Source organism: Nonomuraea helvata (assembly GCF_039535785.1).
Taxonomy (GTDB): Bacteria; Actinomycetota; Actinomycetes; order Streptosporangiales; family Streptosporangiaceae; genus Nonomuraea; species Nonomuraea helvata.
Map to the genome: position 1 here is coordinate 2944025 of NZ_BAAAXV010000001.1, position 57671 is coordinate 3001695.

A 57671-nucleotide genomic window follows, 5' to 3' on the forward strand; every position below is an offset into this window, starting at 1 on the left:
TGCTGCACACGGGCGCGTCCTCGTCCGTACGAGCCGATCTGCTGCGTGCGGCGGGCGGCGTGGACACTTCCCTGAACATGGCCGAGGACACCGAGCTCGGCTGGCGGCTGGCCCAGGCGGGAGCGGTGTTCATCCCCGACGCCGAGGCCAGGGCGTGGCATGTCGGGCCCTCCACCGTGATGCTGCGGGAGAAGGAGGTGCACCGGCACAACTGGTCCTACCTCGGGGACCTCATCCCCGACCTGCGCTGGCTGCGCAGCCATCCCCGGCGGCACTGGCGGGTGCCGTACGTGCGGGTCGTGGTGGCGGCGACCGCCTACGAGGAGACGCGGGCGACCGTGGACTCGGCCCTCGCGGGCACCCTCACCGACGCGGCCGTGACGCTCGTCGGTCCCTGGGACAAGCTGACGGACGAGCGCCGCTCCAACCTGGACGACCCCCTCCTCGACCTGCGCCTGCTCCACAATCTCTACGCCCATGAGCCTCGGGTGTCGTTCGCGGAGAGCGTACCCCCCTCTGCCTCGCCGGCCCCCTTCCTGCTCAGCGTGCCCGCCGGATGGGTGCTGGGCGCCGACACCCTTTCCAGGCTGGTACGCCACGCGGACCGCGACCTGCTCGGCCTGGTCAGCGTCGCGCTGTCGGAGGGCGCGTCCGGAGTCGCGACCGCCCGCCTGGAGCGCACGGCGGCCTTCGCCCGTGCCGCCCTGTTCGAGGGCGCGGCCGATGACCTGGTGGACGAGATGTTCGGATCCGAGTGGGTCAGCGGGGCCGAGTACGGCCTCGCGGTGGCGGAGGAGGCCGAGCCGCTGGCCGGAGACCCGGCGAAATGGCGGGCGCTGGCCGGGGAGCGGCTGGCGGAGGTCAAGAAGCTGCGCGCGGAGGTGCAGCGGCTCGCGGCCGAGGTTGAGCGGCTGTCCGCCGAGCCTCCTGCCGACGACCGGTCCGGTGATCGGGCCGGTGATCGGAATGGCCGTGGCGGGTTGAGCTCGCTGATCAGACTCCTGCGGAGCGCCGGATGATCCGGCAGTTGCTGGCGGAGCTGCGCGGGGCGCGCGTCTTCTTCGCCGGGATCGACGACGTCGCCCCAATCTACGCCGACACGTCCCGGGACGTCCTGGACCTCGATCGGGACCTGCTGGAGCCGTCGGCCGAGCCGGAGCAGGCGGGCGAGGTTCTGGTGCTGGCCAGGACGCCGGCCGACCTGCGCAGGATCGCCACGCTGCACAAGCTGTTGCCGCCGGCCGGGCGGGTGGTGGTGGCCGTACTGGACACGCCGGCCTCTCACCCGGCGCCGGTGCCCATGCCGACGCCCGCGCACCGGTGGCGGTCTCTGACCGATCTGCGGGTGTACCAGCCCAAGAACCGGGTCTGGGTGGTCGATGCCCGTTTCTCCGCGTCCACGCCCGCGGGCCGTACCGTGACGGCGACGGCGCGGGCGTTCGCGGGACACCGCCTCGACGTCATCGCGGCACCCGCGGCGGCGATCGCGGGCGTCGGGGCGGCGGACTGGCGTCCCGGCGACCCGAACGCGACCCCGGCCGAGATCACGGGGCCGGTGCCGGAGCGGGTGGGCGCGCCGGGCAGCGACGTGGTGCTCAGGACGCTCGGGCACCCGTCGGTGGAGCACGCGTTCGACGCCGACCAGGCCGCATCGGCCGGGAGCGCGCGCGTCGCGGCGACGGCCGGGAGCGTGGGTGCTGCGGTGGCGGCTGACCACGCCGGGGACGCATCGCGCGCCGACGGTGCCGGCGACGCGTCGCACGCCGACGGCGCCGAGCCCGGTGACGACGAGGTCGTCGAGTGGGCCGGGGACCAGACGCCCATCGAGCGCCCGACGCTGCGGGCCGCGAGCTGGGAGCGCCTGGGCCGCCCCGGTATGGGCGACTCGCCGCTGACCGACCCCGACGTGCTGGGCGAGCCGTCCATGATCCCGCCCGTGGACGAACGGCTCGTGAACCCCCAGGGTTTCGTCACCACCCCGTCACGCGGCATGGCGTCGCTGGCCGAGCGGGACGGCCGCTGGTCGGTGGTGCTGGACGGAAAGGTCGTGACGTCGTTCGCCGAGTCGGGCGGTGTCACGGACGCGGACGTGGCCAGGTTGCGGCAGATCCGCGGCATCGAGGTGGACTGGCGGCACGCGCACAGCGGTCCGCTGGCCGCCGTACGGGTGCTGGCCGGACTGGCCGCCGCCGGGGTGCCGCTGCGTGCGCAGACGGTGCCGCGCTGGGCGGGCGCGCTGGGCGACGAGATCATCGGGCTCATCGAGCGCTGCCCGGACCTCGCGGACGACCTGCGGCGCGAGGAGCACAGCATCCGCCTGCGCCGCGCCGCGCTCCGCACCCACGGCGTCGCCGCACGATGGGAGCAGCTCGGCGCCCCCGCGCCCGCTCCCCCGCTCACCTCGGTCCTGCTGGCGACCCGCCGTACCGACATGGTGTCGTTCGCGCTCGACCAGGTCGCCCTCCAGCGCGGCGCGCAGCTCGAGGTGGTCCTCGCCCTGCACGGCGTCCCCAAGGACCACCCGGACGTGGCGAAGGCGATCGACGCGTTCGAGAGCCCGCTGACCGTGCTCGAGGCCGACCAGCAGGCCGTGTTCGGCGAGGTGCTGAACGACGCGGCCGCGCGGGCCTCGGGGTCGTTCCTGCTGAAGATGGACGACGACGACTGGTACGGCCCCGACTTCCTGTCCGACCTGCTGCTGGCGCATTCGTACTCGGGCGCCCAGGTGGTCGGCACGGTGCCGGAGTTCGTGTACCTGTCGTCCATCGACGTCACCGTGCACCGCAAGCAGGTGACCGAGCAGATCACCAGCTTCGTCGCCGGAGGGACGATCCTGGTGGAGCGGTCGGCGTTCCAGGCGGTGGGCGGGTTCAGGCCGCTGCGGCGCTCGGTGGACACGCAGTTCCAGGAGGCCCTGCAGGCGGCCGGCGGGCAGATCTACCGTACGCACGGGCTCGGCTACATCCTGCGCAGGGGCCCGGCGGCCAACCACACGTGGCAGGAGCCGATCGGGACGTTCCTGCAGCGCAACAGGCAGCAGTGGCGCGGCTTCCGCCCGAACGCCCTCATGGCCATGGACGGGACCCCATGACAGGCATTCCACGCATCCGGCGCAACGACTTCAGTGTTCTCACCCCGCCCGCGCTGGGCGAATGGGAGCCCACGCTCACCGTCACCGTCGTCATCCCGGTCCACGACCGCCAGGAGACGCTGGACCTCGCCCTGGCCGCCCTCTCCGCCCAGAGCTATCCCGAGCACCTCATCGACGTCATCGTCGTGGACGACGGCAGCACCACCCCGCTCCGCCTCCCCGAGATCGTCCCGGCGAAGACCACGCTGATGTCCAGCCCGCCCGGCGGCTGGGGCCGGGCCTGGGCCGTGCAGGCGGGCCTGGACGCCGCGACAGGCGAGGTCGTGTTCGTCCTGGACTCCGACATGGTCCCGCACCGGCGGCACGTGGAGGCCCAGCTCCGCTGGCACCACCTGGCTCCGTACGTGGTGGCGCTGGGCTGGATCGACTTCACCGCCGCCACCGACCTCCCGACGCAGGAGCAGGTACGCCGGGCGCTGGAGACGGGGAAGGAGGGCGAGCTCTTCCCCCTCGCGCCGCACCGCCACGACTGGGCCGAGCGGATCATCCACGACCACGACGGCCTGCGCACCGCCTCGAGCTCGCTGGCCACCCGCGTCCACGTGGGCGCCACGGTGTCCTACCCGGCCGCCCTGCTGCGCTCGATCGGCGGCATGGACACGTCCCTGGTGCTGGCCGAGGACACGGAGCTGGGCTACCGCCTCACCCAGGCGGGCGCGGTGTTCGTGCCGGACCCGGAGTCGCGTGCGTGGCACATCGGGCTCCCGACGGCGATGCGCGACTTCGCGGCGCTGAAGCGGTACAACGACCCGTACATCGCCGACCGGGTCCCCTACCGCCGCTACCTGCGTACCGGCGCCGGCCGCCAGTGGCTGGTGCCGTACGTGGACGCGACGGTGCAGGCGGGCTCGTACGAGGACGTCCGGGCCACGGTCGACGCCCTCCTGGCGAGCTCGCTCCCGGACATCAGGGTCACCGTCCCCGGCCCCTGGGACGCGCTGGACGACGGACGCCGCTCCCCGCTCGCCGACCCGTACCTCGACCTGCGCCTCATCCACGCGAACTTCGCCCACGACCCCCGCGTCCACCTGGCCACGCCCCTCGAGGGCACGCCTCCGTTCCGGCTCTCGGTCCCGCCTGGCTGGGTGCTCTCGAAGGACACGGTGGAACGCCTGGTGGCCCACATGGAGGAGCACGACCTGGGCGCCCTCAGCGTGGCCCTGGAAGAGACGGCGGCGGGCGTCACGACCGCCCGCCTGGACCGTACGGCGGCACACTCCCGGGCCGCGCTGGTGGCCGCACCGGACGACGACTGGGACGACCTCGTCGACGCCCTCTTCGGTCTGGAGTGGCTGGACGGGGAGAGCTGGGGCTTCACCCGCCGTCCCACCGTCTATCCGCCGCGCAGGAAGCCGGTCCCGGAGCTCGACCGGCTCGCGGCCGCCCACGACAAGGAGATCGCGCTCTACCGCAAGCGCGTGGCCGCGCTACGGGCGGAGGTCGCGCAGCTGCGGCGGGAGGCGGGCAAGAACGGCAGGGACGCGGCCCGCTGGCGCGGGAAGGCCGAGTCGTGGCGCAGGGAGGCGGTCCGCCTCGCCCGCGCCCAGAACCGCACGGTGCTCAAGAGAGCCGTCCGCAAGGTCCGCGGCCTGGCCTTCCCCGACGCCTAGTCGTCGCCCTCGACGCGCATCACGCTGGCCACGGCGCGTACGATGTCGAGGTCCCGCAGCTCCTCCATGGTCGCCGACAGCGCCGCGTCGGTGGCGCGGTGGGTGACGATGACGAGCTGGGCGTCGTCGCCGTGCCCCTCCTGGCGCACCGTCTGGATCGACACGTCGTGCTTGGCGAACAGCTCGGCCACCCGCGCCAGCACGCCCGGCTTGTCGGCCACGTCGAGAGCCACGTGGCAGCGCGTGACCGTGTCGCCCATGGGGTGGGCCGACAGGTCCGCGTACGTCGACTCCTCCGGCCCGCGCGTGCCCGCCAGGCGGTTTCTGGCGACGGCCACCAGGTCGCCCAGGACGGCGGAGGCCGTGGGCGCGCCGCCCGCCCCCTTGCCGTAGAACATGAGCTGCCCCGCCGACTCCGCCTCCACGAAGACCGCGTTGTACGCCTCCCGCACCCCGGCCAGCGGATGCGTCCGCGGGATCATCGCCGGGTGCACCCGCACCCCGAACGAGCGGCCGTCGTCCGAGCGGGCGCAGATGGCCAGCAGCTTGATGACGTAGCCCATGGCCTTGGCCGAGGCCACGTCGGTGGCGGTGATCTCGGTGATGCCCTCCCGGTGCACGTCGGCGGCCGTGACGCGGCTGTGGAAGGCGAGGCCGGCCAGGATGGCGGCCTTGGCGGCGGCGTCGAAGCCCTCGACGTCGGCCGTCGGGTCGGCCTCCGCGTAGCCGAGGGTCTGGGCCTCCTCCAGGGCGTCGGTGAAGGACGCTCCGGTCGTGTCCATCTTGTCGAGGATGTAGTTGGTGGTGCCGTTCACGATGCCGAGCACCCGCTTGACGTGGTCGCCGGCCAGCGACTCGCGCAGGGGGCGCAGCAGCGGGATGGCGCCGGCCACGCTGGCCTCGAAGTAGAGGTCGCCGTTGCCCTTCCGCGCGGCCTCGTGCAGGGTGGCGCCGTCCTCGGCCAGCAGCGCCTTGTTGGCCGTGACCACGGACTTGCCCCTGGACAGGGCCGAGACGATCAGCGTGCGGGCGGGCTCGATGCCGCCGATGACCTCGATGACGATGTCGACGTCGTCGCGCGTGACCAGCGCCTCGGCGTCGGTCGTGAACAGCGCGGGATCGATCTCCACGTCACGCTTGCGGCCGAGCCGGCGCACCGCGACCCCGGCCAGCTCCAGCGGGGCGCCGATGCGCGCGGCGAGGTCGGCGGCCTGGTCGTGCATGAGCCTGATGACCTGCGTGCCGACGACGCCGCAGCCCAGGAGGGCCACCTTCAGCGGTTTCACAGCTGCCCCCTCAACAGGTCGTCCTCAGTCTCGCCCCGCACGATCACGCGCGACTCGCCACCGGAGACGGCGACCACGGCGGGCTTGGGCAGGTAGTTGTAGTTGCTGGCCAGCGAGCGGCAGTAGGCGCCCGTCGCGGCCACCGCGATCAGGTCGCCGGGCGCGAGGTCGGCGGGCAGGTGGCAGTCGCGCACGAGGATGTCGCCGCTCTCGCAGTGCTTGCCGACCAGGCGGCTGAGCATCGGCTCGGCGGCGCTCTCGCGGCTGGCGAGCACGGCGGTGTATTCGGCGCCGTAGAGCGCGGTGCGCACGTTGTCGCTCATGCCGCCGTCGACGCTCACGTACGTGCGCAGGCCCTCGACGTCCTTGATGGTGCCGACCTCGTAGAGGGTGATGCCCCCGGAGCCGACGACGGTGCGCCCCGGCTCCACGGTCAGCCTGGGCACGGGCAGACCGGCGTCCGTGCACACCTTGGTGACGATCTCGCGCAGGCCGTCGGCCAGCTCCTTGATGTCGGGCGCCTCGTCGCCCTCGACGTAGGCGATGCCGTAGCCGCCGCCGAGGTCGAGCTCGGGGAGCACGACGCCGTGCTCCTCCTTGATCTCCACGAGCAGCGCGGTCAGGCGCCTGGCGGCCACCTCGAACCCGGCCGTGTCGACGATCTGGGACCCGATGTGCGAGTGGAGCCCGACCAGCTCGAGCTGCGGGAGGGCGAGGACGCGGCGCACGGCCTCGGCGGCCGCCCCGGTGTTGAGCGACAGCCCGAACTTCTGGTCGTCGTGCGCCGTCGCGATGAACTCGTGCGTGTGCGCCTCGACCCCGGTGGTCACCCGGATCATCACCTTGGGCCGCTTGCCCAGCTGCTCGGCGAGGTAGCCGAGCCTGGCGATCTCCTCGTACGAGTCGGCCACGATGTGCCCGACCCCGGCCTCGAGGGCCCTGGTCAGCTCGGCGAGCGACTTGTTGTTGCCGTGCATCGTGATGCGCTCCGGCGGGAACCCGACGCTGAGCGCGACCGCCAGCTCGCCGCTGCTGGCCACGTCGAGCCCGAGGCCCTCGTCGTGGAGCCAGCGCACGATCTCCTTGCACAGGAACGCCTTGCCCGCGTAGTGGACCTCGGAGCCGGCGAAGGCCGTGGCGTAGTCGCGCATGCGCGAGCGCACGTCGGCCTCGTCGAGCACGTAGAGCGGCGTGCCGTGCTCGCGGGCCAGATCGCGCACGTCCACGCCGCCGACAGTGAGCGCGCCATCGGTCCGGGTCGACGTTCGCGGCCAGATCGCGGGGTTGATCCGGTTGAGGTCTGCGGGCGCCACCGGCGGGCGCTCGTGGGGCAGCATCTCGGCATGCCGGTCCCCGGCGGGATGGACGAATCGGCTCACCCGATCGAGGCTATCGGAACCGCAAGTAAGCCATGACCCACTGACCACGTATCGAGACGCGATCAAGCTCCACAAGGGATATTTTTACGATTTTTCGCCATTTGGCCGGATATTTTCTGCTCACATTCGCTCGGGTCCGGGCAGCACATTCCGTACGGCCTCCGCCAGCCGCACCCGCGCCGTGTGCACCGGCCCCGGCGGCTCGTCGCCGACCGGCACGGCGGGCGCGCGCTCGTGCGCGTCGTGATAGGCCAGCGCCAGCCGCACCAGGTACGCCTCCCACCCCGGCTGCCTGCTGACCATCCGCCCCGGGATCTCGGCCAGCACCCGCAGCACCTGCCGGTCGTACGGATCGTCAAGCAGTTCGCCCCTGAAACCCTCGGCCGCCACCCCGAGCTCCCGCGCCCAGCGGAGCACCGCACAGGCCCGCGCATGCCCGTAGCGCACCACGAACCCGGGGTTGTCCCATGTGCGGGGGAAGTCCGGCCAGGCCGGCTCCGGGAGGTCGGCGGGCTCCATCGACTCCAGCAGCATGCCGGGCACCGCCACGGTGATCCGCAGGAGGCCGTCGCCCCGCACCTCCACGCCGGCCACCCCGGGCACCGCCCGCACCCGGTCGGCGAGCGCGTGTGCGGGCAGCCGCCGCCGCAGGGCCGCCGCGGAGACGTACACCGCCTCCCGCTCCCACGAGCCCTCCGGCGCGGGCGGCTCCCCCAGCACGCCGGCCAGCTCCCGTGCGATCACACCACGACTTTAGATGAGCGCGTGGGGCTCCGCCGAGCCGTACTCGACCAGCTGGGCCGCACCCAGCAGCGCGGGGTCCTCGTCGCGCACCCGTACGTAGCCGAACCGGTCGGCCGAGAACACCTTGATCCCGTCCGTGCGGCACTGCCGCATGAGCACCTCGTCCCACCCGTCGGTGAGGTCGGCGAAGCCGATCTCACGCAGCGCGTTCCTGCGGGCGAGGAGGGTGGCGCCGACGATCTCGGGGACGTACGTGTACTCAGCGTCCGGCTGCTTGATCAGCGTGGCCTGGGACTTGCGCAGGTGGGCGTAGAAGGCGGCTTTGCCCACGATGTCGGCGGTGCCGAAGAGGAAGGCCCGCTTGAGGTCGGTCAGGTAGTGCGCGCCGTACACGTCGCGCGGGTCCATGACCGCCACCAGGTCGGCCTCGCACAGGTCGATGCCGGCGCCGAGCATCGCGCCCACGGTCGTCGTCGGATGCGGGAGCCGGTGGACGACCTCCACGTCCGGCAGCAGGTCGCGGGCCCGCTGCTCCGACTCCGGCGGCCCGATGATGATCAGCTGGTCGACCCCGGACTGCTTGGCGACCTGCGCCAGCGCGTGCTCCATCAGGTGCGGGTCCGTGACCGGCAGCAGGACCGAGATGTTGAGCGTGGCACGGGCGCTGGGCAGGCCGATCGCGTCCAGCAGTTCGTCGACGCGCTCGGTCATCGTGCCCATCTGGTACGCCCGCCGCAGGGCCGCGTGCGCCCGCCGGGTGTCGGGGTCGGCGCCGATGGACGTGCCACAGGCGGCGAGCTCGGCCAGCCGCCACTGGGGCGTGCCGGGCGGGCATTCCACCCCGGCCGGCCACCGGTAGGACGTCAGCACGTCGGGGTAGATCAAGTGTCCGGGCAGGAGCTGGTCGAGCGTGAGCACCCGGTCGATGCGCCCGCTGGAGAGCGGCAGCGGATTGTGCACCCTGGGCTGGATCCCGAACTGCAGCCGCGGCCAGGCCACCGTGAGATCGGTCGTGAACCGGTGCTCGAACAGCTCGGCCGCCGCGGCGTACGCGGCCACGTCACCCTGCGTGTGCCAGAAGACGGTGCGGATGCCGCGCTCGGCGCACCAGGCGAGCAGCGCCCTGAGCCCCTCGCCCGGCTCGCCGGTGATCTCCTCGGCCCACGGTCCCTGCGTGACGGACTCGACCACCAGCAGGTGGGGCACCTCCAGCGGGAGCACCCTGGCGAAGTCGCGGGGCGTGAAGCCGGTCGTCTGCCGCCACTCGTAGCGCAGCAGCGCCTCGACGTGCGGGTCGGCGATCACCGCCGCCGTCAGGTGCGGCCGGGTGTTGGGCCCCGTCGGCACCCGGAAGGGCTTGAGCTTGAACGAGGCGCCCCCGACCGTCCTGGTGGTGCTGGTGGCCTGGAACCCGGCCCCCGGGCGCTCGTCCTTCGGCTTGACGGGCGCGGGCGGCCGTCGCGTGGGCGCGGTGGGCCGCTTGACGGGCTTGGCGGCGCCCTTGAGCCCCTTGGCCAGCCGCACCGGGTTGCTCTTGCCGCTCTTGAGAGCGTCGCCGAGGCGGTTCCAGCGGGCGACCTTGATCGAGGACAGCTTCCAGTTGGCGACCTCGGCCTGGAAACGCTGCTCGGCCAGCTCCTTGCGGAGCTTGTCGGCGGTCGCCTCCTCGGCCGCGAGCCGCTCCTCGGCCTCGCTCAGCCGCTCGGCCAGGGACCTGGCCTCCTGGACGCTCTGCTCGGCGTCGGCCAGCTTGGCCTGGGCGGCGTCCAGCAGCCTGGCCAGCTCGGCCGCGCGCTCGGCCTGCGCGACGGCATCCCGCAGCGCCTTACGCGTGCTCTCTAGCTCCGTGGTCACCAGGCCTCCTTCGTCGGCCTGGCGACCAGGACGCTGCGTTTACTTGTTCCCTCGCTACGCTCGCTCACGGCCCTCCGCTCCCTCAGCCCGGCAAAGGATACTCTTTTGCCGCAAGCGTCTCGAAGGGATGAGATCCGGTGCAGTTCAACGTGCGACCCTACGTCTGCGGCGCTCTCGGCCGGATCGACACCGCCATGCTCGGCAAGCTGACCGCCGCCGGCCCGCGGGTCCTCCCGGCTCTGCAGTCGCCGCAGGCCGCGCTGTTCAGCTCCGCGCCGCTGCCGCCCTACCACCGTGCGGGGAACGCGTACGCGTTCTCCTGGGGCGAGCGCAAGCCGGCCGGGGCCGACGACTGGATGGCGGTGGCCGAGACGTACGAGACCCCCGGGCTGATCGGCGACGGCGAGCACGTCACGCTCCACACGGGCGCCCTGGGGCTCGTGGACGTCTACTACGTGCGCCACGGCGACGCGGTCTACTTCTCGTCGCTGATCCAGCCGCTGCTCAGCCTGGTGCCGATCGAGATCGACTGGTCGGCGTGGGCCTCGATCATCCAGGTGACCTTCCCGCTGGGCGAGGCGACGCCGTACGCCGAGGTCAAGCGGCTGCCGGGGTCGAGCGCGCTGGTGTGGCGGCACGGCCGGGTCGCGGCCGAGCGCAGGCTGCCCCGCTGGCTGCGCACGGAGCCGTACGAGTCGTGGATCAGCCCCCGCGAGATCGTCGAGCTGCTGCACGAGGTCTACGAGGACTACGACGGGCGCAAGCTGCTCGTCCCGGTCAGCGGCGGCTACGACTCGCGGCTGCTCGCCAGCGTGGCCAAGGCCCGCGGGATGGACGTCGAGTCGTGGACGACCAGCCCCGACGACGGCACCGACACCGACATCGCGTTCGCCCGATCGATCACCAGGGAGCTGGGCATCCCGCACCGGGTGATCACCCAGGACGCCGCCGACTATCCGGACGACGCGGTCGAGGTGGCCCGCAGGCTCGAGTACCTCACGCCCCACCACGCCTGGTACGCGCCCTTCGCCAAGGAGGTGCACGGCGCGGGCCGGATCCTCGTCGACGGCCTGGCGGGCGGTCCGCTGCTGAAGAACTTCATGGTCAGCGGGGCCGCGCTGGAGGCCAGGTCGCAGGCGGAGCGCTCCGCGGCCGTGCTGGGCTCGCTGTCGCTGGGTGCGCCATCGCAGCCGTTCCTGTCCAAGGCCGCCGCCCAGTGGATGGAGGAGGCCGTGCGCGAGCAGTTCGCGGCCGCCACCTCCATGCTCCACGGGCACCGGGCCGAACTGCCGCTCTCGGTGCTGCACACCCGGACCGTGCGGGGCATCGCCCGCTCGGCGGTCAACCTGGTGGGGCCCGAGGCGTCGTTCGCGGCGCCGTTCATCGACCCCCGCTTCTTCGACGCCGCGCTCTCGGTCGGCGTGGCGCGCAAGGACAAGGGCCGCTTCTACCGCGAGGTGCTCCACGCGGCCCACCCGCGGGTGGCCGCGCTGCCCTCCACCAACGTGGTCAAGCAGCCCCTCCAGAGGGTGCCGCTGCGGTCCACGGCCGCCCCCGCCCGAAATTATGCGCACCGCATGCTGGAGACGGTGATGAGGCGGGTGCCTGGGCTGCTGTCGGAGGAGCTGCACGAGGTGATCGCGGGCGGGCCCGACGCTCTGACCAGGTTCAATGGGTGGAACGACCGCTTCTGGGTACGGGGATTGGTGCTCTTCGGGCTCTGGCTCAGTGACTTCGAGAACGACGTCTCCGACCTTGCCCCACCTTTTTAGTTGAACTCACGGTAACAGGGCGATTACGTACGGATCTCGTGGGTATTAACCCCGGCACAGCAGAAGCGGGTTCCGGAAAGCCACCGGGCTGGTAGTGTTCGGCCCGTAAGCGCCGCACAAACGGGCACCAGATCACAAATCAGGTCTCGTTCAAGGGCAGTGGGGTTCGCAGGGATGACGACTCCACGCGGCGCGGTCACCAGATAAACGCCGGGGTAACCGGTGACTTCGTCCTGCCCACATCTCTTCCTGTGAGCGACATATGATCAACGCATCCCCAATGCCGGAGCCGATCTCCGAGGCGTTCGTCTCGGAGGATCCAGCCTGGTACAAGCGGGCGGTGTTCTACGAGGTTCTCGTCCGGGGGTTCAAGGACTCCAACGGCGACGGCACCGGCGACCTTCGCGGTCTCACCGAGAAGCTCGGCTATCTCGAGTGGCTCGGGGTGGACTGCCTGTGGCTGTTGCCGCTGTACGAGTCGCCGCTGCGTGACGGCGGTTACGACATCTCGGACTACATGAAGATCCTCCCGGACTTCGGCGACCTGGGCGATTTCGTGGCGCTGATCGAGAAGGCACACGAGCGTGGCCTGCGGATCATCACCGACCTCGTGATGAACCACACCAGCGATCGCCACCCCTGGTTCCAGGCGTCCCGGCACGACCCCGAGGGTCCGTACGGCGACTTCTACGTGTGGTCCGACCATCCCACGGGCTACCCTGACGCGCCGGTGATCTTCATTGGCGCCGAGGAGTCCAACTGGACCTACGACCCGGTGCGCAAGCAGTACTACTGGCACCGTTTCTTCCACCACCAGCCGGACCTGAACTATGACAACCCGGCGGTGCAGGAGGCCATGCTGGAGGTCCTGCGGTTCTGGCTGGACCTGGGCATCGACGGTTTCCGGCTGGACGCGGTTCCCTACCTGTTCGAGCGCGAGGGCACGGCGTGCTCCGGGCTGCCGGAGACGCACGCGTACCTGAAGAAGGTCCGGGCCGAGGTGGACCGGCTCTACCCCGACCGGGTGCTGCTGGCCGAGGCCAACGGCTGGCCCGAGGACGTGGTGGAGTACTTCGGCGACCCCACCACGGGGGGCGACGAATGCCACATGGCCTTCCACTTCCCTCTCATGCCGCGCATCTACATGTCGGTCAAGAAGGAGACCCGCGAGCCGATCTCCGAGATCATGTCGCGCACGCCCAAGCTGCCGGAGAAGGCGCAGTGGGGCATCTTCCTGCGTAACCACGACGAGCTGACGCTCGAGACGGTGAGCGAGGAAGAGCGCGACTACATGCACAAGGAGTACGCCAAGGACCCGCGCATGCGGGCCTACCTGGGCATCCGCCGGCGGCTCGCCCCGCTGCTCGACAACGACCGCGACCGGATCGAGCTGTTCACCGCGCTGCTGCTCAGCCTGCCCGGTTCGCCGGTCATGTACTACGGCGACGAGATCGGCATGGGCGACAACATCTGGCTGGAGGACCGCGACTCGGTCCGCACGCCGATGCAGTGGAGCCCTGACCGCAACGCCGGGTTCTCCTCGGCCGACCCGGGGCGGCTCTACCTGCCCGCGGTCATGGACCCGATCTACGGCTTCCAGGCGGTCAACGTGGAGGCCCAGCAGCGCCACGAAGGCTCGCTGCTCCACTTCACCCGCAAGATGCTGGAGATCCGGCGCAAGCACCCGGTGTTCGGCGTGGGGGCGTACACGGAAATGTGGTCCTCGAACCCGGCCGTGCTCACCTTCGTCCGCGAGGACCGCGACGACATCATGCTGTGCGTGAACAACCTGTCGAAGTTCCCGCAGCCGGTCGAGCTGGACCTGCGCAGGTTCGAGGGCATGGTCCCGGTCGAGGCGCGGGGCGGCGTGCAGTTCCCGCCGATCGGTCAGCTGCCGTACCTGCTCACGCTGCCGGGGCACGGCTTCTACTGGTTCGCGCTGAAGAAGAACGAGAACTCTCTCAGCGGGAAGTGACCGGCACCTGGGCACGGGCCGCGCGGCGGGCGGGAATGAGCGCCACCGCGAGGGCCGTGCCCACGGCCACCACGACGGCGACGACCAGCGTCAGGGCAGAGGGCGCCCGCCCGATGCCCGCGCCGACGCCGCTCGTGTGGCCCTGCAGGTCGATCAGCCCCGTCACGACGGACATGCCCGCCGCGGCGCCCACGCCGACCCCGAGCACGACCAGCAGCCCCGTGCCCGTCACGAGCGTGGCCATGACCTGCCGCGGCGTCAGCCCCATGGCTTTCAGCACGGCCAGGTCGAACGCGTGGTCGCGCAGGCCGAGCGCGCTCGCGGTGAGCAGGTTGGCCAGGCCGATCAGCAGCAGCACGGCGATCAGCGCCACGATCACCACCCGGATCACCGACAGCCGGTCCGCCGGGTTGACCGCGGACTGGACGTCCAGGCCCTCCGCCGACTCGGCCAGCAGCCGCCCGCGCACCTCCGCCTTGTCGGCGCCCGGTTTGAGGGCCAGCGCGTAGAACTCGGGCGGCACCGAGTCCTTGGCCGCCAGGCTGTCCAGCCCCACCGAGATCACTTCACCGTCGAGGTCGGGCTCGACGGTCCTGCCGACGATCCTGACGATCAGCGGCGTGCCGCCCACGGTCAGCCGCACCCGGTCGCCGATCTTCACCCCCAGCAGGTCGAGCAGGCCCTGACCGGCCACCGCCTCGCCCTGCCGGGCGTACATGCGGCCCTCGACCACGGGGAACGGGTACGGCTCCGTCGAGGTGCCGATGGCCCGCACGCGGATCGAGCGGCCCTCGCCGGGGGCCAGCGCGTTCACGTCGGTGCCCGGGTAGACCTTGGCCACGTCCTTGTCGAACTCGGCGATGTGCTGGGCGGCGGCCGGCTCCAGCTTGCCCGGCCTGACGTACAGGCTGGCGTGCTGGCCGACCTGCTCCGGGTGGTCGGCGAAGTTGTCCAGGGTGGCCCAGACGCCGAGCCCGATCGTGATCATCATCATCGGGACGGCCAGCCCGAACGCCGTCAGGAACGCCGGCACCCGCCTGGTGAAGGCGTCCCTGGTGCCGAGGACGAGCGCGGGCGGCAGGCGTACCAGCAGCGCCAGCCGGGCCAGCCTGGACAGGTGGCCGCGCGGCGGCAGGGCGGGCGCGGCGGGGATCGGCGGGGTGCGGCCGCCGCGCCACGCGGGCACGCCGACCGCGGCCAGCACCATCAGGGCCGTGCCCGCGACGATGGCCAGCACGGGGATGGGCGCCACGGACGTCGCGCCCAGCACCGCCGCCGTCACGCCCCAGCCCACCACGGCGCCGATCGCGACGCCGAGCAGCCCGAGCGCGCCGTGCTCGGCCAGGAGCAGCAGCGCGATCTGGCCCCTGGTGAAGCCCATCGACTTGAGCGTGGCCAGGTCGCGGAGCTGGCCCAGCACCCGGCCGCCGGCGGCGTTGGCCAGCGCGAGCGCGGCGGCCACGAGCCCGACCACGCCGAACAGCGCCAGCAGCGTGCCCAGCAGCCGGTTGTCCAGCTCCATGGCGGCCCTGACCTCGCGCCAGGTGTAGACGCGCTGGAGCTTGTCCTCCAGCATGACGACCACGCGCTGTGAGACGACCTTCGTGGCGTCGGGGTCGGCCAGGCGCAGCCCGGTCACCCACTCGCTGTGGCCGAGCATGGGCTCGATCCGGTCGAGCATGGCGGGCAGCACGTAGGCCAGGCCGGGCGTCCACTGCGGGTAGAAGCCCTGCTCGGCGGAGTCGGCTATGCCGCGTACGTACAGGGTGTGGCGCTTGCCGCTGAGCGCGATGATCGTGAAGGGCGCGCCGATCCTGAGCCGCAGCGAGGTCGCGAAGGACCGCTCGACGACCACGCCGTCCGGCTGCGAGGCGTCCAGCCACCTGCCCTCGGCCACCACCGGGTGCGCCACCTGCGGCGGCGTGGCGGGCATCGCGCGCAGCGCCGCGGGCTCCTTCTTGCCGTCCTGCGCCACCGTCACGGGCGCCGACCGGTACGGCCCCGCCACCTGCGTCACGCCGTCGATGCCGCCCAGGGCCACCTGGGGGCTGTCGTCGGTGTAGAGCCAGACGTGGGCTCCGTCGGTCTGGGCGAACAGGCTCCGCCACGGGTTCGTGCTGTCCTCGAGCAGGGTCGCCGCGGTGATCAGCGCGGCCACGATCCCGGCCACGGTCAGCACGGTCAGCACCGCCTGAGCCTTCCTGGCCCGCAGGTCGGCCTTGATCCACCGGCTCCCCGCCAGTGTGGCACTCATCGGAGGTCGATCACCTCGCCGGCGGTGCCCGTACGCCTGCGCACGATGCGGCCGTCGTCCACGATCTCCCCGTCGAACAGGGAGACCACCCGGTCGGCCAGGCTGGCCACGCGGGCGTCGTGGGTGACCATGACGATCGTCTGCCCCTTCTTGTGGACGTCGCCGAGCAGGCGGAGCACGTCGCGGGTGTTGCGGCTGTCGAGGTTGCCGGTGGGCTCGTCGGCCAGCAGCACGCTCGGCTGGTTGGCCAGTGCCCTGGCGAGCGCGACCCGCTGCTGCTCGCCGCCGGACAGCTGGGCGGGTGAGGCGTCGGCCCGGTCGCTGAGATTGAGCGCGCCGAGCAGGCTCTCCCTACGCTCGCGGGCCACCTTGGGCGAGACCCCGGCCAGCAGCGCGGGCAGCTCGACATTGTCGCCGACGGTCATGTTGGCGACGAGGTTGAAGAACTGGAAGACGAATCCGACCTTCTTGCGCCGCAGCAGCGCCCACGCGCTCTCGGAGAGCGTGTCGACCCGCTTGCCGTCGAGCCAGATCTCGCCGCTCGTCCGGGTGTCGAGCCCGCCCAGCATGTGGACGAGCGTGGACTTCCCGGAGCCCGAAGGACCCATGATCGCGACGAACTCACCCGGCTCCACCTGCAGGTCCACACCACGCACGGCAGGCACGGGCACTGCGCCATCCTGGTAGATTTTGACCAGATTGACCGTTTTCACAACCGTGCTCATGCCAGATCCTCCTGGCAACGCTCCAGCCAGTCAAGATCCGCCTGCAGGTGAAGCATGGCGCCCTCGATGAGGAGCGTCGCCACCCGATCGGTCGGCGGCGTGCGGGCGAGGAGGTCGTTGAGATCGCTCATGAGCGAGAGGTAGTGACGGCGCTGCCGGCTGATCAGCGCCATCCGGTCGGCGATGCCGGTGAGGGGGGCGAGCACGAGCTTCATGAAGAACTCGTCGCGCACCCTGGGGCCCTCCGTGGGCTCGTCCACCCACTCGGTGAGCACCTCGCGGCCCTTGGCCGTCAGGTAGTAGACCTTCTTGTTGGGCCGGTTGGACTGCTCGACGTCCACCGCCCTGATCAGGCCGTCCTTCTCCAGCCTGCCGAGCGTGACGTAGATCTGGCCGATGTTGGGAGAAGGGTAGGCACTGCCGAACGTCTGCTCCAGCGCCTGCTTGAGCTCGTAGCCGTGAGCCGGCTCTTTAGCCAGGAGCGCCAGCAGATGAGGCCGCACCGCCTCGCCTCCCCACCGTGTTACGAATGCGTTACGTGGCTATCCGTTGACCTACAGATTACAGGTGTGCATAACATGAATGCATCTACCTAACACGTATGTATCCCCTCTGAAACAGTGGAGGAAACAGAGGTGCGCTCACTTTCGCTCGTCCTCGCCGTCCTGCTTACGGCGGCCGGATGCGCGTCAGCGAGCGATGAGGGCGGCGGCGAGACGGGTACGGGCGGCACAGGCCCCATCACGTTCGCCACCGGTCGCGACACCACGGCGTACCTGCAACCCCTGCTGGACCGCTGGAACCAGGCCCACCCGGCCGAGAAGGTGACGCTGCTGGAACTGCCCGAGGCCGCCGACGAGCAGCGCGCTCAGATGGTAGCCAACCTCCAGGCCAAGAGCACCCGGTACGACGTGCTGGGGCTCGACGTGGTCTGGACCGCCGAGTTCGCGGAGAACGGCTGGATCATCCCCCTGGAGCGCGGGTTGTTCCCGCTCGACAGGTTCCTGCCGCCCGTCGTCGAAACGGCGGTCTACAAGAACAGGCTCTGGGCCGTCCCGTACACGAGCAATGCGGGACTGCTCTACTACCGGACCGACCTGGTCAAGAAGCCGCCACGGACGTGGGCGGAGCTTCGCGACCAAGCCCGTCAAATAATGAAAAAGCAAGACATTGGAGGCTATGCCGGGCAGTTTCTGGCGTACGAAGGGCTCACCGTCAACTTCTCCGAGGCCCTGCAGTCCGCCGGCGGACAGATCGTCAGCCGGGACGGCACGGAGGTGACCCTCGATCCGGCCAAGGCTCAGATCGCGCTCGACTTCCTGCTCCAGGGCCTGCGCGAAGGCTGGATCCCCAAGGAGTCGCTGAGCTACAAGGAGGAGGAGTCGCGCCTGGCCTTCCAGGAGGGCCGGCTGGCCTTCGCCCGCAACTGGCCGCACGCCTACGGCCCCGCCAGGGCGAAGCTGGGCAAGAAGCTGGGCGTGACCCGGCTCCCCGGGCTCAACGGCCCCGGGTCCAGCACGCTGGGCGGCGCCAACCTGGCGATCAGCGCGTACTCCAAGCATCAGCGCACGGCGCAGGAGTTCATCCGCTACTTCACGAGTCTGGAGAACGAGCGCCGCGTCCTGACCGAAGGCTCGTTCCCGCCCGTGTGGACCGAGCTCTACGACGATCCCGCCCTGATCAAACGCTTCCCGTACCTGCCCGTGCTCAAGGAGAGCATCCTCGCGGCCAAGGCACGGCCGGTGAGCGCCAACTACAACCAGCTGAGCCTGGTGATCGCCAGTTCGGTCGCCAAGGCGCTCGGCAACCCCTCCAGCGAGTCCGCCGACGACGTCGCGGCCTCCATGAAGTCAGAACTCGAAGAGATCATCAGAACACAGTGAGGCAGCCATGCGAAAAGCCAGATCAGCAGTCATCCTGGCCGGGCTCGCGGTAGCCGTCGCCGCCTGCGGCAACGCCCCCACGACCACCACTCCCACCGAGTCGGGCTCCGCGTCGGCTCCCGCCGCCGGCGCCAAGCCGCTCCAGGGCGTGAAGCTCGAGGTCGCCGCCAAGTGGACCGGCGCCGAGCAGAAGAACTTCGAGCAGGTGCTCAAGGCCTTCACCGAGAAGACCGGCGCCGAGGTCACCTACGCCTCCACCGGTGAGGACACCGGCGCCTACCTCGGCCCGCGCATCCAGGGCAAGAACCCGCCGGACGTGGCCGTCCTCCCGCAGCCGGGCCTGGTGCAGCAGTACGCCGACCAGAGCGCGCTCAAGCCGCTCTCCGACGACGTCGTCAAGGAGATCGACACCAACTACACCCCGTACTGGAAGGAGCTCGGCTCCGCCGACGGCAAGGTGTACGGCGTGCTGATCAAGGCGGCGCACAAGTCGCTGGTCTGGTACAGCGGGCAGGCGTACGACGACGCGGGCGTGCAGCCCGCGACCACCTGGGACGAGCTGGTCAAGAACGCGCAGACCATCGCCGACTCCGGCACTCCGCCGTTCTCGCTCTGCGCCGCCTCGGGCTGGACGCTGACCGACCTGTTCGAGAACGTCTACCTGTCCACCGCCGGTGCCGAGAACTACGACAAGCTCTCCAAGCACGAGATCCCGTGGACCGACCCGACCGTGACGACCGCGCTGCAGAAGATCCAGCAGATCGTCGGCAAGAAGGAGTTCCTGCTCGACGGCAGCTCCGGCGCCCTGCAGACCGACTACCCGACCTGCGTGTCCAAGGTCTACGGCAACAAGAAGGCCGCCATGGTCGTCGAGGGCGACTTCGTGGCCGTCGAGGCCGCGCAGTCGGGTGCCAAGGTCGGCGAGCAGGCGAAGTACTTCCCCTTCCCCAAGGCCGGTGACACGGCGCCCGTCGTCCTGGGCGGCGATGTCGCGGTCGCGATGAAGGACTCCCCCGGCGCCATGGCGCTGCTGCAGTTCCTGGCCTCCAAGGAGGGCGGCGAGATCTGGGCCAAGCTGCCCGGCTACCTGTCGCCCAACAAAAACGTCTCCCCCGACAACTACCCCGACGAGCTGACCAAGCAGCTCGGGCAGACGATCGTCTCGGCCGGCGACGCCGTCCGTTACGACATGTCCGACCTCGCGCCGAGCGCGTTCGGCGGCACCGACGGCAAGGGCGAGTGGAAGGCGCTGCAGGACTTCCTCCGCAACCCGAGCGACATCAAGGGCGCACAGACCGCACTCGAAGCCGAGGCCAAGAAGGCCTGGAAGAAGTAAGAGGTAAGGCCGTGACCGAACGGTTGGACGGCCCGCAGGCCCCGTCCGCGCAGAGCGCGGACGGGTCCTCCACCGGACCGGCTGAAACCCCCCGTACCACGAGACGCCTCGGCCCCTCGCCGGCGGTCGCCATCGCCTTCCTCCTCCCGGCGGCGCTGCTGCTGGGAATCTGGGTGGTCTACCCGATCGTCTACTCCATCTTCCGGAGCCTGTTCGACGCGGCGGGCACCGGATTCGTGGGACTGGGCAACTACGCCACGATCTTCTCCGATCACGGCACACTCATCACGATCCGCAACAACCTCATCTGGGTCGTCGTCGCGCCGATCGTGGTCACCACGCTGGGCCTGATCTTCGCGGTGCTGACCGAGCGGATCAAGTGGGCGACGGCGTTCAAGCTCATCGTGTTCATGCCCATGGCGGTCTCCTTGATGGCGGCCGGCGTGATCTTCCGCCTGGTCTACGAGCAGAGCCCCGACAAGGGCATGGCCAACGCCGTGCTCACCACGGTGCACGACACGTTCTCCTCCTCGCAGGGCTACCCGGACGCTCGCCCGCGCGAGGGCGACCAGTCACCGGTGGCCTCCGAGGGCGGCACGGTCGTCACCAAGCAGCCCGTCCAGGCGGGCCAGCCCGTGCTGATCCCGATCGTGGGCGTCAAGCCGAACACCCTGCCGGGCAACGCCGGGCCCGCCAAGGCACCCGCGGCCGCCGGCGGACTCTCCGGGACCGTGTGGTTCGACTTCACCCCAGGAGGCGGCGGCAAGAACGGCGAGGTCGACGCCTCGGAGAAGGGCCTGCCGGGCATGACCGTCGAGGCCGTGCAGAACGGCAAGGTCGCCGGGACCGCCACGACGGCCGACGACGGCTCGTTCCGCTTCGAGGGCCTGCCCGCGGGCTCCTATGTCGTACGGCTCCCGCAGTCCAACTTCCAGGCCTCCTACGGCGGCCTGAACTGGCTCGGCGAGACGCTCATCACCCCGGCGGTCATCGGCGCGTTCGTCTGGGTGTGGGCCGGGTTCGCCATGGTGCTGATCGCGGCCGGCCTCGCGGCGATCCCGCGTGACGCGCTGGAGGCGGCCCGCATCGACGGCGCCACGGAGTGGCAGGTGTTCCGCAAGATCACCGTGCCGCTGCTGTCGCCGGTGCTGCTCGTCGTCTTCGTGACGATGATCATCAATACGCTGAAGGTGTTCGACCTGGTCTTCATCATCGCGCCAGGCTCGGTCCAGCCACAGGCGAACGTGGTCGCGCTGGAGATGTGGCGCGTGTCGTTCGGCGGCGGGAACAACCAGGGTCTGGGCAGCGCGCTGGCTGTCTTCCTGCTCATACTGGTCCTTCCCTTCATGATCATGAACATCCGCCGGTTCAGGAGGGACGAATCATGACCACGGCCACCGCTACCGGGCCGTCCGGGCTGGAGACGGGGGCGCCGCGCAGGGGCGTGCTGAGCAGGATCGTGGACCGGATCGGCAGCGGCACCGTCCAGCTGATCATGGTGCTGCTCGGCCTGTTCTGGCTGGTGCCGACGCTGGGCCTGCTGGTCGTCTCGATGCGTACGACGCAGGTCAACACCGCCGAGGGCTGGTGGACGGTCTTCACCAAGCCGGCCGAGCTGACCCTCTCGAACTACGCGAACCTGCTGGCCAGCGGCTTCACCGCGTCCTTCTGGAACACCGTGGCGATCACGGTGCCGACCACGATCCTGGTGATCGGCATCGCGGCCATGGCCGCCTACGCGTTCGCGTGGATGGAGTTCCCCGGGCGTGACGGGGCGTTCCTCGTCGTGGTCGGGCTGCTGATCGTGCCCATCCAGATCGCGCTGATCCCCATCGCGTCCTTCTACGGAGGCGTCGGGATCTTCGGCTCGATCGCGGGCGTGGTGCTGTTCCACACGGCGTTCGGCCTGCCGTTCGCGATCTTCCTGCTCCGCAACTTCTTCGTCGGCATCCCCTCCTCGCTGCTGGAGGCGGCGCGGATGGACGGCGCGCCGGAGTGGAAGATCTTCGTGTCGGTGGTCTTCCCGCTGGGCAAGCCCGCCATCGCCTCGCTGGGCATCTTCCAGTTCCTGTGGGTCTGGAACGACATGCTCATCGCGCTGGTCTTCGCCGACACCGACAACCAGCCGATGACCAAGCACCTGCAGTCTCAGATGCGGCAGTTCGGATCGAACATCGACATCCTGTCGTCCGGTGCCTTCCTGTCGCTGATCATCCCGCTGGTCCTGTTCTTCGCGTTCCAGCGGTACTTCGTCCAGGGCATGATGGCCGGATCCGTGAAGTGACACGCTCGCGGGCGTCCGCCGGTTCCGGTGGGCGCCCGCGACGCGGTTCTATGATCGTCCGATGAAGCGTCTTCTCGCTCTCGCCGCAGCAGCCTTCATCTCTCTGCCGCTCGCCCCCGCCATCGCGCTCGACGCCCAGCCCGGCGCGCCGGGCGCGGGCGACCCGTACTTCCCCGACCAGGGGAACGGCGGCTACGACGCCGGCCACTACGACCTCACGCTCGACTACGACCCGAGCTCCAACCGCCTCGCCGGAGTGGCGCGGATCTCCGCGCGGGCCACGCAGGCGCTGAGCCGCTTCGACCTCGACCTCGTCAGCACGCTCACGGTCCGCTCCGTGACGCTGAACGGCCGGCCCGCCGCGTTCTCCCAGAGCGGCTCCGAGCTGGTGATCACCTCCGCGCTGCCCGCCGGACGCGACTTCTCCGTCGAGGTCCGGTACGACGGCAGGCCCACGCACGTCGTCGACCCGGACGGCTCCCGGGACGGGTGGATCCGGACGAGCGACGGCGTGTTCAACGCCAACGAGCCCCAGGGCGCGATGACCTGGTATCCCGGCAACCATCACATGACCGACAAGGCCACCTACCGCTTCTCGGTGACCGTGCCCAGCACTCGCGTGGCGGTGGCCAACGGCGATCTGGTGTCCAAGGCGTCGAAGGGCGATCGCACGACGTACGTCTGGGACTCCCGCGAACCGATGGCGAGCTACCTGGCCACGGTGTCGATCGGGAAGTTCCAGCTCACCGACACCCGGGTCGGCGGCTACCGCGTGATCACCGCCGTGGATCCCAAGCTCGCCGACGGCGCGAAGGACTTCGCCGAGCGGCACGCTCCCGTGCTCGACTACTTCAGCTCCCTCTTCGGCCCGTACCCGTTCTCCTCCACCGGCGGGATCGCCGACCACGCCCCCGAGGTCGGCTACGCCCTGGAGGCCCAGTCCCGGCCCATCTACCCGCGCGTGCCGAGCGAGTCGCTGCTGGCCCACGAGCTGGCGCACCAGTGGTTCGGCGACTCGGTGACGCCGGCGCTCTGGCGTGACATCTGGCTCAACGAGGGCTTCGCCACGTACGCGCAGTGGCTCTGGTCGGACAAGCAGGGCACCGGCACCGTGCAGAGCTCGTTCGACAAGGCCTACGCGCGGGCGGCCGACGACGAGTTCTGGCAGACGCCCCCCGCCGACCCCGGCGGCCCTGCCGGCCTCTTCCACGACCCGGTCTACGACCGCGGCGCGATGACCCTGCACGTCCTGCGGCGCGCGGTGGGCGACGACGTGTTCTTCAGGATCCTGCGTACGTGGGCCTCCGACCACAAGTACGGCAATGCCGACACGGCTGCCTTCATCGCCCTGTCGGAGCGGTTGTCCGGCAAACAGCTCGACTCCCTCTTCGACGCCTGGCTCTTCAAGCCGGGCAAGCCGTCGCTGTGATCATTCTGGTACGGCCCGGAGCCGACGTTTCGGCAGCAGGCCGTACCAGACCTGGATAAGCTCATCGGCCATGACCGGTCGTCCCCTGAACGAAGTCGTCGAAGCCGGATGGGCGCGCGCGCTCGAGCCCGTCGCCGAGCGGATAGCCGAGATGGGCGAGTTCCTGCGAAAGGAAATCGCCGAAGGCAGGCAGTACCTGCCCTCGGGGGCGCACGTGCTGCGCGCTTTCAACCAGCCCTTCGACGAGGTCAAGGTGCTGATCGTGGGCCAGGACCCCTACCCCACGCCCGGCCACCCGGTCGGCCTGTCCTTCTCGGTGGCCCCCGACGTGCGGCCGCTGCCGGGCAGCCTGCTCAACATCTACAAGGAGATGGAGGCCGACCTCGGCCTCCCCCGCCCCTCCAACGGCGACCTGACGCCGTGGGCCGAGCAGGGCGTCCTGCTGCTCAACAGGGTCCTCACCGTGATGCCCGGCAAGCCCGCCTCCCACCGGGGCAAGGGCTGGGAGCAGGTCACCGAGCAGGCCATCCACGCGCTCGTGGCCCGCAACAAGCCGATGGTCGCCATCCTCTGGGGCCGCGACGCGCGCAACCTGGCGCCCATGCTCGGCGCCATCCCCCGCATCGAGTCCGCCCACCCCTCCCCGCTCTCGGCCCGCAGCGGCTTCTTCGGCTCGCGCCCGTTCAGCCGGGCCAACGAGCTGCTCATTCAGCAGGGCGCCACCCCTGTCGAGTGGAAGCTGCCCTAAAGTCGTCGCCATGAGTGATGAACCGAAGTTCCTGCGCCTCACGGTCGAGCTGACCGTCGAGGTGCTCGACGTTGACGCGCTGCAGGCGGCGGCACTGGCCGAGATCAGGCATCCCGAGGCGGACCTCACCGAAGAGGAGCGCACCGAGCAGGCCGAGCTGGTCGCATCGGACGAGACCGGCGCCTCGGCGCTGCAGTGGCTGATCGAGCCCGACCACGTGCTGCAGCTCGTCGACCACATCACCGAGATCGAGCCGCGCGAGGCGGTGCTCGGGGTGGAGCCGTCGGAGGGGCCGAGCGAGGAAGACGAAGAAGAGCACGACCACGCGTGACGTACCGCGGCAGCCACGGCGTTCGCCGACGTCGTGGCTTTTCGCGGGGCTTCGCAGCCGACAGCTCGCTAAGATCGAAAGTCTCCGGGCAGGCCGCAAGGGGGCAGCAATGATCGTCGCATTCTCCATCACCCCGCTGGGCGTCGGCGAAGGGGTCGCCGAGCCCGTCGCCCGCGCCGTCAAGGTGGTCCGCGACAGCGGGCTGCCCAACCGCACGGACGCGATGTTCACCACGATCGAGGGTGAGTGGGACGAGGTCATGGACGTCGTCAAGCGCGCGGTGGACGCGGTGGCGGAGGTCGCGCCCCGGGTCAGCCTGGTGCTCAAGGCCGACCTCCGGGCGGGGGTCACGGACGGGATGACCAGCAAACTCGAGTCCCTGGAACGCCACCTCTCCTCCTGACCCGCGCCGGGGCGACCGTCGCTTCAGGAGCCCCGCCGCCATCGCGCTCCGTCTCGGTGCGCGGTCACCGCATCTGTGCGCGGTCACCGCATCTGTGCGCCCGCGATGATCCGCGCTCCTATGCCCGGGACAGGCCTCCGCCCTCCCGCGCCCCGGACAGGGCGCCGCGCTCCCGTGCCTGGGGTGGGCCGCGTCCGGCACAGCCACCATCCCTCGGCCGCCGCCTTTCGCTGCTCGCATCCTCAGCCTCAAAGTCGAGATATGTCTTGACTGGCTCTCCAGACGCGACATATCGTGTCGTTCAGCCGCAAAACGCGATACTACGCGTTCCTGGAGGTGGAGAAGCATGGAACAAGAGCGAGTCCCCGTCCTGGTGGTGGGCGGCGGTTATGCGGGCCTGAGCACGGCGATGCTCCTGGCCTGGCGCGACGTACCGGTCATGCTGGTGGAGAGGCATCCGAGCACCTCGATCCAGCCGAAGGCGTTCGGCGTCGGCCCACGAGCCGTCGAGCTGCTGCGTCCCGTACCCGGCATAGAGCAGGAGCTCAGCGAGATCTGGGAGGGCATCGGCGAGAACATGCGCATAGCGATCGCCAAGAGCCTCTCCGACCCGGAACCCCACATGATCATGGACAGCGAGAGCGAGGAAACGGCTTTCCTGGCCGACGTCACGCCCGTGGCGCAGGTGGGGGCGCCGCAGGCCGAGATCGAGCGGCTGCTGCGGTTCAAGGCCGAGGAGCTGGGCGCCGACCTGCGGTTCTCGACCGAGCTGGTCTCTCTGGAGCAGGACGAGGACGGGGTGACGGCGCTCATCCGCGACGCGAGCGGGGAGCACCTCGTGCGGGCCGACTACGTGGTGGCCGCCGACGGCTACCGCAGCCCGCTACGGAGCCTCCTGAACGTGCCCACCTCAGGCAAGGGCGAGCTGGGCCAGATGTGCTCGATCATGTTCGACGCCGACCTGACCGGGCTGGTGCGCGAGCGCGAGGTCACGCTCTGGTACCTGCAGAACGACGTCTTCACCGGCGTGATCGTGACCGGCACCGGGGTGGGGGCGCACGTGCTGGGGATCAACTACTCCGAGGGGGAGAGCGAGGCGGACTTCACCGAGGAGCGCTGCCTGGAGCTGGTACGGATCGCGGTCGGCCGGCCCGATCTGGACGTCCGGGTGCTGGACAGGGCCTTCTTCGCCATGGCGCACGTGCTGGCCGACACCTACCGCGTGGGCCGGGTCTTCTTCGCCGGGGACGCGGCCCACACCATGCCGCCCACGGGCGGGCAGGGCGGCAGCACGGCGCTCCAGGACGGCTGCGACCTCGCCTGGCGTCTCTGGCTGGTCGTCACGGGCCAGGCCGGCCCCGCCTTCCTCGACACGTACGACGCCGAACGCCGCCCCGTCAGCACCCTGACGGCCGACGCCCAGCTCGCCAACCTCGGCGCACGCATGCCTCCCGCGGCCCGCGTCGGATACCCGGAGCCCCTGGAGGACCCCTTTGGCGCCATCATCGGCTTGCGCTACCACTCCACGGCCATCCTCGACGAACCCGGAGACGACGGCTCGATCCTGGAGGATCCCCGCGTACCGAACGGACGTCCTGGCAGCCGCGCTCCTCACGTGATCCTCGACTGGGAGGGGCAGCGCATCTCGACCATCGACCTGTTCGGCTCCGGTTTCGTGCTGCTGGCCGACCGGGAGGGGGGCCAGATCTGGATGGACGCGGGGCGGGTGGTCAAGGAACGGCTCGGGATACAGCTCACGCGGGTGGTGGTGGATGAGGAGCTGATGGACGTGGAAGGGCGGTTCCGGGAGCGGTACGGCGTCAACGGGGGCGGCGCCGTACTGGTCCGGCCTGACGGCTACGTGGCCTGGCGCTCCGCCGGCCCCGCCGCGGACCCGGCAGCGACCCTGGAACACGTCCTGAGGCAGGTCCTCAGCCGCTGACCCTCGGCTGCACGCTCGATATCCGGTTCGGGGAGGGCCACGGCACATCCACCCACCCCAACCGGATCCATGGCCCGTCCACCCGCCCCCAACCGGAGGCGTGGCCCTCGGGCCGGCACACGGCTCAGGCGAGGAGCACTTCCTCCCGGCGAGTCCGCAGCCGGTGACGTAGTCGCTCAAGCTCGTGGCAACGCTCCCCCAGCCGCTCGACCAGGTCCTGGACGGCGTCCGTCCCCTCGACGCCGGCCTCCACCGTCATGCCGAGCGCCTGCACCTTCCTGACGAACTCGCCCATCACCTCGTCACCGCGCAGGACCGCGACCCCGGCTGCCCTGGCACCTTCCCAAGCAGGCAGCTCGACGTCCAGCTCGGCCAGTAACCGCCCGATCTCCAGCAGCTCAGCACCCCGAGGATCGGCCGACAGGGCCAGCCGCCGCTCCTCACGTGCCAGCAGCTCCTCGTAGATGTCCCGCGCCGGCCCCACCTCGGCCAGCTCCCGGTCCACCTCCGCGAGGAGCATCCGGTACGCCGCCAGCCTCGCCTCCTCCACGGCCACCTGTTCCGGATCCCATATGTCGACCGCTTCGAGCCCCTGCCGGGCCTCACGCACCAGACCGGCGATGACCGCGCGACGCTCGCGCAGCTTCTCCCACCTGTGAGCCCGCTCACGGGCCGTAGGCAGATCTTCATCGATCATCTCAAACGGGATCACGACCCTTGGACGGTCAGAGGCCCCCTTTTGGTTCAGGACAATCAGGTATTTTTCCGAATAAATCATGCCATAACGGTCACATCTGCATCATCTGTAACGGGACGGCGGCCCTCCGGCACCCGCGCGCCAGAGACACCGCCGGCACGTTGAGCACCCTCGATGGGCGGTATCCCCACCGCCGGCGTCAGGCCGCGATGCCAGGGGTCGCTGTCATCGCCGGCGTCCGCGCCGGGTCCACCAACCTCAGCGGCGGGTGGATGGCGGTCTGAGTGGCGCACAGCCAGTCGTTAAGCGAGCCGGGGAAGCCGGAAGGCGGGCCCACCTTGAGGCAGGTGATCTGGCCGGTGCCCGGCGCAGGGCCGATCTTCAGGCGGCGGATCGTGCCCGTGCGGCCCAGCTCGCCCAGCTCCGCGTCGTACGGCGTCAGCCGGACGCCGAAGGGCAGGCCGCCGTCCGGCTGGTCCGAGGCGGGGATGTGGAGGAAGTCGTCGATCTCGCGTTCGGTGGCGTCCGGGTGCGCGGTGACGTAGGCCAGGTGGTCGGTGACCAGGCGGTGGGCCACGGTGCGCAGGAGGCTGGTCGCGCAGAGGTTGTGGGCGCAGCCGGCGCCGTCGAGAGTGATCTCCGGGAGGGCGAAGCGGCGCAGCCCTCGGGACGTGACACGGAGGCAGTCGCACGCGCCCGTGTCGGCCGGGTCCCACGGTGGGCAGGTCGCGGCGTCGTGGACCTGGACGTCCCAGGACAGCCAGTCGTCGAGGCGGAAGTCCGTGGGCTCGCCCGCGCATCTGCCGCAGGTGAGGATGGTGGAACCCGTCAGCGGATCGAGGAGCAGGCCGTCGCATGCGCGGGCCAGGGCCCGGGCGGCCGCTCTCGCGGCCTGGACGCCGGCGGGGAGCCTGTGCGGAGGCGCGGTCGTGGCGAACACCACATGCTGCCTGGTGCGCCGCAAGCGGCGTCTCTCGTCGTCCGTGAGGGTGGCCGCCGTCGGTTTCCAAGGTGTCCGATGGTGGGTCACCGTCAGGGCTCCGCTGCCCAGGGCACTGATCGCGGCCCTCCTGTACGGTCCGCTGATCCGCCAGGGCACGAACGACTCCACGTCGAACAGCAACTGCTCCATGGCCACGACGAAGAGGGACGTGAGCGTGGCGGGCAAAGGAAGGATGATCTTCATAGGTGAGTGCGCTCCATGCGTCGAAGAGGAGTCGGCGAGGCACTCAGGATCATCGGCGATCGGGCGTTGCACGGGTGGAGCGGAACGGGATTCTGTGGACGGACCCGGCCTGTGCGACGCCCCTGTGGATAACCCCTGCCCGAAGCGTCAGGTTCGGCAGACGGCCATGGACTGCGCAGGGAGGCGCAGCTTCTTCCCGTCCGCCACCACCGGCTCGTCCGAGACCAGCAGCACCATCTCCGGCGACACCGCCACCGGCACCGTGACCGAGTCCTGCGCGAAGTTCACGGCCACGGCCAGCCGGCCCCGCCACATCAGCAGCCACTTCTCCAGCGGATCCACCTCCACCCGGACCCGGTCCAGCCGCGGATCCGACAGTTCGGGCAGCGCCTTGCGCAGTGCGATCAGGTCGCGGTACCAGCACAGCACCGACCAGTGCGCCTCCTCCTTGGCCTCGCTCCAGTCGAGTTTCGAGCGCAGGAACGTCTCCTCGTCCGAGGGGTCGGGCGCGTCCCACACGTACCCGAACCCGTCGAACTCGCGCGATCGCCGCGCGCCCTCGCTCTCGCGGAGCGCGGGCTCCACATGGTCGGAGAAGAACAGGAACGGCGTGCGCGCCCCCCACTCCTCCCCCATGAAGAGCATCGGCGTGAACGGCGAGGTCAGCAGCAGCCCGGCCCCCAGCTTGAGCGCCGGGACGGGCAGCCGGTCGCCCTTGGGGCGGTTGCCGATCTGGTCGTGGTTCTGGACGCAGGCCACCAGCCGGTGCCCGGGCACGCCCGCGAAGGAGCGGCCGTGGGCGCGGCCGCGGAAGCTCGAATAGGCCCCGTCGTGCAGCACCCCCGAGGTCAGCACCTTGGCCAGCGCCGACAGCGGGGCGAAGTCCGCGTAGTAGCCGTGCGACTCGCCGCTCACCGCGCAGTGCAGGGCATGGTGTACGTCGTCGTCCCACTGAGCGGTCATGCCCAGGCCGTCGGCGTCCAGCGAGCGCACCATGCGCGGGTCGTTCAGGTCGGACTCGGCGATCAGTGACAGGGGGCGGCCGACCGAGCAGGCCAGCGCGTCCACCTCCTCCGACAGCTCCGCCAGCAGGTGCCTGGCGCGGCTGTCGTGCAGCGCGTGCACGGCGTCCAGCCGCAGCCCGTCGATGTGATAGTCGCGCAGCCACTGCACGGCGTTGCCGACGAAGTACCGCCGCACCTCGTCGGAGTCCGGCCCGTCCAGATTGACGGCATCGCCCCAATAGCTGCCCTTGAACCCGGCGAAGTAGGGGCCGAACGGATGCAGGAAGTTCCCCGAGGGCCCCAGATGGTTGTAGACCACGTCCAGGATGACCCCGATCCCGGCCCGATGGCACGCGTCCACGAACGACTTGAGCCCGTCAGGTCCCCCGTACGTCTCGTTCACCGCGTACAGGTCCACCCCGTCATACCCCCAGTTACGCCCCCCGGGCACGGGCGCGACCGGCATGACCTCCACGAAGTCGACGCAGAGCTCCACGAGGTGCGGCAGCTTCTCGACGGCCGCCGAGAACGTCCCCTCCGACGTGAACGTCCCCACGTGCAGCTCGTAGATCACGGCTCCCCGCAGGTCGCGGCCCTTCCACTCGTGGTCGGACCAGGTGAAGCGGGCGTGGTCGTACACGGCACTGGGTCCGAAGATCCCCTCCGGCTGCCGCCGCGACCGGGGATCCGGGTACGGCCCGTCGCCGTCCACCAGGTACGCGTACCGCGTGCCGTGCGAGGCCCCCGCCACCGCGACCGACCACCAGCCCCCCTCCCCGCGCGACAGCGCGTGACGGTCGTCCCCGAGGGACAGCTCGACGGACGTGGCCTTCGGTGCCCAGACCTCAAAGATCATGTCTCTCCAGAAGTGAGACGGGATACTGACTGAGCAGGTGAGCGAGTGGGATGCGCCCCGTGTGCAGGCCGCCGGTGAGCAGGTCCCGCCACGTCCCGGCGGGGAGCGTCAGGGACGTGGAGCCCCATCCCGACCGGGCGAGCCGCACCGGCAGCCGGGTGGCGACGGCGACGGCCTGCGGCCGGTCGCCCCTGGCGAAGGCGATCACGTGCTCCGCGGCGGGCCCCTCCGCCCACAGCGGCCGGTACGGCGCCGCGCCCCTGAGGCGGCGGCGCAGGCGCAGCGCCTGCGTCGTCACCAGCAGCTTGGCCGCGTCCCACGAGCTCTCCGGTTTGCGGGGGTACGTCACGGGCCGCCGGTTGTCCGGATCGACCAGCGAGAAGTCGGTGGTCTCGTTGCCCTGGTACACATCGGGCACTCCGGGCATCATGAGCTGCACGAGCTTGGCTCCGAGCGAGTTCGACATCGCGAAGGGCTCGATGCGCGAGGTGAACTCGCCCACCGGCAGCCGTACGGCCGCCTCCGCGAACTCCCGCAAGCCTCGCTCATAGGACGGATCCGGATTTATCCAGGAAATGGTGGTCTTGGCCTCCCGCGCCGCCTTGAGCAGGTAGTCCGTGAACCGCTCGGCCGAGATCGGCCAGGCCGCCATGAGGTTCTGCCATGCCAGGTAGTCCAGCGCGGGATCGAAGCGCACCGAGGACGACCACGACGACACCGCGGCGGCCCACTCCTCGGGCAGCTCCGACAGCACAGACAGCCGGGCGCGCACGTCCTCCGACCGCTTCGTGTCATGCGTGGACAGCGTGGTCATCGTGTACGGCCGCAGCTCCGCGCAGAAGTCGTGGAACTCCTCCACCGGCACCCCGAACACGTCCGGCTCCCCACCCACCTCGTTGAGGCACGCCAGCGGATACCACCGGTAGAGCGCCGTGTCCTCCACGCCCTTGGCCATGACCGGGCCGCACGCCTGCTGGAAGCGGACGATCGCCTCGGCGGAGCCGTACAGGACCTCGCGGGCGAGCGGCAGCACGGCGGGCGAGCACGCCTCGGCGGCCAGCTCGACGATCTCGACGGACTCGGGCGGCGGCGGCTCGCCCGGCACCACGTACGCGCGGTAGACCGGCATCGCGGCGAGCAGCTCGCGCACGGCGGCCGGGTCCTTGCAGGCGGCGTCGGCGAGGCGGCCGACCTCCGCGCCGAAGAACAGGTCGATGACCTCCCGCTTGGCCTGCGCCATGACGGGCCGGTACTCGGGCGGCTGCCCCGTCATGTCCGTAAAAAGCTGCACAAGGGGAGATTTCCCGGCGGGATCCACGAAGAGGCCGTTGACGCGGTTGAGCACGTCGTAGCCAGTGGTGCCGTCGCAGGCCCAGTCGCCCGGCAGCCGCTCGGGCCCGATGAGGATCTTCTCCACCACGGTCCACGTCTCGCCCGCCCTGGCGCGCAGCCGTTCGAGATAGCCCCGCGGGTCGGCCAGCCCGTCGGGGTGATCGACGCGCAGCCCGTCCACCAGCCCCTCGTCGAGCAGCCAGAAGATCACCTCGTGCGTGGCGAACAGCACGGACGGATCCTCGACCCGTAGCCCTATTAACGACGACACGTCGAAGAAGCGCCGGTAGCCGGGGCCCTCGCGCCAGTCGGCCAGCCGGTAGTGGCCGGGGTAGGGGTAGGCGTGGTCGTGGTAACGCAGCACGTCGCCGTCCACGTACGGGTCCGTGTCGTCCCAGAGCACGGGCAGGGCGACCTTCCCCTCGGACCAGTCGATGTCGAACCAGTTCGCGTACGGCGAGGCGGGACCGTCCTTGAGAACCGACCAGAACTGCGCGTTGACCGTGTTCATGTGGTTGGGCACGATGTCCACCACGATGCCCAGGTCATGGGCGGCGAGCTGCTGCGCCATCTCCCTGAACCCCGTCGCCCCGCCGAACTCCGCCCTGATCCTGGAGTGGTCGATGACGTCGTAGCCGTGCCGCGACTCGGGCGTGGACTGCAGGATCGGCGACAGATAGACGTGGCTGACGCCGAGGTCGCGCAGGTAGCCGGCGATCTCGGCCACCTGCGCGAAGCCGAAGTCGGGGGTCAGCTGCACCCGGTAGGTGGAGGAGGGCCTAGACACGACGCAGCACCTGCACGCTCCGTCCGGGCACCTCGATGGCGTCGCCGCCGCGGCAGGTGCGCGCGTCCAGCTTGATCGGCATTGCGGTGTCGATCTCGGTCAGCCACATCTCGCCGTAGTCCTTGGGGATCGTGAACTTGATGGTGTCGTGGTGGGCGTTGAACAGCACCAGGAACGAGTCATCCCTGATCGGGCGGCCGCGACGGTCCGGCTCGGTGATGGCGTCGCCGTTGAGGAAGACGGCCAGGGACTTGGCGTACCCGACCGTCCAGTCGCTGTCGGTCATCTCCTCCCCCGACGGGGTGAGCCAGGCGATGTCGTTCAGGCCGCGTACCGGCTTGCCGTAGAAGAAGCGCCTGCGGCGGAAGACCGGATGTCTCTTGCGCAGCTCGGCCAGGCTCTGGGTGAACTCCAGCAGCAGCCAGTTCTCCCGCACGTCCGACCAGTCGACCCAGGTCAGCTCGTTGTCCTGGCAGTAGCCGTTGTTGTTGCCCTTCTGCGTGCGGCCCAGCTCGTCGCCGTGGGAGAGCATCGGCACGCCCTGCGACAGGAAGAGCGTGGTCAGGAAGTTGCGTTTCTGCTGCTCGCGCAGCGACTCCACGGCGTCGTCCGCCGGGCCCTCCTCGCCGCAGTTCCAGGACCGGTTGTCGTCGGTGCCGTCGCGGTTGCCCTCCTTGTTGGCCTCGTTGTGCTTGACGTTGTACGAGACGAGGTCCTGCAGGGTGAAGCCGTCGTGGCAGGTGACGAAGTTGATCGAGGCGGCGGGGCGGCGGCTGTCGTCCTGGTAGAGGTCGCTCGACCCGGTGAACCTGGAGCCGAACTCCGGCAACGTGGCCGCCTGCCCGCGCCACAGGTCGCGGATCGTGTCGCGGTAGCGCCCGTTCCACTCGGTCCACCGGGACGGGAAGTTCCCGACCTGGTAGCCGCCCGGCCCGACGTCCCACGGCTCGGCGATCAGCTTGACCTGCGACAGGACCGGGTCCTGCTGCACCAGGTCGAAGAACGAGCTCAGCCGGTCGACCTCGTGCAGCTCCCTGGCCAGCGTCGAGGCCAGGTCGAAGCGGAACCCGTCGACGTGCATCTCGATGACCCAGTAACGCAGGGAGTCCATGATCATCTGCAGCACGTGCGGCGAGCGCATGAGCAGGCTGTTGCCCGTGCCCGTGGTGTCCATGTAGTAGCGCTCGTCGTTCTCGACCAGCCGGTAGTAGTTGAGGTTGTCGATCCCCCTGAGCCCCAGCGTCGGCCCGAGGTGGTTGCCCTCGGCGGTGTGGTTGTAGACGACGTCGAGGATGACCTCGATGCCGGCCTCGTGCAGCGCCCTGACCATGGCCTTGAACTCCAGCACCTGCCTGCCGCGCTGCCCCTGGCTGGAGTAGCGGTTGTGCGGCGCGAAGAACCCGATCGAGTTGTAGCCCCAGTAGTTGGACAGCCCGCGCTGCTCCAGGATGTGGTCGGTGACGAACTGGTGCACCGGCATGAGCTCCAGCGCCGTCACGCCGAGCTTGGTGAGGTGGTCGAGGATCTCGGGGTGGCCGAGCGCCGCGTACGTGCCGCGCAGGTGTTTGGGGATCTTGGGGTGGCTGATCGTCAGGCCCCGCACGTGGGCCTCGTAGATCACGGTGTCGTGGTACGGCGTCGCGGGCGGCCGGTCGTGCCCCCAGCCGAAGAACGGGTTGATCACGACGGAGCGCGGCACGTACGGGGCCGAGTCCATGTCGTTGCGCGTGTCGGGCTGGCCGAACCGGTAGCCGTAGACCGCCTCGTTCCAGCTCACGTCGCCCTCGATGGCCATGGCGTACGGGTCGAGCAGCAGCTTGTTCGCGTTGCACCGCAGGCCGTGGGCCGGGTCGTAGGGCCCGTGGACCCGGTAGCCGTAGCGCTGTCCCGGCCCGATCCCCGGCAGGTAGCCGTGCCAGATGAACCCGTCGACCTCGGTCAGCGGCACCCTCGACTCGACGTTGTCCTCGTCGAACAGGCACAGCTCCACCGCGTCCGCGACCTCGGTGTAGAGCGAGAAGTTCGTGCCCGCGCCGTCGTAGGTCGCCCCGAGGGGATAGGGGTCACCCGGCCAGATCTCGATCATCGAGGCTCCCTTGCGGTCTCTCCCCATGTTCCGTTCCCCCGCTCAACCCGACAAGCCGCTTTGTTCCTTCCACCGACACCACGTCGTTACTCCAGTTGAACGGGGTGAGCCGCCGCCGACGGCGCGGTATCGGCGGCGACCCACGCCCTCAGCATGGTTTGCCGCGCCCGATCCTGGCTACGTGGTGGTGCCATGGGCGGCTTCAAAAAGTTCTTACTCCGCGGCAACATCGTCGAGCTCGCGGTGGCCGTGATCGTCGGCGCCACGTTCAGCGGTCTGGTGCAGGCACTCGTCAGCGATCTGATCACGCCTCTGATCGGGGCCATCACCGGCGGCAGGCAGCCGAACTTCTCCGAGTTCTCCTTCACGATCAACGGCAGCCAGTTCAAGTACGGCGACTTCCTCAACCACCTGTTGAGCTTCCTGGTCGTCTCCGCGGTCATCTACTGGCTGGTCGTGGCCCCGATGACCCGGCTGATCAGCCTGTTCGACCATGACAAGAAGGTCACGACCAAGCAGTGCCCCGAATGTCTCACCGACATCCCGACGGAGGCCCGCCGGTGCGCCGCCTGCACGGTCGAGCTGGTGCCGGATTCGGAGAAGCCCAGGTAGGTTTGCCCGGAGATGGCACGACGCAGGTTTCCGGCACTTGGGCGCAGTGGTGCGCGGGCGGGGTGCCGGTCCGACAAGATGGACCGATGAGCGTTGAGTTGATGGTGTGGGACGAGCCGGTGCCGATCAGCCGGGACCAGGCCCGCGCCACCTATCTGGCGGTGAAGCGCACGTCCCCCGTGGACGGGGACGTGCCCGACGTCGCCAAGGAGCTGCCCGGGGAGGTCACGCTCTATCCGGGCCACGTGCTGGTGGCGATGGACCTGGACACCATGGACGAGACGTCCGCCCAGGTCTTCACGGTCGCGCGGGCACACGGGCTGGTCTGCTACGACCCTCAGCGCGACCTGGTGCACAACGTGGCGCCGCTCGGCGTGTACGAGGGCATGCAGCTCCACACGGGCGACGGCATGATCGTCCACGACCCGGACCTCGGCCTCGTCCACGACGTCCTGGCCACGCTGTCGGCGCAGAACCCGTTCGTGGCCCTGGTGAACTTCGGCCGCCACTTCCTGCAGGTCTCCCCCGGCTACGAGCTGGAGTACAAGGAGACCACCCTGATCAGGACCATGGTGCCCGAGCTGGAGGAGGTGCAGGCGGCCTTCAACGAGTACGCCACCGGCGACCGCTCGTTCCTCGGCCGCCACGAGTGGGCCTAGATCACCTGCCGGAACAGGTCGGGATCGACGTTCCCCCCGGACAGCACGGCCACCGTGCGCCCGGCCCTGCCCGCCGTACCCGGGACCCGGCCGGACAGGAGCGCCGCCGTGGTGACCGCCCCGCTGGGCTCGGCCACGAGCCGCGCCGACCGCGCCAGGTGGCCCATGGCGGCCCTGATCTCGTCCTCCGACACGGTGACTATCCCGTCGAGCCGCCGGCTGAGGTGCGCGAAGGTCAGCTCGGACAGCCCCGTGCGCAGCCCGTCGGCCATCGTCCTGAAGGTCCTGGCCGGCCCCCACTCCACCGGGTGCCCGGCGGCCAGGCTCTCCGCCGCGTCGGCGGCCAGCTCTGGCTCGACGCCGATCACCTTGGTCCCGGGGCGCAGCGCCTTGACGGCCGTGCTGACCCCGGACGCCAGCCCACCGCCGCCCACCGGCACGAGCACCACCTCGACGTCGGGCGAGTCCTCGACGATCTCCAGCCCGACGGTCCCCTGACCCGCGATCACCAGCGGGTGGTCGTAGGGCGGCACCAGCGTCAGCCCCCGCTCCCGCGCCAGCTTCTCGGCGACGATCTCACGCTCCTCCGGCGGCACGATGACGGTCTCGGCGCCCCAGCCCTCGATCGCGGCCAGCTTCACCTTGGGCGCGCCCTCGGGCACGACCACCACGCACGGCACCCCGAACTCCCTGGCCGCGTACGCCAGGGCCTGCCCGTGGTTGCCGGACGAGTGGGTGACGACACCGTCGGGCCGCAACGAGGCCACGGCGTTGTACGCTCCCCGGAGCTTGAACGCCCCGACGGGCTGCAGACTCTCCGGTTTCACCCACGCCTCGCCCATCCGCACGAGCGGCGTCCGCACCGCCACTCCCTTGATCCGATGGGCCGCGGCGCGGATGTCGTCAATGGTCACGAGGTTCATGCGATCATCCTACGGACCGTAAATGAGGCAGGATCGGGGACCATGAGAACGCTGTACCCGCCCATCGAACCGTACGAGTCGGGCCTGCTGGATGTGGGCGACGGCAACCAGATCTACTGGGAGGTCTGCGGCAACCCGGACGGCAAGCCCGCCGTGATGCTGCACGGCGGCCCCGGCGGCGGGTGCACGGCCAACCACCGCCGCCAGTGGAATCCCGAGCTCTACCGGATCGTCCTGTTCGACCAGCGAAACTGCGGCCGCAGCCTGCCGCACGCCAGCGACCCGGCCACCGACCTCGCCGCCAACACCACCTGGCACCTCGTGGCCGACATGGAGAAGCTCCGCGAGCACCTGGGCATCGACAGGTGGCAGGTGTTCGGCGGCTCGTGGGGCAGCGCGCTGGCGCTCGCGTACGCGCAGACGCACCCCGACCGCACGACCGAGCTGGTGCTGCGGGGGATCTTCATGCTGCGGCCCCACGAGCTGCGCTGGTTCTACCAGGAGGGCGCCTCCTACCTGTTCCCCGACCTGTGGGAGTCCTATGTGGCGCCCATCCCGCCCGAGGAGCGCGGCGATCTCATGGCCGCCTTCCGCAGGCGGCTCGAGGGGAAGGACGCCGCCGCCAGGCTGGCCGCGGCCAAGGCGTGGACGCAGTGGGAGGGAGGCACGATCTCGCTGCTGCCCGACCCGGACCGGGTCGAGGAGTACGGCGAGGACAGCCACGCCGTCTGCTTCGCCCGCATCGAGAACCACTACTTCCATCACAACGGCTGGTTCGAGCCCGACCAGCTCATCAGGGACGTCCACAAGATCCGGCACATCCCCGCCGTGATCGTCCAGGGCCGTTACGACGCCTGCACGCCGATGACCACCGCCTGGGACCTGCACAAGGCATGGCCGGAGGCCGACTTCAAGGTCGTCCACGACGCCGGCCACGCCTTCACCGAACCGGGCATCACTGAACGGCTCGTTGAGGCGACAGACGGCTGGGGTGGATCCGCAGCGTAGCGAGGACATCCACCTCAGCGCGCCGAGCGTAGCTCGGCCAGATGAACACGGGCGAGCCGTACGGCAGGAGTGACGGCCCCCACCACCAGCAGCGCGAACAGCGGCGCCAGCGTCACCCCGACGAGGAAGCCCGCGGCCACGTCGTGCGGGTAGTGCACGCCCACGAAGACCCGCGTGAACGCCATGAGCGCCGCCAGCGGCAGCACCACCCAGGCCAGGGCGCGCCAGGCGAGCACGAGCGTGGCCGCGGCGCCGGCCGCGATCACCGAGTGGTTGCTGGGGAAGGACCAGTCGTCGGGGGGCGGGCAGGCGGCGATCGTCGTGATCCCGCCCCGGCACGGCCGGTCCTCCCTGATGATCGTCTTGACGACCTCGCTCACGACGTACGCGAACACAACCCCGGCCGGTCCCGCGATCACCAGCGCCAGGTCACGGGCCGGGCCGCGCCACGCCCGGAGTGCGGCGACCGCGAACAGCGCCACGAACAGGAATAACCCGGCATCAGTCCCGACTTCGGCGAGCGTGTGCAGCCACCCGGGCGTGGTCATGGCGAAGTCGACGATGTCGCGGTACACGTGTGTCCTATCCGTTAATGGGCAGTGGACAAGACCTTACGAACTATCGCCGTCAGATGCCTCGACCATTCGACCGAAACATCGGGAGAAGTCTAGGACAGGAGCTGCCGAACCAGTGCCGCCTGCTGGGTCTCCAGCTCGCCTGCGGAGATGAGGCCCCGGTCGAACGCCTCGGTGGTGGCGTCTCGGGAGGCTATGTAGAAGGCGGCCATGATCTCGCTGCGGAGCGGCGTGAAACCGCGCTCGACGCAGTCGGAGAAGACGGTGACCTTCTGCTCCACGAGCTCCGCGGACACCGTGCAGGCGAGGTCGTGCTCCCTGAGCTGCTGCACCGCTTCACGGAGGGTGACCATGACAGACCCATTGAAGTTGAAGCGGGTATCAAGGGTGATCTTCACTTCTTTACGCCTCCAATGGTTTACAACGTTCCGATCAAGGCCGCGTATTCCCAGCTCAGAGCGGGTAGGAGGGCTGTCGTGATCGGAGAGCACGTGATCGTCGGCTACACCGCCGACCAGGGCGGACGCGATGCGCTGGCCCTCGGCGCGGCGATCACGCGCGTCACCGGCGGCGAGCTCACGGTCGCCACGATCTACCCGCCGGGCAGCCCGGGGCTGGCGGTGGAGGCGCAGGCCAACCTGGCGCACGCGGCGGAGGAGCTGGGGTCCACCCCGGCCGAGTACCTCACGTACGAGAGCAGGGGCACGGGGCGCGGGCTGTCGGTGCTGGCCAGCCGGATCAGGGCCGACCTGATCGTGGTCGGCTCGGAGGAGGGCGGCCAGCGCGGCCGCATCGCGATCGGCGCCACCGCCGACCACCTGCTCCACCTGTCGTCGGAGGCGGTCATGCTGGCGCCCGCCCACTACGTGCCCGTCAACGGCCCTGAGCGCTTCACCCTGGCCTACGTGCACCGGCCGCAGTGCGACGAGGCGGTCGAACGCGTCGCGCAGGCGGCGCTGCGGCTCGGCATCCCGCTCCGGCTGATCACCCTCGACCTGCGCACGGAGAACCAGGGCAAGCTCAGGGACGACCTCGCGCTGGCCGTGCGGCTGGCGTGGGAGACCACGGGGATCGAGGCGGAGTCGGAGGTGGCCGAGGGGCACGACGTGGCCGCCGCGCTGGCCGACGTCGAGTGGCTGCCGGGCGAGCTGCTGGTGTGCGCGGCGAGCGAGGACGCGCAGCCGCACCGGGTGTTCCTGGGCGAGCTGGCCATGAAGGCGCTACGGGCCTCCCCCTGCCCGGTCATCGTGCTCCCCCGCGGCTTCGCCTGACTCCTTCGCGGGGCGGCGGGTCAGCGGGTCGTCGCGCGCTCGTACAGCTCCAGGTAGCGCTCGGCCATCACGGACGGCGAGAAGCGGCGGCGGGCCTCCCTGCGGCACTCCTCCGGATCCAGCTCGTCCACCCGCAGCACCCACTCCGCCAGCTCCTCCTCGGAGTCGGCCAGGAACCCGGTGCGGCCGTGGTCGATGATCTCGGGCAGGCAGCCGCGGCGCAGGCCCACCGGAGGCACTCCGAGCGCGAGCGCCTCGACGACCGCCGTGCCGCCGGGCTCGTCCCACTGGATCGGGAAGAGCGCGGCCCTGGCCGAGGCGTAGAGCTGGTCCCTGTCCGCGCCGCCCACCGCGCCGACCCACCTGACCAGCTCCCCGTCCAGATAGCGGGACACCTGGTCGAGGTGGTAGCGGACGTCCGGGTGGCTGTGCAGCGGGTGGTACGGGTTCTGGACGACGACGTCCAGCTCGGCGGCGCTGTTCCGGCCGCTGACCGGCCCCGCGAGGACCAGCGGGAGGCCGAGCTTCTGGCAGACCCTGGCCGCCACGTGCTGGCCCTTGAGCGCGCAGATCCGGCCCATGACCACCAGATGCTCGCCGCGCTCGACCCGCAGGTCGCGGTCGGCGAGCGGGCTCGCCAGGTGGACGGCTCCGAACGAGGCCGCGCGCAGGGCGTCGGGGGCGCGGGCGAGCTGCGACTCCGAGACGCCGTTCACCGCGATCCCCGTCGGGAACGCGCCGTAGAAGGCCGGATGCTTGTGCAGGTCCCAGTGCAGGGTGTGCAGGACGGGCGGCCCGCCGAGCGCCGACAGCACCGCGGGCCCGACGACCTCCACGTGGTCGTGCACGAGATCGATGTCGTCGCGGGCGCGCAGCTCGGCCACCACCCTGGCCTGGTGCGCGTGCGCGATCCCCATGACCTGGTTGTACGGCTTCTGCAGCTCCGTGAACCGGCCGTCGTCGAAGACGCTGATCAGCTCGTCCACCTCGAGCGTGCTGGAGCCGACGGAGGCCAGGACCACCTGCACGCCGCGTTCGCGCAGCGCGGGCACCAGCGTGGCCACCACGTTCTCGATCCCCCCATAGCCGGGGGGCGGGACCGCGAGCCACGGCCCCGCGTTGACCAGGACTTTCATGCCACATCCTCCTCAAGTACGAGGGAGGCGAGCGGAGGTCGCTCCGCCACGGCCACGTCCACCAGGTCGACCCCTTCCAGCCCGAACTGCAGCATCGTGTGCCCGGGAGGGTCGGCCGGCAGCACCCGGCCCTGCCGTTCCAGGCGGGACCAGGCGGTGAGCATGATCTGCCCGGCCATCCGGCCGAGCGCGGCCACCGATTGGTGTGTGTGCGTACGCGTGCCCAGGTCCACCTGGGCCATCGCGTCAAGTCCGACAAGCTGGAGGAAGTCGACGAGGAGCCCGAACTCCACGCCGTACTCGGTGACGAACGGCACCTGTTCCAGCACTTCGCGCCGGGCGGCGTACTCGCCGCCGAGCGGCTGCGCGAATCCGGCGAGCTCCGGCCAGAACATGGTGAGCAGCGGCCGGGCCACCAGCTCGGTCACGCGCCCGCCCGCACCGCGGCGCATGACCCCGTCCTCGCCCGTGAACGGCCGCTCGTACATCCCCTTGACGAAGTGGATGTCGGGGTCCGTCAGCAGCGGCCCCACCAGGCCGGACACGAAGTGCGCGGAGAAGTCGCGCAGGTCCGCGTCCACGAACACGACGATGTCGCCGCTGGAGGCGGCCAGCCCCTTCCACAGCGCCTCGCCCTTGCCCGTCAGGGGTGGCAGGTGCGAGAGCACCTGGTTCTGTGCCACCACGCGGGCGCCTGCCTCGCGCGCCCGCTCGGCGGTGGCATCGGTGGAGTTGGAGTCGACGACCAGGATCTCGTCGACAAGCGGCAGGCGCTCGACGAGCTCACGGCGAATCTCGCGGACGATGTCGCCCACGGTGAGCTCTTCGTCACGTGCGGGTAGTACGACGCTAATCGTCGTGGATCCCTTGGCCAGGATTAACGCATCCGCCGGCCACTCGGCTGCTGTGCTCGAGTGCGGACCGTACCACTCCTGGACCCTGGCCAAGGCTCGAAGATCTGTCTCCATGCAGTCAGCCCCGATCTCATGAGGTCACGACTTCTGCCCGATCTATACGCCTTCGAACATCTTCGTTTGGCCGCGAGTAGACGTGGCATATGCCGGAATGTGTCCCCACTAACCCGCGTCGGCATCATTGGTGCCGGAAATGTCGCCGCTCGCCACGCAGAAGTACTGTCCGGCTTCCCCGATGTCACGATCGCTGGGATCGCCGACACAGATCCCCACAGGGCCGAGGCTCTCGCCTCAAGACATGGTGCCCTCGCCTATGGCGGCCATGCCGACCTGCTCAGTGCCGGCGGTCTTGACGCCGTCTACGTCTGTGTGCCTCCTTTTGCGCACGGTAACCCGGAACACGATGTTCTGTCGTGCAATCTCCCGATTTTTGTGGAAAAACCGCTTTCTCTCGACCTCAAAACCGCAGAAATCATCGCGTCCGAAATCGAGCGGAGATCTTTGCCCTCCGCGGTCGGCCATCACTGGCGCTATCTCGACATCGTCCAGCAGGCCCGCGATCTCCTCGCCGAGCGTCCGGTACGGCTCGCCCTGGGCCACTGGCTGGACAAGGTGCCCCCGGTCGCCTGGTGGCTGAACCCGAGCATGTCCGGCGGCCAGATCGTGGAGCAGGCGGTCCACGTACTGGATCTGGCCCGGGTCCTGGTGGGCGAGGTGACGATGGTGCACGCCGTACCCGCCGACAACAAGATCGACGGCGAGGTGGACCGGGCGACGGCGGCGGTGCTGCGCTTCACCGACGGGGCGGCCGGGCTGCTGGCCACCTCCTGCCTGCTCACCCAGAAGCACCGGGTGGGGCTGGAGGTGTGCGCCGAGGGTCTGGCCCTGGAGCTCAGCGAGACCCGGCTGCTCGTGGACGGCCAGCGGGTCATCGAGGACGACGGTCTGGCGAAGACGCGGGTGGACCGTGAGTTCATCAACGCCGTGCAGGGTAGGGACGCCGACGTACGCGTGCCGTACGGTGAGGCCCTGCGGACCCACCGCCTGGCCCTGGCGCTCGCCCGGTCCGCGGCTGAAGGGAGGCCGGTGGTGCTCAGTGAGAGCGAGGGAGCGCCGTCGCCTGGACTGAGGAGCGACGGGAGCGAAGCGACCAGAGCGACGAGGGAAGGCGACGGCTCCGCGGCGACCGAGCCGCCTCACGGAGTGAGGCCATGAACGCAGTGCTCAGTATTGAGGCGCCCGGCGAGGTCAGCCTGGTGGAGGAGAAGCTGCCCGAGATCTCCGAGGGCGGGTTCATGGTGGCGACCACACACAGTGGCGTCTCAGCCGGCACCGAGCTCACCTACGTCAAGGGCACCAACCCCTACCTCGCCTCGAGCTGGGACCCGGCGCTCGGGCTGTTCAGGGACGGCGCGCCGTCGATCAGCTATCCCGTGCGCGGCATCGGCTACATGCAGGTCGGCCTGGTGGTGGAGACGCGCACGCGGGCCGTGAGCGAGGGCGCGCTGGTCGCGATGTGCTACGGGCACCGCACGGCGTACGTGGCGGACCCGATGGCCGACAGGTTCGTGGCGCTGCCGGACGACCTCGACCCGCTGCTCGGCGTCTACGTCGCCCACATGGGCCCGATCTGCGCCAACGGCCTGCTGCACGCCGCACACGACCTGCACGGCCCGGCCGTGCAGCAGCTCGGCGACGGCGTGCGCGGGCGGCGGGTCGCGGTCGTGGGCGCCGGCGTGGTCGGGCTGCTGACGGCCTGCTTCGCCATGGCGTGTGACGCGGCCGAGGTCGTGGTCGTGGACGAGACCCCGGACAGGCTCGCGATCGCCGAAGCGCTCGGCGCGAACGTCCTGGCCGCCGACAATGATCCGGCGGTGGACCTGAAGCGCCGCTGGCGGCACGGCCGCGACGACCGGGGCGCCGACGTGGTGTTCCAGTGCCGCGGCCAGCCCAGGGCGCTGGCGCTCGGGCTGAGGCTGCTCCGCCCCCAGGGCACGCTGGTGGACCTCGCCTTCTACACGCGGGGCGCGGACGAGGTGCGCCTGGGCGAGGAGTTCCACCACAACGGGCTGACGGTGCGCTGCGCCCAGATCGGCCGGGTGCCGCGCGGCCTGTCGCACGCCTGGGACAGGGAGCGGCTCTCGCACGAGACGATCAACCTGCTCAGGAGGTACGGCCCCCGGCTACGCGAGCACGTGATCACTGACCTCGTCGGATTCCCCGAGGCCCCCCAGCTCCTTGCCGATCTCGCGGCCGGACGCCGGCAGACCGTTCAGGCCGTGCTCTGCGACCACGTCGAGGATGAGGGCGGCTGACCAGCTGAAGTCGCGGCAGCCGTGGCCGCGCAGCGTGAACGGGTCGAAGTACTCCCGGAAACCGGCCTGCGAGACGGCGTTGACCATCCCGTCGGCGACCAGGCCGGCCAGGTCGGGGCGGCGCTCGGTGAGCCCCTGCCAGACGAGCCAGGTGAGGTTGATCCAGCTCGGCCCGCGCCAGTAGCGGGCCGGGTCGAAGTCGGGCCCCGACGGCGAGTAGCTGGGCAGCGCGCCGTCCTTGAGCGCGAACCGGTCGAGCGCGGTCGCGATCAGCGCGTCGGCGACCTCGCCCGGCAAGCCGGGGAGCATGAGCGGGGTCAGCCCGGCGGTGCTCTCGGAGCGGAGCAGCCGGCCGGTGCGCACGTCGCGGGCCTGGAAGAGGCCGCCGTCGAAGAGGTGCTCGACCATGGCGGCGGTCATCGCGGCCGCCTCGCGCTCGTGCGGCTCGGGGTCGAGGCCGAGCACGTCCGCGATCTTGGCCAGCGTCGCCTCCGCCACCCCGTACGCGGTGTTGAACAGCGGGCACTCGACCTGGAACTCCCCAGCCCTGCGGTAGCCGGTGTCGCGGTAGGCGCGGGCGAGCGAGACGTACCGCTCGTAGTCGCGGTCGGTGGGCCGCTCGTCGGCGCTGACCGTGGCGAGGTCCCTGCGCACGAAGCCCGCGGTGGCGGGCCGGACCGCCTGCAGCGGCAGGTCCCAGGCCGGGCTGTTGTCCATGCCCGACTCCCAGGGGTGCACGATCGAGATCAGCCCCTCGGGCGAGCGCCTGGCCGCGCGCAGGAACTCCTGCTGCGCCACGAGCCGCGGGTAGATCCGGCGCAGGAACGCGGTGTCCGGCTCGGCCAGGTGCGTCTTCCACGCGGCCAGCGCGTGGACCGGCGGCTGGATGATGCCGGAGGTCGCGGTCCCGGAGGGAGCACGTGACTCCCAGAACTCCGGCCCCGGGAAGTAGGCGCCCTCCGGCACCTCGGGGTTGAACACGATGTGCGGCACTCTGCCGTCGCGCCACTGCGCGCCGAACAGGGAGAGCAGCTCCACCCTGGCCCGCCGCGGCGACCACCGGGCGTTTCCGATCGCGACGAAGGCGGAGTCCCAGCTCCACTGGTGCGGGTACAGCCGGCGCGAGGGGACCGTGTAGCTGCCGTCCCAGTTCGCCACCAGGACACGCACAGCGTCGCGCAGGATCATAGGTATTTCCTTACGAAGGCTGCGGTCTGGGGAAGGACGATCTCGGGCTCGCCCCGCAGGCGGCATTCCAGGGCGAGGTAGCCGTCGTAGCCGACGGCGTCCAGCGTGGCCAGCTGCGCGCCCCAGTCGAGGTGACCGGTGCCCGGCTGGTTCCTGTTGGACTCGCTGATCTGCATGTGCGCGAGGTAGGGGGCGGCCTCGGCCAGCGAGCGGCAGGGGTCGTCCTCCTCGATGTTCATGTGGTACGTGTCGCCGACGACCCTGATCGAGTCCATGGAGCAGTACGAGACGGCCTCGGCCAGCGAGTTGACCATGTGGTTCTCGTACCGGTTGAGCGGCTCGAGCATGATCAGCACGCCGTTGCGCTGCGCGTGCTCGCCGAGGACGCCCAGCGCCTCGGTCAGCACCTCGCGGTCCTCCTCGGGGCTGCGCGGCGGCTCGAACGGGGGGAGCCGGCGCGAGAACTGGCCCCAGGAGGCGGGCGTCATGACGCCGATGCCGCCCAGCTCGCCGATCACCGTGAGCTGCGACCTGAGCTGCTGGATGGCGTCCTTGCGCTTGGCCGCGTCGAAGTCGCCGATGAAGTGCGGCATGTCCACGCAGACCGTCGGCATGACCACGCCGTCGGCCTTGGCCCGCTTGAGCTCGGTCAGGCGGCCGGCGAAGTGGAAATCGCCCTTGCCGCGCAGCTCGATGGCGTCGAAGCCGGCATCGACCGCGAACGCGAACTTCTCCTGCAGCGTGCGGCCGGGCAGAAGCTGCTCCTGTACGGCGAGCTTCACTGTCACTCCTCGAAGGTGAAGACGAGCTGGAGCACCTCGGACTGGTGCTTGTCGATCAGGTCGAAGGCCTCGGCGGCCCTCTCGACGGGGACGACGTGGCTGATCAGCTCGCCGGCCTCGACCTGGCCCTCGTGCACGAGAGCCATGAACGTACGCTGCAGGCGCTCGACGTCCCACCGGTGCGCCAGCCACGAGGCCACGCCGCCGATCTGGGAGGAGACGAGCTGCACCTGGTTGTGGTGGAACTCCTCGCCCAGCCGCAGCCCGATGCCGTCGCCCTGGTAGAACCCGGCGGCGACGACCCGGCCGCCCTTGCGCACGGTCCTGATGGCCTCGTGCAGGCCCTGGTGGGTGCCGCTCAGCTCGATGACCGTGTCCGCGCCCTCGATGCGCTTGCGCGTGTACTCGGCCACGGAGCCCGCGCGCACGTCGATCACCTCGGCCGCGCCGAACTTCCTGGCCAGCTCCAGCCGGTCGGGGATCGCGTCGGCCGCGAGCACCCTGGCGCCGCTCAGCACGGCCAGCCGGGTGGCGAGCAGTCCGATGACGCCCTGGCCGAAGATCGCGATCTGGTCGCCGAGGTGCACGTCGGCGGCGTGCACGGCGTTGAGCGCGATGGCGCCGACGCGGGCGAACACCCCGGTCAGCGGGTCGGCGCCGGGCGGCATGACGTGGCCGACGAGCTTCTCCGCCGGGACGACGGCCTCGGCGCGGTGGCCCCAGATGCCCCACACGATGCTGCCGACGGGGGGATCCGCGACGTCGGGCGCGGCCTCCACCACCTCGCCGACCTCCTGGTAGCCCCAGCCGGTCAGCGGGTAGGCGTGCGTCTGGCCGTCGACGAAGAGCCGGCGCTCGGTGTCCCAGTGGCGGTTGAGATATGGATTTGTACCGCGATAGGCGGTGAGCTCAGTGCCCGCGGACACGCCGGAGTAGATCGTACGGACTCGTACGGAACCCGGCACCAGGTCGGCGGGCGACTCCAGGCTGACGCGGACACGGCCTGGCTCTTCAAAGGTGATGACGCGCATGCCCCACACTTACGCTTAATGATCAAACAAAAGACAAAGATTTAGTGCTTGTTTGCATACGATAGTTGCGCTGGTAACACTCTTAAGTCTACGACTTCTGCCAGTTAACGCCGATGAAATTGGGGTTTTCGCCAGCGTGTCTTCCGGAACGCGACCTTATCGGCAAAGGGGACTTAGCCCCACACCTGGGATTTCTAGGGCATGAGGCTACCTTCGGATGACCGAAATCACACGAACGTAGATCTTTTGCGGTAGAAGATCCGGTTCTGTACTCCTAGGCACGGAGTGAGTACAGACCGGTCTCGTATCGACTACCGCACGTTGCCGGGATCACGGCGAGGGTAAGGGCGGCATATCCCCTACCGGAGGTGCGTGCCATGCCGAAGAAGGTAACCGCCGTCCTCTCCGTCGCACTGCTGGCAGCCGCTTCGCTGGCGGCATGCGGCGACGACGGTGGCGAGCCGTCCGCGAGCAACCAGATCACCGTCTGGACCGAGGAGAACCTCAACGACCGGATGGGTGTACAGAACCAGATCGTCGCCGAGTTCACCAAGAAGACCGGGATCAAGGTCAAGCTGGTCGGCGTGGCCGAGGACCAGTTCAGCCAGACCATGACGGCCGCCGCCGCGGCGGGGGACCTGCCGGACGTGATCGGCGCGCTGCCGCTGGCGGCCGTGCGCGAGCTGGAGGCCAACGACCTGCTCGACACCGAGACGCCGGGCAAGGTCGCCGATCAGCTCGGCCGGGACTCGTTCTCGCCGCGGGCCCTGGAGCTCGACAGCTCGGGGGGCAAGCTGCTCGCGGTGCCCAGTGACGGGTGGGCGCAGCTCATCCTCTACCGCAAGGACCTGTTCGAGAAGGCGGGGCTGCAGCCGCCCGACACGTACGAACGGCTCGAGGCGGCGGCCGCCAAGCTCAACACGGGCGGGGTCGCGGGCATCACGCTGGCGATCGCGCCCAAGGACTCGTTCACCGCGCAGAGCTTCGAGCACGTCGCGCTGGCGAACGGCTGCCAGCTGGTCGACAATTCCGGAAATGTCGCCCTTGACTCACCACAGTGCGTGAGGGCGTTCGACTTCTACGCGAAGCTGGCGAAGAACTACTCCGTCAAGGGCAAGCAGGACGTCGACTCCACCAGGGCCACCTACTTCTCGGGCAAGGCGGCCATGACGATCTGGTCGTCGTTCATCCTCGACGAGCTGGCCGGCCTGCGTAAGGACGCGCTGCCGAGTTGCCAGGAGTGCCGCGCCGATCCCAAGTGGCTGGCCAAGAACACAGGCGTGGTCACGGCGCTGAAGGGGCCCGACGGGAGCGCGCCCGCGCAGTACGGCGAGATCGTCTCGTGGGCGATCACCCGTGACGCCGCCAAGGACTCCGCCGCCAAGTTCGTGGCCTTCATGATGAACGAGGGATACGAGCGCTGGATCGGCATGGCGCCGGAGGGCAAGTTCCCGACCCGCAAGGGCTTCGAGGACAAGTGGAACAAGCTGCCCGCCGGTGTCGACTCCAAGAAGCCGCTGGCCGACATCTACCCGGCCGACGTGCTCGACGCCCTGCGCAAGAGCCCTGACACGTTCGCCCGCTGGGGCATCCCGCAGGGCCAGGGCAAGCTGGTCGGCGCCATCATGGGCGAACTACCCGTGCCCAAGGCGCTGAGCGCGGTCGTGGACGGCTCGCTGACCCCGCAGGCCGCCGCCACGCAGGCCAAGACGGACGTGGAGACCATCAAGCGCGGGATCCGCCAATGAGGCAGGGCACCTTGCGGCAGCAGGAGGGGCGGGCGGGGCTCGCGCTCATCTCGCCGACGCTGATCATCACGCTGGTCGTGGTGGTGCTGCCGTTGGTGTGGGCGATCATGCTGGCGTTCCAGGACGTGCGGCTGATCAACATCCGCCGGGCGGGCATCTTCGGCCACTACACGCTGGAGAACTTCTCGTACGTCGTCTCCGAGCCCGGCTTCTGGTCCTCCCTGGTCAACACGCTCATCTACACCGTCGCGGGAACGGCCCTGTCGATCGCGATCGGGCTGGTGGCGGCGCTGGCCCTCCGGGACAGGTTCAAGGGCCGGACCCTGGTCAGGGCCTCGATCCTGATCCCGTACGTGGCGCCGGTCGTGGCCGTGGCGTTCCTGTGGGAGACGATGCTCAACCCCCAGTACGGCATCGTCAACACCTGGCTCCACGAGCCCATCGCGTTCCTCACCCAGGCGAAGGGCGAGTTCCTCGGCGTGCAGGTGCCGGTGGCGCTGTTCACGGTGATCGCGTTCGAGGCGTGGCGGTATTTCCCGTTCGCGTTCCTGTTCATCCTGGCCAGGCTGCAGGCGCTGCCCGCCGAGCTGGACGAGGCGGCGGTGGTGGACGGCGCCACGCCCACCCAGCGGTTCCGGTACGTGATCATGCCGCAGCTCTGGCGGATCATCGCGCTGCTGTCGGTGCTGCGGTTCGTGTTCACGTTCACCAAGTTCGACGACGTCTACCTGCTGACCGGCGGCGGGGCCGGGACCGAGGTGGTCAGCGTGCGGGTCTACAACTTCCTGACCGCACGCGACGACATCGGCGCCTCGGCCGCGCAGGCGATCGTGCTGGCGGTCTTCCTGGTCGTGTTCCTGGCCATCTACCTGCGGTTCTTCGGTGGGGGTGAAAATGAGCAGGAGCGAACCCGACGCAGTGAGCGGAGTGGAGGGCCAACACGTGCTGATGGCGCGCCTTCGGCACGACAGGCACTCCGCGGAGCGAATGAGGAGCGGTGAGCGACCAATGAGCAGAGATAGGTTCGAGCGCTGGCTCTTCCGGGTCCTCAAACCGCTGGTCATCGTGGTGCTCTTCCTGATGACCGCGTTCCCGTTCTTCTACATGGTGATGCTGTCCGTACGCGACATCCAGGAGCTCATCCTGGACCCCGGCTCGCTCTGGCCGCGCAGCTTCACCCTGAGCACGTACGTGGACGTGCTGACCAAGCAGGGCTTCCTGAGCTTCCTCGGGAACAGCGCGATCGTGGCGCTCTCCTCGGTGGCGTTCACGCTGCTGATCTCGATCCCGGGCGCGTACGCGGTCGCGCGGCTGCGCTTCTTCGGGCGGCGGCAGGTGCACTTCCTCTTCCTGGCGGTGTACCTGTTTCCGGCGATCGTGCTGGCCATCCCGCTGTTCGTGCTGTTCACGATGCTGGGGCTACGGGGATCCCTTTTCGGGCTGATCGCCGTGTATATCGCGCAAACCGTCCCGGTCACGGTATACATGCTCCGCAACTACTTCGAGACCGTGCCGCAGAGCGTGGAGGAAGCGGCCGCGATCGACGGGTGCACAAGGCTGTCGACCATCTGGCGCGTGGTGCTGCCGCTCTCCAAGCCCGCGCTGATGGCCACCGGCCTCTACGCCTTCATGATCGCGTGGAACGAGTTCCTGTTCGCCCTGCTCTTTCTCGTGGACAGGCGCGAGAGATGGACGGTCTCGCTGGGGCTCTCTCAGCTGGCGGGCAGCATCGAGATCCCCACGACGGTCCTGATGGCAGGATCGGTGGTGCTGACGCTGCCCATCGTGATCGTGTTCTTCGCCAGTGAACGCCTGCTGACGGAGGGCCTCACCGCAGGAGCAGAGAAGGGATAGACCATGCTGACGGCAGGGCAGATCCTCCAGCTCATCCGCAATGGCGCCTGCCGTACACGCAAGGAACTCATCGAGTACACCGGGCTGTCCCGATCGACGATCACCGACCGGGTCGACCGGCTCATCGACGCCGGATACATCCACGAGTCCGGCGTCGGCGCCTCCGGGGGCGGGCGACCGCCCTCGGTGCTCGCCGTGGACGCCGCCAGACGGCTGCTGCTGGTGGCCGACCTGGGGGCCACCCATGCCAGGGTCGCGCTCACCGATCTGGCCGCGAGGCCCCTGGCCGAGGAGAGCACCGAGATGCGCATCGAGCTCGGGCCCGAGGCCGTCCTGTCGTGGGTGCGCCAGGCGTTCCAGCGGATGCTCGACAGGACCGGGCGGCCGGCGGGCGAGGTGTGCGGCATCGGGCTCGACGTGCCCGGCTCGGTGGACCACACCACCGGGCGGGTGATCAGGTCGTTCCTCATGCCGGGATGGGACGACTATCCGCTGGGCGGGGTCATCGGCGAGACGTACGACGTGCCCATCCTGGTCGAGAACGACGCGAACGCCATGGCGCTGGGCGAGTGGTGGTCGTCGTGGCGGGACACGGACTCGCTGATCCTCATCAAGGTGTCGACCGGCATCGGCACCGGCATCGTTCTCGACGGGCAGATCTATCGGGGAGTCGAGGACGCCGCCGGAAACATCGGGCATGTGCGGCTGCGTGAGGCCGACGACCGGGTGTGCACATGCGGCTCCCGCGGCTGCGTGGCCTCGCTGGCCAGCGGCCACGCGCTCGCCGTCGACCTGGGCCAGGAGACCAGCCGCGACGTGGTGCGCCTCGTGCAGGCGGGCGATCCCGAGGCCATCGCGCGCACCCAGGAGGCTGGCCGCACGCTGGGCATCGTGCTGGCCACGGCGGTCAGCCTGCTCAACCCTGGCGTGCTGGTGCTGGCCGGGGACATGGCGGAGACCAGGGAGCACTACCTTACGGGCATCAGGGAGATCGTCTACCGCCGCAGCCTGCCGTACACGACCAGGAACCTGGAGATCGTCCCCACCTCGCTCGGGGACCAGGCGGGGATCGTGGGGATGGCGGTGATCGTCATGGAGCACGTGCTCTCCCCCGCCTCCGTGGACGCGGCCCTGGCCGCCCGTACGGACGAGGCGATCTGAGCGGTCAGCCGAGCGCGCGCCGCAGCGCCTCGGGCGCTCCCACGAGCGAGGGGCCGTACCAGGTGAGCAGCCGCCCGCTGACCAGCGCGCAGGTGAGCCCGGGGAAGCACTCGGGGCCGTCCGTCTCCGAGAACGCGTAGGGCTCGTCCGGCATGACCACCAGGTCGGGCCGCCGCCGGACCAGCTCGGGCAGCGGGATCCTGGGGTAGCGCTCCTCGTGGCCCGCGTAGAGGTTGTCCACGCCGAGTTGCCTGAGCACGTCGCCGGTGAACGTGTCGCGCCCCACCACCATCCACGGCCGCCGCCAGATCGGGACGACCGCCGTCCTCCTCGGCCCTTCGGCGGGCGCGCGCCACGCCTCCTCCGCCGCGTCCAGCCACGCCGGGCGGTCGGTACGGCACGCCTCCCTCAACATGCGGTCCAGCGAGTCGAACGCCTCCTGAAGGGTCTCGATCCTCGTCACCCAGACCGCGATGCCCGACTCGCGCAGGGCCTGGATGTCGGCCGCGCGGTTCTCCTCGGCGTTGGCCAGGACCACGTCGGGCCTGAGCCGCCTGATCGCGTCGAGGTCGGGGTTCTTGGTGCCCCTGACCCTGGCCACGTCCAGGTCCGCCGGGTGCGAGCACCAGTCGGTCGCCCCGACCAGCGCCCTGGGGACGGTCGCGGCCACCGACTCGGTCAGCGAGGGCACCAGGGACACGATGCGCCGCACGGTGTCGGGAATCTTCACGGGCACGCCGGTGTCGTCCACATCTGCATTCAACCGAATGTCGGCGCGGCATCGGCAGAAAGGTCTGAGCCGTTGGACATCGGGCTGGCCGTTCCCCAGTTCGGCAGGTTCGCCGCGCTGTCCAGCGTGCTGCGGGTGGCGCGGGAGGCCGAGTCGATGGGGTTCGCCGGTCTGTGGGCGGGCGACCGCCTGATGACGCCGCTGCGGCCGAAGGACCGCTATCCAGGGGGCGACCTCCCGGAGGAGCACCGGGTGTTCCTCGATCCGTTCGCGGTGCTGTCGGTGGCCGCCCCGGCGACCTCGTCCGTACGGCTGGGCACGAGCGCGCTGAACGCCTGCTGGTATCCGGGCCGACGGCTGGCTGACGGCGACCCTCCCGATCCCCATGCTCGCCTCGATGTGGCGGACGGTGTGCCGGAGCGCCGAGGAGGCCGGGCGCGACCCGGCCACGCTGCGCATGGCGCTGCGCGCCAACCCCGTCATCACCGATCGGGGCGCTCCGCCGCTGAGCGGCACGGTCGCCCAGATCAGCGCCTACCTCGCCGGCGCGGCGGAGGCCGGGGTCCACGAGATCATCCTGGACCTCCAGCACACCGCCATGAGCGACCAGCACCTGCTGGACCTCGCCGGTGACTTCAGGGCCCGGCTGGGCCCGCAGGTCACTTGAGCGCGGACAGCGCGGCCTCGTAGTCGGGCTCCTGCGTGATCTCCGGCACCAGCTCGGAGTAGACCACGTTGTTGTCGCCGTCGAGCACGACCACGGCCCGCGCGGCCAGCCCCGCCAGCGGCCCCGACTCCTGCGCCACGCCGTAGTCGGCCAGGAACTCGCGGCCCCGCATGAGCGAGAGCATGGTCACGTTGTCGAGCCCCTCGGCGCCGCAGAACCGCTTCTGCGCGAAGGGCAGGTCGGCGGAGACGCAGAGCACGGCCACGTCGGGGTGCTCGGCGGCCACCTGGTTGAAGCGGCGCACGGAGGCGGCGCAGACACCGGTGTCGACGCTCGGGAAGATGTTGAGCACCTTGGTCTTCTGGCCGAAGTCAGCCAGCGACTGCTCGGCGAGGTCGCCGCCCACCAGCTTGAACGCGGGCGCGCTGTCGCCGGGCTTCGGGAAGGTGCCGCCTACGGTGATGGGGTTGCCCTTGAAAGTGACGTCGGACATGAAAGCCTCTCTGGTTAGCGATGTTCCCGCACGATGATCCTATCCGCGCCGCTCCAGGACGCCCCCATCACCCACGCGGGCTCAGACGTTGCGTCGGTACTGGCCGCCCGCCTCGAAGAGCGCATCCGTGATCTGACCGAGCGAGCAGTGCCGGGCCGCCTCCATCAGCACCTCGAACGCGTTCCCGTCCGACATCGCCACCTCGCGCAGCCGGGCGAGCTGGGCGGGGCCCTCGGAGCGGTTGCGCTCGTGGAAGGCGCGCAGCCGGTCCAGCTGGGAGCGCTTCTCCTCCTCCGTGCCCCTGGCCAGCTCCAGCTTGTGCTCCGGCGGCTGCTCGTCCCCGTTGCGGAACGTGTTCACGCCGATGATCGGCAGCGAGCCGTCGTGCTTGCGCATCTCGTACAGCATGGACTCGTCCTGGATCTTGCCGCGCTGGTAGCCGGTCTCCATCGCGCCCAGCACGCCGCCCCGGTCGGACAGCCGCTCGAACTCGGCGAGCACCGCCTCCTCCACCAGGTCCGTCAGCTCCTCGACGATGAACGAGCCCTGCAGCGGGTTCTCGTTCTTCGCCAGGCCCCATTCGCGGTTGATGATGAGCTGGATCGCCATGGCCCTGCGCACCGAGTCGGCCGACGGGGTGGTCACGGCCTCGTCGAAGGCGTTGGTGTGCAGGCTGTTGCAGTTGTCGTAGATGGCGATCAGGGCCTGGAGGGTGGTGCGGATGTCGTTGAAGTTCATCTCCTGGGCGTGCAGGGAGCGGCCCGAGGTCTGGATGTGGTACTTCAGCTTCTGCGAGCGCTCGCCGGCGCCGTACCGCTCCCTCATGGCCACCGCCCAGATGCGGCGGGCCACGCGTCCGAGCACGCTGTACTCGGGGTCCATGCCGTTGGAGAAGAAGAACGACAGGTTGGGGGCGAAGTCATCGATCTTCATGCCCCTGGCCAGGTACGCCTCCACGTACGTGAAGCCGTTGGCCAGGGTGAAGGCGAGCTGGCTGATCGGGTTGGCCCCGGCCTCGGCGATGTGGTAGCCGGAGATCGAGACCGAGTAGAAGTTGCGCACGCCGTTCCTGATGAACCACTCCTGGATGTCGGCCATCATCCTGAGCGAGAACTCGGTGGAGAAGATGCAGGTGTTCTGGCCCTGGTCCTCCTTGAGGATGTCGGCCTGGACCGTGCCCCTGACCGTGGCCAGCGTCCTCGCGCGCAGGTCGTCGGCCTCCTCGGCCGACGGCGCGCGCCCGTGCTCGGCCTGGAAGCGGTCGAGGGCCTGGTCGACGGCGGTGTTGAGGTAGAAGGCCAGGATCGTGGGCGCGGGGCCGTTGATCGTCATGGACACGGACGTGTTGGGCGCCGACAGGTCGAAGCCGTCGTAGAGCACCTTCATGTCGTCGAGCGTCGCGATGGAGACGCCCGAGGTGCCGACCTTCCCGTAGATGTCGGGCCGCAGGTCGGGGTCGTGGCCGTACAGCGTCACCGAGTCGAACGCGGTGGACAGCCTGGTCGCGGGCTGGCCCTCCGACAGCAGCTTGAAGCGCCTGTTGGTGCGGAACGGGTCGCCCTCCCCCGCGAACATCCTGGTCGGGTCCTCGTCCTCGCGCTTGAACGGGAACACCCCGGCGGTGAACGGGAACGCGCCCGGCAGGTTCTCGCCGCGCAGGAACCGCAGCAGGTCGCCGTGGTCGCTGTAGCGGGGCAGGGCCACGCGTGGGATGCGGTTGCCCGAGAGGGTCTCGCGCCAGAGCGGGGTGTGGATCTCGCGGTCGCGGACCTTCACCACCAGCTCGTCGGCGGTGTAGCGCTCCTTGACTGCCGGCCAGCCGTCGAGCAGTGCCCGGGTCTCGTCGGTGAGCTCCCGCTCCGCCTGCGCCTCCAGTTCCCCGAGCCGCGAGTCGTCCAGAAGCGCTCGCACGGCGGCGAGCTGCTGGCGGCGGCGGGCGACCTCGGCCTGGGCGAGGGTCTCCGCGTGGTACCCGCGCACGGTCTCGGCGATGTCGGCCAGGTACCGGACCCGGGCGGGCGGCACGATGGCGGCCGAGGCCTGCGAGGTGCGCCCGGACACCTCGGGCAGCAGCCCGGGCCCCGGGTCGGCCAGCAGGAGGGGCTTGAGGTGCTGGTAGAGGGCCGTGACGCCGGCGTCGTTGTAGCGGGCGGCGATGGTGCCGAAGACCGGCATGTCCTCCGGCCTGACGCCGAATGCCTCGCGGTTGCGTACGAGCTGGCGGCGCACGTCGCGCAGGGCGTCCTCCGCGCCGCGCCGCTCGTACTTGTTGATCACCACGGCCTCGGCGAAGTCCAGCATGTCGATCTTCTCGAGCTGCGAGGCCGCGCCGAACTCGGGCGTCATCACGTACACGGGCACGTCCACGTGCGGGACGATCCCGGCGTCGCCCTGGCCGATGCCGGGCGTCTCGACGATCACCAGGTCGTGGCCCGCCGCGCGGCAGGCGGTGATCACGTCGTCGAGGCAGGCGGGCACCTCGCTGACGGCGCCCCTGGTGGCCAGGGAGCGGAAGTAGGTCTGGGGGCTCAGGCTGTTCATCCTGATGCGGTCGCCGAGCAGCGCGCCGCCGCCGCGCCTGCGGGTGGGGTCGATGGCGATGATCGCGATGCGCAGCTTGTCGTCGTTGTCGACGCGGAACCTGCGTACGAGCTCGTCGGTCAGCGAGGACTTGCCCGAGCCGCCCGTTCCCGTGATGCCGAGCACGGGGGCGCGCTTCTCCGACCCGGCGGACCTGAGGCCCTCGACCAGCTCGGCCGGGGCGCGGCCCGACTCGAGGAGCGTGATCGCCCGGGCCAGCGCCGCCTGGTCGCCCGAGACCACGGCCTCCACGGACGGCGGGTCGCCCAGCTCGGCGTCGCAGTCCTCGATCAGCTTGTTGATCATGCCGGGGAGCCCGTACTTCTGGCCGTCCTCGGGCGAGAAGATGCGGGTGACGCCGCGCGAGTGCAGCAGCTCGATCTCCTCGGGGACGATCACTCCCCCGCCGCCGCCGTACACCTTGACGTGCCCGGCCCCGCGCTCGCGCAGCAGCTCCACCAGGTACGTGAAGAACTCCACGTGCCCGCCCTGGTACGAGCTGATCGCCACGCCCTGGACGTCCTCCTGGATGGCGGCGGTGACGATCTCGTCGACCGAGCGGTTGTGGCCGAGATGGATGACCTCGGCGCCCTGTGACTGGAGGATGCGCCGCATGATGTTGATCGCCGCGTCGTGGCCGTCGAACAGGGCCGCTGCGGTCACGAAGCGTACGGGATGTTCCGGGACATGCACGCCTTTTCACTCCTTCGTGAGGGCTCTCCCTCGAAGATACTAGGACGTCCTACTATTTCGACAGTATGACGTCCTGGTATTTGCCACGGTCGCCTGGGGTAGACGTGCCCCAGGGGGTGAGGCCGCATGCGCGCGCTGACGTTCGCACCGGGCAGGAAAGGGACGCTCGCCGTCGAGGAGGTGCCGGATCCCGCGCCGGGCAAGGGCCAGCTGCTCGTGCAGGGGCTGGCGCTGGGCGTCTGCGGGACCGACCGGGAACTGGCGACGGCCGACTACG

General features: G+C 70.1%; 48 protein-coding genes and 2 pseudogenes (2 of these 50 running past the window's edge). 27 read left to right on the top strand and 23 right to left on the bottom strand.

Translation table 11 applies throughout. The features are described from left to right. The 3 genes in view from ABD830_RS13665 to ABD830_RS13675 are tightly spaced (each overlapping or abutting the next) and all read left to right on the top strand, a layout consistent with a single transcriptional unit that may run on beyond the window. Positions 1 to 1019 carry the 3' portion of a glycosyltransferase family 2 protein gene (locus tag ABD830_RS13665; RefSeq protein WP_344987111.1) on the top strand. The gene continues 505 nt to the left of window position 1, outside the view, so 1019 of the gene's 1524 nt are visible here — the last part of the coding sequence; its start codon lies off the left edge, out of view; its stop codon occupies positions 1017 to 1019. After that, entirely contained in the window at positions 1016 to 3091 is a 2076-nt protein-coding gene (locus ABD830_RS13670; RefSeq protein WP_344987112.1) for a glycosyltransferase, read from the top strand. Before ABD830_RS13665 ends, ABD830_RS13670 begins: the two co-directional genes overlap by 4 nt. Then, positions 3088 to 4761: a glycosyltransferase gene (locus ABD830_RS13675; protein ID WP_344987113.1), complete on the top strand. Its 1674-nt coding sequence runs from the start codon at positions 3088 to 3090 to the stop codon at positions 4759 to 4761. The genes ABD830_RS13670 and ABD830_RS13675 overlap by 4 nt, the downstream gene beginning before the upstream one ends. Here ABD830_RS13675 and ABD830_RS13680 read toward each other — a convergent pair. From ABD830_RS13680 to ABD830_RS13695, 4 genes are all read right to left on the bottom strand, one after another. Next, positions 4758 to 6047 carry a homoserine dehydrogenase gene (locus tag ABD830_RS13680; RefSeq protein WP_344987114.1) on the bottom strand — a complete coding sequence of 430 codons (1290 nt, stop codon included), beginning with the start codon at positions 6045 to 6047 and terminating at the stop codon, positions 4758 to 4760. The two genes, ABD830_RS13675 and ABD830_RS13680, sit on opposite strands and share 4 nt — an antisense overlap. Further along, a complete protein-coding gene (lysA, locus tag ABD830_RS13685) occupies positions 6044 to 7426 on the bottom strand; it encodes a diaminopimelate decarboxylase (RefSeq protein ID WP_344987115.1) in 1383 nt (460 codons plus the stop codon). The genes ABD830_RS13680 and lysA overlap by 4 nt, the downstream gene beginning before the upstream one ends. Positions 7427 to 7546: 120 nt before the next feature. Further along, complete coding sequence (locus ABD830_RS13690) at positions 7547 to 8170, bottom strand: anticodon-binding protein (protein ID WP_344987116.1); 624 nt, start codon at positions 8168 to 8170, stop codon at positions 7547 to 7549. Positions 8171 to 8179: 9 nt separating this feature from the next. Next, positions 8180 to 10024, bottom strand: coding sequence for a hypothetical protein (locus ABD830_RS13695; protein ID WP_344987117.1), 1845 nt, complete (start codon positions 10022 to 10024; stop codon positions 8180 to 8182). A gap of 137 nt (positions 10025 to 10161) precedes the next feature. Between ABD830_RS13695 and ABD830_RS13700 the strand changes: the two genes are divergently transcribed. Further along, on the top strand, positions 10162 to 11796 hold the full coding sequence (locus ABD830_RS13700) for an asparagine synthetase B family protein (RefSeq protein WP_344987118.1): 1635 nt from the start codon (positions 10162 to 10164) through the stop codon (positions 11794 to 11796). A 280-nt stretch (positions 11797 to 12076) separates the two neighbouring features. Then, positions 12077 to 13771 carry a maltose alpha-D-glucosyltransferase gene (treS, locus tag ABD830_RS13705; protein WP_344987119.1) on the top strand — a complete coding sequence of 565 codons (1695 nt, stop codon included), beginning with the start codon at positions 12077 to 12079 and terminating at the stop codon, positions 13769 to 13771. On the opposite strand, the gene ABD830_RS13710 is transcribed toward treS, so the two are convergent. From ABD830_RS13710 to ABD830_RS13720, 3 genes are read right to left on the bottom strand one after another with little or no spacing between them, the layout of a single operon-like run. Then, positions 13758 to 16025 (bottom strand): ABC transporter permease, encoded by a 2268-nt coding sequence (locus ABD830_RS13710; RefSeq protein WP_344987121.1) that lies wholly within the window; start codon positions 16023 to 16025, stop codon positions 13758 to 13760. The genes treS and ABD830_RS13710 overlap by 14 nt on opposite strands. Then, positions 16022 to 16750 (bottom strand): ABC transporter ATP-binding protein, encoded by a 729-nt coding sequence (locus ABD830_RS13715; protein WP_344987122.1) that lies wholly within the window; start codon positions 16748 to 16750, stop codon positions 16022 to 16024. The genes ABD830_RS13710 and ABD830_RS13715 overlap by 4 nt, the downstream gene beginning before the upstream one ends. After that, positions 16747 to 17253 carry a PadR family transcriptional regulator gene (locus ABD830_RS13720; protein WP_344987123.1) on the bottom strand — a complete coding sequence of 169 codons (507 nt, stop codon included), beginning with the start codon at positions 17251 to 17253 and terminating at the stop codon, positions 16747 to 16749. Before ABD830_RS13720 ends, ABD830_RS13715 begins: the two co-directional genes overlap by 4 nt. Before the next feature lie 132 nt (positions 17254 to 17385). On the opposite strand from ABD830_RS13720, the gene ABD830_RS13725 reads away from it, so the two are divergent. From ABD830_RS13725 to ABD830_RS13765, 9 genes are all read left to right on the top strand, one after another. Further along, entirely contained in the window at positions 17386 to 18633 is a 1248-nt protein-coding gene (locus ABD830_RS13725; RefSeq protein WP_344987124.1) for an ABC transporter substrate-binding protein, read from the top strand. Positions 18634 to 18640: 7 nt separating this feature from the next. Continuing rightward, positions 18641 to 19969 (top strand): ABC transporter substrate-binding protein, encoded by a 1329-nt coding sequence (locus ABD830_RS13730; RefSeq protein WP_344987125.1) that lies wholly within the window; start codon positions 18641 to 18643, stop codon positions 19967 to 19969. An 11-nt stretch (positions 19970 to 19980) separates the two neighbouring features. Further along, positions 19981 to 21357, top strand: coding sequence for an ABC transporter permease (locus ABD830_RS13735; RefSeq protein ID WP_344987126.1), 1377 nt, complete (start codon positions 19981 to 19983; stop codon positions 21355 to 21357). Continuing rightward, positions 21354 to 22253 (top strand): carbohydrate ABC transporter permease, encoded by a 900-nt coding sequence (locus ABD830_RS13740; RefSeq protein ID WP_344987127.1) that lies wholly within the window; start codon positions 21354 to 21356, stop codon positions 22251 to 22253. The genes ABD830_RS13735 and ABD830_RS13740 overlap by 4 nt, the downstream gene beginning before the upstream one ends. A gap of 61 nt (positions 22254 to 22314) precedes the next feature. Then, a complete protein-coding gene (locus ABD830_RS13745) occupies positions 22315 to 23682 on the top strand; it encodes a M1 family metallopeptidase (protein WP_344987128.1) in 1368 nt (455 codons plus the stop codon). Between the two features lie 70 nt (positions 23683 to 23752). After that, positions 23753 to 24430, top strand: coding sequence for a uracil-DNA glycosylase (locus ABD830_RS13750; protein ID WP_344987129.1), 678 nt, complete (start codon positions 23753 to 23755; stop codon positions 24428 to 24430). Between the two features lie 10 nt (positions 24431 to 24440). Beyond that, positions 24441 to 24761 carry a hypothetical protein gene (locus tag ABD830_RS13755; RefSeq protein ID WP_344987130.1) on the top strand — a complete coding sequence of 107 codons (321 nt, stop codon included), beginning with the start codon at positions 24441 to 24443 and terminating at the stop codon, positions 24759 to 24761. Between the two features lie 109 nt (positions 24762 to 24870). Further along, on the top strand, positions 24871 to 25164 hold the full coding sequence (locus ABD830_RS13760; protein ID WP_344987131.1) for an MTH1187 family thiamine-binding protein: 294 nt from the start codon (positions 24871 to 24873) through the stop codon (positions 25162 to 25164). A 346-nt stretch (positions 25165 to 25510) separates the two neighbouring features. Continuing rightward, positions 25511 to 27106 carry an FAD-dependent monooxygenase gene (locus ABD830_RS13765; RefSeq protein WP_344987132.1) on the top strand — a complete coding sequence of 532 codons (1596 nt, stop codon included), beginning with the start codon at positions 25511 to 25513 and terminating at the stop codon, positions 27104 to 27106. 124 nt (positions 27107 to 27230) lie between these two features. Here ABD830_RS13765 and ABD830_RS13770 read toward each other — a convergent pair whose 3' ends face one another. The 5 genes from ABD830_RS13770 to glgX form a co-directional block, all read right to left on the bottom strand. Beyond that, the gene (locus ABD830_RS13770; protein ID WP_344987133.1) at positions 27231 to 27803 is read right to left on the bottom strand and encodes a hypothetical protein; all 573 of its coding nucleotides are present in this window, start codon (positions 27801 to 27803) and stop codon (positions 27231 to 27233) included. A 199-nt stretch (positions 27804 to 28002) separates the two neighbouring features. Beyond that, complete coding sequence (locus tag ABD830_RS13775; RefSeq protein WP_344987134.1) at positions 28003 to 28989, bottom strand: hypothetical protein; 987 nt, start codon at positions 28987 to 28989, stop codon at positions 28003 to 28005. Positions 28990 to 29136: 147 nt separating this feature from the next. After that, entirely contained in the window at positions 29137 to 30849 is a 1713-nt protein-coding gene (gene treZ, locus ABD830_RS13780; RefSeq protein WP_344987135.1) for a malto-oligosyltrehalose trehalohydrolase, read from the bottom strand. Then, positions 30839 to 32968, bottom strand: a complete 2130-nt coding sequence (gene treY, locus ABD830_RS13785) for a malto-oligosyltrehalose synthase (protein ID WP_344987136.1) — start codon at positions 32966 to 32968, stop codon at positions 30839 to 30841. The genes treZ and treY overlap by 11 nt, the downstream gene beginning before the upstream one ends. Further along, entirely contained in the window at positions 32961 to 35054 is a 2094-nt protein-coding gene (gene glgX, locus ABD830_RS13790; protein ID WP_344987137.1) for a glycogen debranching protein GlgX, read from the bottom strand. Before glgX ends, treY begins: the two co-directional genes overlap by 8 nt. Positions 35055 to 35246: 192 nt before the next feature. On the opposite strand from glgX, the gene mscL reads away from it, so the two are divergent. Continuing rightward, a complete protein-coding gene (gene mscL, locus ABD830_RS13795) occupies positions 35247 to 35666 on the top strand; it encodes a large conductance mechanosensitive channel protein MscL (protein WP_344987138.1) in 420 nt (139 codons plus the stop codon). Between the two features lie 86 nt (positions 35667 to 35752). Further along, positions 35753 to 36325, top strand: coding sequence for a hypothetical protein (locus ABD830_RS13800; RefSeq protein WP_344987139.1), 573 nt, complete (start codon positions 35753 to 35755; stop codon positions 36323 to 36325). Here the strand turns inward: ABD830_RS13800 and ABD830_RS13805 are convergent. Then, entirely contained in the window at positions 36322 to 37248 is a 927-nt protein-coding gene (locus ABD830_RS13805) for a threonine ammonia-lyase (RefSeq protein WP_344987140.1), read from the bottom strand. The two genes, ABD830_RS13800 and ABD830_RS13805, sit on opposite strands and share 4 nt — an antisense overlap. A gap of 42 nt (positions 37249 to 37290) precedes the next feature. On the opposite strand from ABD830_RS13805, the gene pip reads away from it, so the two are divergent. Beyond that, a complete protein-coding gene (pip, locus tag ABD830_RS13810) occupies positions 37291 to 38256 on the top strand; it encodes a prolyl aminopeptidase (protein ID WP_344987141.1) in 966 nt (321 codons plus the stop codon). Between the two features lie 14 nt (positions 38257 to 38270). Here pip and ABD830_RS13815 read toward each other — a convergent pair whose 3' ends face one another. Both ABD830_RS13815 and ABD830_RS13820 read right to left on the bottom strand, forming a co-directional pair. Continuing rightward, entirely contained in the window at positions 38271 to 38831 is a 561-nt protein-coding gene (locus ABD830_RS13815) for a phosphatase PAP2 family protein (RefSeq protein ID WP_344987142.1), read from the bottom strand. 92 nt (positions 38832 to 38923) lie between these two features. Beyond that, positions 38924 to 39184: a hypothetical protein gene (locus tag ABD830_RS13820; RefSeq protein WP_344987143.1), complete on the bottom strand. Its 261-nt coding sequence runs from the start codon at positions 39182 to 39184 to the stop codon at positions 38924 to 38926. Positions 39185 to 39307: 123 nt separating this feature from the next. Between ABD830_RS13820 and ABD830_RS13825 the strand changes: the two genes are divergently transcribed. After that, entirely contained in the window at positions 39308 to 40102 is a 795-nt protein-coding gene (locus tag ABD830_RS13825; protein WP_344987144.1) for a universal stress protein, read from the top strand. 20 nt (positions 40103 to 40122) lie between these two features. Here the strand turns inward: ABD830_RS13825 and ABD830_RS13830 are convergent, their stop codons facing one another. Next, on the bottom strand, positions 40123 to 41238 hold the full coding sequence (locus ABD830_RS13830; protein WP_344987145.1) for a glycosyltransferase: 1116 nt from the start codon (positions 41236 to 41238) through the stop codon (positions 40123 to 40125). Continuing rightward, positions 41235 to 42206 carry a glucosyl-3-phosphoglycerate synthase gene (locus ABD830_RS13835; RefSeq protein WP_344987146.1) on the bottom strand — a complete coding sequence of 324 codons (972 nt, stop codon included), beginning with the start codon at positions 42204 to 42206 and terminating at the stop codon, positions 41235 to 41237. The genes ABD830_RS13830 and ABD830_RS13835 overlap by 4 nt, the downstream gene beginning before the upstream one ends. Positions 42207 to 42224: 18 nt before the next feature. On the opposite strand from ABD830_RS13835, the gene ABD830_RS13840 reads away from it, so the two are divergent. Together ABD830_RS13840 and ABD830_RS13845 are read left to right on the top strand one after the other, a co-directional pair. Beyond that, complete coding sequence (locus ABD830_RS13840; protein ID WP_344987678.1) at positions 42225 to 43367, top strand: Gfo/Idh/MocA family protein; 1143 nt, start codon at positions 42225 to 42227, stop codon at positions 43365 to 43367. After that, complete coding sequence (locus tag ABD830_RS13845; RefSeq protein ID WP_344987147.1) at positions 43364 to 44467, top strand: zinc-binding dehydrogenase; 1104 nt, start codon at positions 43364 to 43366, stop codon at positions 44465 to 44467. The genes ABD830_RS13840 and ABD830_RS13845 overlap by 4 nt, the downstream gene beginning before the upstream one ends. Before the next feature lie 9 nt (positions 44468 to 44476). On the opposite strand, the pseudogene ABD830_RS54165 reads toward ABD830_RS13845, so the two are convergent. From ABD830_RS54165 to ABD830_RS13855, 3 genes and pseudogenes are all read right to left on the bottom strand, one after another. Beyond that, positions 44477 to 45721, bottom strand: a pseudogene (locus ABD830_RS54165) (MGH1-like glycoside hydrolase domain-containing protein); the annotation flags it as partial. Further along, positions 45652 to 46437, bottom strand: coding sequence for a sugar phosphate isomerase/epimerase family protein (locus ABD830_RS13850; RefSeq protein WP_344987149.1), 786 nt, complete (start codon positions 46435 to 46437; stop codon positions 45652 to 45654). The gene ABD830_RS13850 and the pseudogene ABD830_RS54165, both read right to left, overlap by 70 nt. A 2-nt stretch (positions 46438 to 46439) precedes the next feature. After that, on the bottom strand, positions 46440 to 47468 hold the full coding sequence (locus tag ABD830_RS13855) for a zinc-dependent alcohol dehydrogenase (protein ID WP_344987150.1): 1029 nt from the start codon (positions 47466 to 47468) through the stop codon (positions 46440 to 46442). 377 nt (positions 47469 to 47845) lie between these two features. Here ABD830_RS13855 and ABD830_RS13860 point away from each other — a divergent pair, with 377 nt between their 5' ends. The 4 genes from ABD830_RS13860 to ABD830_RS13875 are packed head-to-tail and all read left to right on the top strand — an operon-like array spanning position 47846 to position 52231. Further along, the gene (locus tag ABD830_RS13860; RefSeq protein WP_344987151.1) at positions 47846 to 49216 is read left to right on the top strand and encodes an ABC transporter substrate-binding protein; all 1371 of its coding nucleotides are present in this window, start codon (positions 47846 to 47848) and stop codon (positions 49214 to 49216) included. Then, positions 49213 to 50217 (top strand): carbohydrate ABC transporter permease, encoded by a 1005-nt coding sequence (locus tag ABD830_RS13865; RefSeq protein WP_344987152.1) that lies wholly within the window; start codon positions 49213 to 49215, stop codon positions 50215 to 50217. The genes ABD830_RS13860 and ABD830_RS13865 overlap by 4 nt, the downstream gene beginning before the upstream one ends. 7 nt (positions 50218 to 50224) lie before the next feature. Next, complete coding sequence (locus ABD830_RS13870) at positions 50225 to 51070, top strand: carbohydrate ABC transporter permease (protein WP_344987153.1); 846 nt, start codon at positions 50225 to 50227, stop codon at positions 51068 to 51070. A 3-nt stretch (positions 51071 to 51073) separates the two neighbouring features. Next, entirely contained in the window at positions 51074 to 52231 is a 1158-nt protein-coding gene (locus ABD830_RS13875) for an ROK family transcriptional regulator (RefSeq protein WP_344987154.1), read from the top strand. A 4-nt stretch (positions 52232 to 52235) separates the two neighbouring features. Here the strand turns inward: ABD830_RS13875 and ABD830_RS13880 are convergent, their stop codons facing one another. Further along, entirely contained in the window at positions 52236 to 52982 is a 747-nt protein-coding gene (locus ABD830_RS13880; RefSeq protein ID WP_344987155.1) for a helical backbone metal receptor, read from the bottom strand. 51 nt (positions 52983 to 53033) lie between these two features. Between ABD830_RS13880 and ABD830_RS54170 the strand changes: the two are divergent. Both ABD830_RS54170 and ABD830_RS13885 read left to right on the top strand, forming a co-directional pair. After that, positions 53034 to 53297, top strand: a pseudogene (locus ABD830_RS54170) (LLM class flavin-dependent oxidoreductase); the annotation flags it as partial. 49 nt (positions 53298 to 53346) lie between these two features. Beyond that, positions 53347 to 53628: a hypothetical protein gene (locus ABD830_RS13885; RefSeq protein ID WP_344987156.1), complete on the top strand. Its 282-nt coding sequence runs from the start codon at positions 53347 to 53349 to the stop codon at positions 53626 to 53628. On the opposite strand, the gene tpx is transcribed toward ABD830_RS13885, so the two are convergent. Continuing rightward, complete coding sequence (tpx, locus tag ABD830_RS13890; RefSeq protein WP_344987157.1) at positions 53621 to 54121, bottom strand: thiol peroxidase; 501 nt, start codon at positions 54119 to 54121, stop codon at positions 53621 to 53623. The two genes, ABD830_RS13885 and tpx, sit on opposite strands and share 8 nt — an antisense overlap. 81 nt (positions 54122 to 54202) lie before the next feature. Further along, positions 54203 to 57394, bottom strand: coding sequence for a fused isobutyryl-CoA mutase/GTPase IcmF (gene icmF / locus ABD830_RS13895; protein ID WP_344987158.1), 3192 nt, complete (start codon positions 57392 to 57394; stop codon positions 54203 to 54205). Between the two features lie 126 nt (positions 57395 to 57520). On the opposite strand from icmF, the gene ABD830_RS13900 reads away from it, so the two are divergent. Continuing rightward, on the top strand, positions 57521 to 57671 hold the start of the coding sequence (locus ABD830_RS13900; protein WP_344987159.1) for a glucose 1-dehydrogenase. The gene runs 899 nt beyond the window's last position; the window shows 151 of its 1050 coding nt (coding positions 1-151); its start codon is at positions 57521 to 57523; the stop codon falls past the right edge of the window.

Coding starts and splice junctions, on each gene's coding strand:
- ABD830_RS13800 (WP_344987139.1), top strand. CDS start 35,753: ATGAGCGTTGAGTTGATGGTGTGGGACGAGCCGGTGCCGATCAGCCGG.
- ABD830_RS13715 (WP_344987122.1), bottom strand. CDS start 16,750: ATGAGCACGGTTGTGAAAACGGTCAATCTGGTCAAAATCTACCAGGAT.
- ABD830_RS13770 (WP_344987133.1), bottom strand. CDS start 27,803: ATGATCGATGAAGATCTGCCTACGGCCCGTGAGCGGGCTCACAGGTGG.
- ABD830_RS13840 (WP_344987678.1), top strand. CDS start 42,225: ATGAGGTCACGACTTCTGCCCGATCTATACGCCTTCGAACATCTTCGT.
- ABD830_RS13820 (WP_344987143.1), bottom strand. CDS start 39,184: ATGGTCACCCTCCGTGAAGCGGTGCAGCAGCTCAGGGAGCACGACCTC.
- treS (WP_344987119.1), top strand. CDS start 12,077: ATGCCGGAGCCGATCTCCGAGGCGTTCGTCTCGGAGGATCCAGCCTGG.
- ABD830_RS13860 (WP_344987151.1), top strand. CDS start 47,846: ATGCCGAAGAAGGTAACCGCCGTCCTCTCCGTCGCACTGCTGGCAGCC.
- ABD830_RS13740 (WP_344987127.1), top strand. CDS start 21,354: ATGACCACGGCCACCGCTACCGGGCCGTCCGGGCTGGAGACGGGGGCG.
- glgX (WP_344987137.1), bottom strand. CDS start 35,054: ATGATCGAGATCTGGCCGGGTGACCCCTATCCCCTCGGGGCGACCTAC.
- ABD830_RS13710 (WP_344987121.1), bottom strand. CDS start 16,025: ATGAGTGCCACACTGGCGGGGAGCCGGTGGATCAAGGCCGACCTGCGG.
- ABD830_RS13845 (WP_344987147.1), top strand. CDS start 43,364: ATGAACGCAGTGCTCAGTATTGAGGCGCCCGGCGAGGTCAGCCTGGTG.
- ABD830_RS13805 (WP_344987140.1), bottom strand. CDS start 37,248: ATGAACCTCGTGACCATTGACGACATCCGCGCCGCGGCCCATCGGATC.
- ABD830_RS13870 (WP_344987153.1), top strand. CDS start 50,225: ATGAGCAGAGATAGGTTCGAGCGCTGGCTCTTCCGGGTCCTCAAACCG.
- ABD830_RS13865 (WP_344987152.1), top strand. CDS start 49,213: ATGAGGCAGGGCACCTTGCGGCAGCAGGAGGGGCGGGCGGGGCTCGCG.
- ABD830_RS13760 (WP_344987131.1), top strand. CDS start 24,871: ATGATCGTCGCATTCTCCATCACCCCGCTGGGCGTCGGCGAAGGGGTC.
- ABD830_RS13855 (WP_344987150.1), bottom strand. CDS start 47,468: ATGCGCGTCATCACCTTTGAAGAGCCAGGCCGTGTCCGCGTCAGCCTG.
- ABD830_RS13830 (WP_344987145.1), bottom strand. CDS start 41,238: ATGAAAGTCCTGGTCAACGCGGGGCCGTGGCTCGCGGTCCCGCCCCCC.
- ABD830_RS13875 (WP_344987154.1), top strand. CDS start 51,074: ATGCTGACGGCAGGGCAGATCCTCCAGCTCATCCGCAATGGCGCCTGC.
- ABD830_RS13775 (WP_344987134.1), bottom strand. CDS start 28,989: ATGAAGATCATCCTTCCTTTGCCCGCCACGCTCACGTCCCTCTTCGTC.
- pip (WP_344987141.1), top strand. CDS start 37,291: ATGAGAACGCTGTACCCGCCCATCGAACCGTACGAGTCGGGCCTGCTG.
- treZ (WP_344987135.1), bottom strand. CDS start 30,849: ATGATCTTTGAGGTCTGGGCACCGAAGGCCACGTCCGTCGAGCTGTCC.
- ABD830_RS13675 (WP_344987113.1), top strand. CDS start 3,088: ATGACAGGCATTCCACGCATCCGGCGCAACGACTTCAGTGTTCTCACC.
- ABD830_RS13745 (WP_344987128.1), top strand. CDS start 22,315: ATGAAGCGTCTTCTCGCTCTCGCCGCAGCAGCCTTCATCTCTCTGCCG.
- ABD830_RS13755 (WP_344987130.1), top strand. CDS start 24,441: ATGAGTGATGAACCGAAGTTCCTGCGCCTCACGGTCGAGCTGACCGTC.
- ABD830_RS13750 (WP_344987129.1), top strand. CDS start 23,753: ATGACCGGTCGTCCCCTGAACGAAGTCGTCGAAGCCGGATGGGCGCGC.
- mscL (WP_344987138.1), top strand. CDS start 35,247: ATGGGCGGCTTCAAAAAGTTCTTACTCCGCGGCAACATCGTCGAGCTC.
- ABD830_RS13765 (WP_344987132.1), top strand. CDS start 25,511: ATGGAACAAGAGCGAGTCCCCGTCCTGGTGGTGGGCGGCGGTTATGCG.
- ABD830_RS13730 (WP_344987125.1), top strand. CDS start 18,641: ATGCGAAAAGCCAGATCAGCAGTCATCCTGGCCGGGCTCGCGGTAGCC.
- ABD830_RS13670 (WP_344987112.1), top strand. CDS start 1,016: ATGATCCGGCAGTTGCTGGCGGAGCTGCGCGGGGCGCGCGTCTTCTTC.
- ABD830_RS13885 (WP_344987156.1), top strand. CDS start 53,347: ATGCTCGCCTCGATGTGGCGGACGGTGTGCCGGAGCGCCGAGGAGGCC.
- ABD830_RS13835 (WP_344987146.1), bottom strand. CDS start 42,206: ATGGAGACAGATCTTCGAGCCTTGGCCAGGGTCCAGGAGTGGTACGGT.
- tpx (WP_344987157.1), bottom strand. CDS start 54,121: ATGTCCGACGTCACTTTCAAGGGCAACCCCATCACCGTAGGCGGCACC.